The following is a 56,365-nucleotide window of genomic DNA, read 5'->3' as shown; positions in this document are numbered from 1 at the left end:
TCTCAATCGCGGCGAGGAGATTTCAGGATCGAGCGTCGCCGCCGGTTTCGGCGACATGATGCTGATCGGCAATGTCTTCGATCCGAAGATCCTCGCCTGCAAGCAGTCGAAGGAACTCAGGGCGTTTTGATCGCCCTTCCTCCCGCCTTCAGCGCTCCGTCAGCTTGAACTCGATGCGGCGGTTGCGCTTGAAGGCGGCGGCGCTCTTGCCCGTATCGAGCGGCTGGAACTCGCCGAAGCCCGTCGCGGCGAGATGCTCTGGCGGCACGCCCCGCTTCGCCATGAAGTTGACGACGGCGATGGCGCGCGCGCTCGACAGATACCAGTTCGACGGGAACTGCGCCGTGTGGATCGGGTTCGCGTCGGTGTGCCCGTCCACGCGGATGACCCACTGGATATCGTTCGGGATCTCGGCGGCGATCTCCCTCACCGCGTCCGCGATCTTCTGAAGCTGCGCGACGCCCGAGGGATTGATCTCGGCCGAGCCGCTGTCGAAGAGAATTTCCGACTGGATGACGAAACGGTCGCCCACGACCTCGATGTCGGGACGGTTGCCGAGAATTTCGCGCAGACGGCCGAAGAATTCGGAGCGGTATTTCGCAAGCTCCTGCACCTTCTGGGCGAGCGCGGCATTGAGCCTGCGGCCGAGATCGGCGATCTGCGCCTGGCTTTCCCGGTCGCGTTTTTCGGAGGCTTCGAGCGCCTCCTCCAGCGCGGCAAGCTGGCGGCGGAGCGCGGCGATCTGCTGGTTGAGAAGCTCGACCTGCGCAAGCGCCTGACTGGAAATTTCCTTCTGCTTTGAAAGCTCGTCCTGCAGGACCGCGACCTGCGAGCCCGCGCCTGCCGCCGCGCCGAGCCGGTCCTTCTCGGCATTGGCTTCGGCGAGCGAGGCCTGAAGCGTCGCGATGGTGGTCTGGAGGTCGGCCTTCTCCTGCTTCGACAGCGCGAGCTGGCTCACGAGTTCGGCGATCTGGCTACGCAGCGCTTCGAGCGCGGTATCCTTGCTCGAGACGAGTTGCGACAGGAAGAACTGCGTCAGCATGAAAATGGTGAGCAGGAAGATGAGCACGAGCAGCAGGCTCGACATGGCGTCGACGAAGCCCGGCCAGTAATCGGCGCTCGGGGCGCGTCCGCGAATTCGTCTGTGTGCGACAGCCATGCCGTTCCCACCCGCCGGTTATTTTCTGCCGAGACTGGCCGCGAGATGATCGAGCACGGGGCGCAGCGCTTCCTGATTTTCGGCAAGGCGCCGGATGAGCAACTGCTCGTGCTTGATCTGCTCGGTGAGAGCCGTGATCTGGCCGGCGAGGGCGAGCATGGGCGCGCTGTTCGCGCCGCCGCCCGAGGTCAGAGACTGCTCGATGCGTTCGAGCCGCTTCAGCGTTTCGCCGAGCATGCCGGGGCCGGGCTCCGCCGCGCCGGAAATATCCGTCACCGTCGAAAGCCACTCTTCAAGCTCGTTGTAGAAGCGGTTCTGCGCCTGCCCCGCCTGAAGATCGAGAAAACCGAGAATGAGCGAGCCTGCAAGGCCGAAGAGCGAGGACGAGAAGGACGTGCCCATGCCTGACAGCGGCCCCTCGAGTCCCGCCTTGAGATTCTGAAAGACCGTCGCGGGATCGGATGTCTCGATATTGAGGCCGTGGATCGTCGCGCCGACTGAAGTCACCGTGGTGAGAAGGCCCCAGAACGTGCCGAGCAGGCCGAGAAAGATCAGCAGGCCGATCATGTAGCGCGAGATTTCGCGCTGCTCGTCGAGGCGCGAGCCGATGGAGTCGAGGAGCGAGCGCATGGTGAGCGCGTTGAGCTGCATGCGTCCCTTGCGCTCGCCGAGCATGGTCGCCATCGGCGCAAGGAGGCGCGGCGCGGGCGGGATCGCCAGTCCCGGATCGGCACGGCGGAAGGCGTTCACCCAGCGCACTTCGGGGCCGAGCACCAGAATCTGCCGGAAGCCATAGAGAATGCCGAGCGTGAGCACGCCGATGATGAGCGTGTTGAGCCCCGGATTGGTGAAATAGGCCGTCTTGAGCTGCGGCGAGAGAATGAGGAGCAGAAACCCGACAAGGAGCAGGAAGAGGATCATCCGCACCAGATAGGGACGCGGCGTGGAGAGGGCCGCGCCGCCGGTATAGTCCTTCGCCATCTTCTGTTCAGCTCCCCTGTGATCCGGGCAGGTCTTGTGTCATTCGCGACTTTCGCCTCATGGGGCGCATCAGCTTCCCGCGCGGGTGATGTCGACCCGGTCGAGAGGGCCTGCATCCCGCGTGCCACCGAGCGCTCTCACTTCGAGGCGGTCCGTCGCGATACCGTGTTCGATGAGGAAATTGCGAACGGTGAGCACGCGCTTCAGCGACAGGCGCCGGGCATTCGTGCTCGTGTCGCCAGGGGCCCCCGCATAGGCCTTGAGCGTGACCCGGCCGCCACGGCGCCGGAAATCATCCGCGAATGTCTTGAGCCGCGCTGCCTCGCCGTCGCTCAGCGCTGCTTCTTCGGGCGGAAAGCCGATGCGGGCGAGCGCAGGCTCGGGCGCGCGAAGCGGCGAGGTGCCGAGGGCGGGCGCGGCCGCTCCCTCGGGCGATGCGTCAATGATCGCGGGCAGCGGCGCTGCGAGCGGCTCGGGCGGCATGGGCTCGCCCATGCGCGTGCCGGGCCGGTCGAGCGGCACGGCGTCCACGGGTTCGGCGCGCGCGCCCGTTCCGGCCATCAGCATGAGAACGGCGCAAAGCCCGGCTATGCGAACCGTCCGTACCCAACGCCCTTCAGGAAAAGTCATGTCTGCCGTCCCGCGCCGAAGAGGAGACTGGAATCCTGCGTTCAGTCTAGTCGAAACGGGACGGACGGGAAATCGCAAGGACGACGGAGGCAGGCGGGGCAGGCGACGCGCGGTCAGGACGCGGCGTGGGCGCGCTTCAGCGCCTTGGCAAGCTCGCGATGGATCGTCTCGTTTCCGGCGATGACCCCGCCGCTGTTAAGCACGTCGTCCCGGCCATTGAGATCGGAGACAAAGCCGCCAGCCTCGCGCACCAGAATGATGCCGGCCGCGAGATCCCATGGCGCGAGGTTCGCTTCCCAATAGGCGTCGTAGCGACCGGCCGCGACATAGGCGAGATCGAGCGCCGCCGATCCCATGCGCCGCACGCCCGCGACCTCGTTCATCACCACGCCGAGTTCGGCGATGAAGCGCTGATGGCCGGGGCGGCCGATATGCGGGATACCCGTCGCCACGACCGTATTGGCAAGCTCGCGCCGCGCCGCGACGCGCAGGCGCCGGTCATTGAGAAAAGCGCCCTGGCCCTTTTCGGCGATGAAGAGTTCGTCGGAGATCGGGTTGTAGACGACACCCGCGACGATCTGCCCATCGCGCTCGAGCCCGATCGAGATCGCGAAATGCGGGATCGAGTGGAGAAAATTCGTCGTGCCGTCGAGCGGATCGATGAGCCAGCGGTGCGACTTGTCAGATCCCTCGATCGTGCCGCCTTCCTCCATGAGAAAGCCATAGCCGGGCCGTGCCTTGGAAAGCTCCTCGAAGAGCGTTTTCTCGGCCTTCTTGTCGGCGGCGGTGACGAAATTCGCGGGCCCCTTGAGCGAGACCTGCAAATTCTCCACCTCGCCGAAGTCGCGTTGCAGTCCGCGCGCCGCCTTGCGTGCGGCGGCCACCATGACGGCCATGACGGGGGTATGACGTGCCATCGGGGACTTGCGCTTTCTCTCGGGCATTTCCGGTGATGTCCATGCCGGCATCGGCGGGAAATGCGGGTCGCTGAATGATCGGTTCGTTAGTCGGCGCGGCGGAGATAGGTGACTTCGTTCGTGTCGACCACGATCTTCTCGCCGATGGTGATGAAAGGCGGCACCATGACGCGGATGCCGTTCTCGAGCAGGGCGGGCTTGTAGGAGCTGGCCGCAGTCTGGCCCTTCACCGTCGGTTCCGTTTCGGTGACTTCCAGCACCACCTGATCGGGCAGGGCGACGCTGATGGGCCTGCCCTCGTGGCTTTCCACCGTCACCTTCATGCCGTCCTGCAGGAACGCCGCGCGCTCGCCCACCCAGTCCCTGGCAAGCTCGATCTGCTCGTAGGTTTCGTTGTCCATGAAGGTGAGCATGCCGTCGGCTTCATAAAGGAACTGATAGTCCTTCTGCTCGAGCCGTACGCGCTCGACCGTCTCGGCGGAACGGAAGCGCTCGTTGAGCTTGCGGTTGTCGATCAGGTTCTTCAGCTCGACCTGCGCGAAGGCGCCGCCCTTGCCGGGCTTCACATGCTGAACCTTTACCGCAGCCCACAGGCCTCCCTGATGCTCGATGACGTAGCCGGGGCGAATTTCGTTACCGTTGATCTTGGGCATGGACCTTGTCTCGGACTGGGGTTGAGCAGGCTCGCGGCGGGACCGGCTGTTCGCGCCGATCAGCGGATAAGGCAGGCGCGATCCGGCCGCGGCGCTCTGATAGCATCTGGAGGCCGTAAGGCCAATGCCTTTCGGAAAGGAGGGGTTATTGGCCGCGGGGCGTTTCGGCCATGATGCGGTTGAAGGCGCGCACCGCCTCCGCCGGGCCTTGCGGATGCGCCCAGACGCCGGCCGCCACGGCCAGAAAATCCGCGCCCGCCGTAACGAGGGTCGCGGCGTTCTCGACCGTGATGCCGCCAATGGCAACGCAGGGTACCACGAAGGTCTCCGACCACCAGGTCAGCAGGTCGGGCGTGGCGCGGGTCTTGGGCACCTTGGTGCCGGTCTCGAAAAAGGCGCCGAAGGCGACATAGTCGGCGCCTTCTTCGCCGGCCACCATCGCCAGATGGCGTGAATTGTGGCAGGTGACGCCGACAATGCGGTCGGGGCCGACGAGCTTGCGCGCTTCCTTGTAAGGCGTGTCCTCCTGGCCGACATGGACGCCGTCCGCATCCATCTCGACCGCGATGTCGGCGCGGTCGTTGATGATGAAGGCGACGTCATAGCCCTGCGCGACGGGCATCAGCACCTCGGTCGCGCGGCGGATCGCGTCGGCCGGCGCCGTCTCCTCAGTCTCCGTCTTCAGGCGAAGCTGGAGCGAGGCGACATCGCCCGCATCGAGCGCGCGCTTCAGCGTGTCCGAAAAGGCGATGGGCTCGATCCGGGGCGGGGTGATGAGATAGAGCCGGCAGGGCTCGCGTTCTTCTTCGATGATGGTCATGGGGGAGTTTGTAGCGCGTCTTGCGCGAGAAAGGCAAAACGCCCCGCCGGTGAGGACGGGGCGCTCTGTCTGGTCATGGCCGATAGGCTCAGGCGGCCTTTTCGAGTTCGGCCTTCCACTGGCCGAGAGCGGCGAGGCCGTTCATGCGGGCGCGGTGGAGGAAAGCACGCTGGGCGGCCGCCACATTCTCCGCCTTGCCGCTCCAGGCCTTGAGCGGGGCCGCCTGAAGGGCGCGGCCATAGGAGAAGGAGAGCTTCCAGGGCAGCCCGCCAATGGCGTTCATGGCGTTGAGATGCGCCGTCGCATCCTCGTCCGACTGGCCGCCGGACAGGAAGACGATGCCCGGCACCGCCGCCGGAACCGTGCGCTTGAAGACCGTGATGGTCTTCTCGGCGACTTCCTGCACGCTTGCCTGCGTCGAGCACTTCTTGCCCGAGACGACCATATTCGGCTTCAGGATCGTGCCTTCGAGCTTCACGCGATGCGCTGCGAGCCGCGCGAAGACGGTGCGCAACGTCGCTTCCGTCACCTCGAAGCAGCGGTCGGCGGTGTGCGCGCCGTCCATCAGCACTTCCGGCTCGACGATCGGAACGATCTTCTGCTCCTGGCAGAGCGCGGCATAACGGGCGAGCGCCTCGGCATTGGCCTCGATGCAGCCCATGGTCGGAATGCCGTCGGCGATGTCGATCACCGCGCGCCACTTCGCGAAGCGCGCGCCGAGATCGTAATATTCGGCCAGCCGCTCGCGCAGCCCGTCCAGACCTTCGGTCACCAGTTCGCCCGGAAAGCCCGCCATGGCCTTCGCGCCCGCATCGACCTTGATGCCGGGGATGGAGCCTGCCTGTTTGATGAGATCGACGAGCGGCGTGCCGTCCTTCGCCTTCTGACGGATCGTCTCGTCATAGAGGATGACGCCGGAGATGTGGTTCTTCATCGCCTCTTCGGTGCGGAACAGCATCTCGCGATAGTCGCGCCGGTTGCTCTCGGTCGACTCGAGGTTGATCGTGTCGAACCGCTTCTTGATGGTGCCCGAGCTTTCGTCGGCGGCAAGAATGCCCTTGCCCGGCGCCACCATGGCTTCGGCAATCGATTCAAGCGTTTCAGTCATATCCCGAATTCCCTTTATCTGACTTCAAGCGCCGCGACGCCGGGCAGTACCGCGCCTTCCATCCATTCGAGGAAGGCACCGCCCGCGGCGGATACATAGGTGAAATCGTCGGCCGCGCCCGCATCGTTGAGCGCTGCCACCGTGTCGCCGCCCCCGGCCACCGATTTGAGGGTCCCGATCTTCGTCAGCATGCCGACGAGACGCGCTGCGGATGCCGTCCCCTGATCGAAGGGAGGAATCTCGAAGGCGCCGAGAGGCCCGTTCCAGACGACCGTCTTCGCCGTTTCGAAGCGTCCGGCGAGATAGGCCATCGTATCCGAGCCGATGTCGAGGATCATCATGTCCTCCGGCACCGCATCGACGGGAACGGTCCTCGCCTCGGCGCCCGCCTTGAATTCCCGCGCGACGACAGCATCGACAGGCAGCACGATCTCGCAGCCCGCCTTGCCGGCGGCGGCGAGGATTTCGCGTGCCTTGTCGAGAAGGTCATATTCGCAAAGCGACTTGCCGATCTTCTTGCCCTGCGCGGCAAGGAAGGTATTGGCCATGCCGCCGCCGACAATGAGCGTGTCGACGCGATGGATGAGATTGAGGAGCAGGGCGATCTTGGTCGAAACCTTGGCACCGCCCACGACCGCGACGACGGGATGCTCGGGGTTGCCGAGCGCCGTTTCGAGCGCGTCGAGTTCCGCCTCCATCGCCCGGCCCGCATAGGCGGGCAGCACATGGGCCAGCCCCTCAGTCGAGGCATGGGCCCGATGGGCGCAGGAGAAGGCATCATTCACATAGACGTCGCCGTTCTCGGCAAGCGCCTTCACGAATACGGGATCGTTCTTTTCCTCGCCTGCATGGAAGCGCGTGTTCTCGAGGACGAGAATGCCGCCGGCGGGAAGCGCATCGACCGCTTCCTTCGCGGGCGCGCCGATGCAGTCGGACGCGAAGGCGACCTTCGCGCCGACGACGCCGGAAAGCGCCTCGGCGACGGGCGCGAGCGAGAATTTGGGCTCGGGCGCGCCCTTGGGGCGGCCGAAATGCGAAAGCACGATGACCTTCGCGCCCTTGGCCGCGATTTCCTTCAATGTGTCGGCGATGCGGTTGAGGCGCGTCGCATCCGTGACATGACCGTGCTCGTCGGTCGGTACGTTGAGGTCCGCCCTGACAAGAACCCGGCGACCATTGAGGTCGCCGGACTTGAACAGGTCATCGAGTGTTTTGTGACCAGCCATGACGTTTCGGATGCCAGGGCTCAGAGCAGCTTGCCCATGGCGGCTGCCGTGTCGCCCATGCGGTTCGAGAAGCCCCACTCATTGTCGTACCAGGAAAGCACGCGCACGAGACGGCCGTCGATCACCTGCGTCTGCGTGAGGTCGAAGGTCGAGGAAGCGGGATTGTGATTGAAGTCGATCGAGACGAGTTCCTCGTCGGTGGTGGCGAGCACGCCCTTGAGCGGGCCCTTCGCCGCCGCGATGATCGCCGCGTTCACTTCTTCCGCCGTGGTCTTCTTCTTCGCGGTGAAGACGAGGTCGATGACCGAGACGTTCGCCGTCGGCACGCGGATCGAGGTGCCGTCGAGCTTGCCCTTGAGTTCCGGCAGGACGAGGCCCACGGCCTTGGCCGCGCCCGTCGAGGTCGGGATCATCGAAAGGCCCGCGGCGCGCGCGCGGCGAGCGTCCTTGTGCAGCGTGTCGACCGTGTTCTGGTCGCCGGTATAGGCGTGAACGGTGGTCATGTAGCCCTGCTCGATGCCGACGGCCTTGTGGAGCACGGCCGCGACCGGCGCGAGGCAGTTCGTGGTGCAGGAGGCGTTCGAGACGACCTTGTGGCTCTTCTTCAGGTCCTTGTGGTTCACGCCGTAGACGACCGTGATGTCGGCGCCGTCAGCAGGCGCGGAGATGAGAACCTTCTTCGCGCCGGCGGTGAGATGGGCCGACGCCTTGTCCTTCGATGCGAAGATGCCCGTGCACTCGAGCGCGATGTCGACGCCGAGATCCTTCCACGGCAGCTTTGCCGGATCGCGTTCGGCGAGAACCTTGATCGGGCCGCGGCCGAGATCGAAGGACGACTTCGTCGTCTTGATCTTGCCGGGGAAGGGGCCATGCACGGAGTCCCACTTCAGAAGGTGGGCATTGGCCTCGACCGAGCCGAGGTCGTTGATGGCCACCACCTCGATGTCCTTGCGTCCCGACTCCGCGATGGCGCGAAGCACGAGACGCCCGATCCGACCGAATCCGTTAATCGCAACGCGGACTGCCATTTCTCGTTATCTCCTGGCTATCAAGCCCCGAGGCAAGACTTCGCGGCGGCGACCGCGGCTTCCGGGGTAATGTTGAAGTGCTTGTAGAGGTCCTTGGCGGGCGCACTCGCGCCGAAGCCCGTCATTCCGATGAAAGCGCCGTCGGCGCCGATATAGCGGTCCCAGCCGTAGCGAAGCGCAGCTTCGATCACGACCTTCACCGTCCCTTCGCCCAGCGTCTTCGCCTTGTATTCGCGCGACTGGGCCTCGAAGAGTTCGACGCAGGGCATTGAGACGACGCGCGCGCCGATGCCCTCTGCCTCGAGGAGCTTCTGGGCGGCGAGCGCGATCTCGACTTCCGAGCCCGTGGCGATGAGCGTCACCTTCGCGGCAGAGGAGGCAGGCGAAAGCTCATAGCCGCCCTTCGCGCAGAGGTTCTCATCCGTGTCCGTCGTGCGGACGGCGGGCAGGTTCTGGCGCGAGAGCGCGAGGACCGAGGGCGTCTTCTTCGCTTCGAGTGCGATCTGCCAGCATTCGAGCGTCTCCACCGCGTCGGCCGGGCGGAAGACGTTGAGGTTCGGCATGGCGCGCAGGCTCGCCAGATGCTCGACCGGCTGGTGGGTCGGCCCGTCTTCGCCGAGCCCGATCGAGTCATGCGTCATCACATAGATCACACGCTGTTCCATCAGCGCCGAAAGGCGGATGGCCGGGCGGCAATAATCGGTGAAGACGAGGAAGGTGCCCGAATAGGGGATGAAGCCCTTGTGCAGCGCGATGCCGTTCATGGCCGCGGCCATGCCGTGCTCGCGGATGCCGTAATGGATGAAGGAGCCGGAGAAATCGGTCGCCGTGACCGCCTTCTGGTCCCTGGAGCGGGTGTTGTTGGAGCCGGTGAGGTCGGCCGAGCCGCCGATCGATTCCGGCAGCAGCGGATTGATGACGTTGAGCACCTCTTCCGAGGACTTTCGCGTCGCCCAGTTCGGCTTTTCCGCCACAAGCTGCTTCTTGTAATCGGTGACGGCCTTGCCGAAGGCCGCGGGCAGGTCGCCCCTGAGCTGGCGCTCGAACTCCGCGCGCGAGGCCTGATCGACCTTCGCGAACGAGGCTTCCCAGTCGGAGCGCGCCTTGCCGCCGCGCGCGCCGATCTCGCGCCATGCGGCGAGAACGGGGGCGGGAATGTCGAAGGGTTCCGCCTCCCAGCCGAGCGTCTGGCGCGAGAGCTTGATTTCGTCGGCGCCGAGGGGCGAGCCATGCGAGGACGACTTGCCATGCTTGTTCGGCGAGCCATAGCCGATGACGGTGCGGCAGGCGATGAGCGTCGGCTTCGTCGCGTGGCGCGCCTTTTCGATGGCGCCGGCGATCTCGTCCGGGTTGTGGCCGTCGATGCGGACGGCGTTCCAGCCCGCCGCCTCGAAGCGCTTCAGCGCGTCGCCCGATTCCGAAAGGTCGAGCGAACCGTCGATGGTGATGCCGTTGTCGTCATAAAGGACGATGAGCTTCGACAGGCGCAGATGGCCGGCAAGGCTGATCGCCTCGTGGCTGATGCCTTCCATGAGATCGCCATCGGAGGCGAGGACATAGGTGTGGTGATCGACGATGCCGCCGAAGCGCGCCGCGGCGAGGCGCTCGGCGAGCGCCATGCCGACGGCGGTGGCGATGCCCTGTCCGAGCGGGCCCGTCGTCGTCTCGATGCCGCCCGCATGGCCATATTCGGGATGGCCGGCGGTGATGCTGCCGAGCTGGCGGAAATTCTTGATCTGCTCGATCGTCATGTCCTCGTAGCCGAGGAGATAGTTGAGCGCATAGAGCAGCATGGAGCCGTGGCCAGCAGAGAGCACGAAGCGGTCGCGATCCGGCCAGTCGGGCTTTTTCGGGTCGATCTTCAGGAAGCGCGAAAACAGGACGGTGGCGACATCGGCCGCGCCCATCGGCATGCCGGGATGGCCGGAATTGGCCTTCTGCACCGCGTCCATGGCGAGGGCACGGATGGCGTTCGCCATATCCCGGTGAGATACGGAAGCTTGCGCGATAGGGGCCGACTGATCGGGTGGCGTCATGTTTAAACTCTTTGGCCTCAGGACTTGACCCAGGTTGCCGGCTCCGGGGCGCTGGAGCAGGGTTGTCCGGGAGAGGCGCCAGAAGGACGCGCCGTTCCGGAGCCCTTGCTCCGGACTTCGATCCGGCCGCCGGCAACGAGTTCGGCGCGGTCCGATTCCTTCCCGTCTCTTGGGGTCTTGCGAGCGGCGCCACAATGACCAGCGCGTTTCGGAGAGTCAATGATGGATTCGCGCAAAATGCCGCGCTTTTCCGCGACTTGAGGCGCATCTTGCCGTCGAGGCCCGATCGGCTCGCGGGAGCGTCGCGCCCGGCGCGGGCGGAGAGGCAGGGCAAGTCCAGTTGACCTTGTTTCGGCGGCACGCCTATGGTGACAAATGAGGGTTCGAGCCCTGATTCCGGACAGCAGCGACGCATGAACAAACTCGATTCCGCGACTGAGCGCTTCAAGACGGCGCTTGACCGGCTGGAGGCAGGCATCCACCGGCAGCTTTTGCGCGCGCAGTCCGCAGGACGGCTCGAGAGCGAGCTCAACGCGCTCAAGGAAGACCGGGCCCGGCTCGCCGAGGAGATAGACCGGATGAAGGCCGAGGCCCGGCAGGCCAACGAACTCAATGAGCGCGTGTCGGAAACGCTGGCGAATGCCATCGAGGGCATTCGCGAGGTGCTGACGGAAAGCTGAGGGCAGGCATGGGACAGGTCACCGTTCAGATCAACGATCGCGCCTATACCGTCGCCTGCGGCGATGGCGAGGAAGCCCATCTGAAGGAACTGGCGACACATATCAGCGCCCATGTGTCGGAACTCGCGCGCGAAGTGGGGCAGGTAGGCGAATCGCGGCTTCTTCTCATGGCCTCGCTGCTCGTCGCCGACGAGCTTTTCGAGGCGCGCAGCCGCATCAAGGTGCTCGAAGCCGATATCGAGCAGTTGACCCAGGCGCGCATCGCGGCGCTCGAGCGCTCCCGCGAGGCGGAGGATCTGCTCGGCGACATGCTGGATACGGCAGCCCGCCGCATCGAGGACATCGCGCGGCGGATCGAGGCGGCGTGACGCAGCGCCTCACCTCGTTCTTCTTGACCGCGGAGGCCATTCGGCCTGATAGAATGATCACGGGTGCTGCCTGGTGCGTCAGGAACACTTTCTCTCGGGGCCTTACGATCCTTAAGGGAGCTGTCCCTGGTAGAGGCCGAGGCCTCTTTCACACGGCGCCCACCTACTTGTGTAGGTCTCCGAGGATCATCGTTCCAACGGCCGAGGTGGCCCCACCCGTTTCACGCGGAGCCCGCGTGTGAGCGGCGCGGCGGAAGCCGGCATGCAGCGCGCCAAGGAGAGCGCGCGTGCCGCCGCCCGCGCCCGGCGCTCCGGCGCGCAGGCCCTGCTCGGACGAGAGGCGGCCGCCGCCTTCGCGCGGCACTTCTTCGGCGAACTCCTCCCGCGCCTTCAGCTTTCGCCCCGCAGCGTCGTCGCAGGCTATTCGCCCATATCGAGCGAGGCCGACCCGCTCGCCATTCTCGAGGGAGCGTCGACGCGCGGCTTCTCATGCGCGCTGCCGGGCGTGGCGTCGCCTCGCGCGCCCCTCGTCTTCCGCCTCTGGCATCCCGGCGATGCGCTTGTGGGCGGGCCGCATGGAACGCGCCAGCCGCGGCCGGACGCGCCGCGATGTTTGCCTGAACTTGTGATTGTGCCGATGCTGGCGTTCGATAAGGTGGGACGTCGGCTTGGCTATGGCGGCGGCTATTACGATCGCACGCTCGCCTCGCTCAGGGCGGCGATGCCGGTTCTGGTGGCGGTGGGCCTTGCCTTTTCGGCGCAGGAGGCCGACGAACTTCCGGAAGAAGGCGGGGATCAGCGTCTCGACTGGCTCGTCACCGAACGCGGTGTCCGGTCGTTTCGGTGAAGTCACGGCGGGTTTCGATACAGGACGAATTTCAATGAAGCTTCTTTTTCTCGGCGACATCGTCGGCCGCACGGCCCGCGACGCCATCGTCAGCGATCTTCCGGCGCTCCGCGCCGACCTGGACGTCGATTTCGTGATCGTCAATGGCGAGAATGCGGCCGGCGGCTTCGGCATCACCGCCGCGATCTGCGAGGATCTCTTCAATGCGGGCGTCGATGTCGTCACGCTCGGCAATCATGCGTGGGATCAGCGCGAGGCGCTCGTTCATATCGAGCGCGAGCCGAGGCTCATCCGTCCGGTGAATTTCCCGGCCGGGACGCCGGGGCGGGGCGCCGGCCTCTTCGAGACGGCGAAGGGCGAGCGCGTGCTTGTCATCAACGCCATGGGGCGCGTCTTCATGGACCCGCTCGACGATCCCTTCGCGGCGATCGAGCGCGAGATCGGCGCCTGTCCGCTCGGCGAGGCGGCCGATGCCATCGTCGTCGATTTTCACGGCGAGGCGACTTCCGAGAAGATGGCGATGGGCCATTTCTGCGACGGCCGCGCGAGCCTCGTCGTCGGCACGCACAGCCATGTTCCGACGGCGGATGCGCAGGTTCTGCCCGGCGGCACCGCTTATCAGACCGATGCCGGCATGTGCGGCGACTACAATTCCGTGATCGGTATGGAGAAGGACGAGCCTCTCAATCGCTTTCTGTCGAAGATTCCGAGCGCGCGCTTCCAGGCCGCTTCGGGCGAGGCGACGCTTTGCGGCGTCTTCGTGGAGACGGAAGCCTCCGGCCTTGCGCGCCGCATCGAGCCCGTGCGCGTCGGCGGGCGGCTCAAGCCCGCGCTCCCGGCCTGAGGGCGCGGAGCCTGCCCATGCGCGTCGTCATCGCGGGCAATTACAACGAGCGAAAGGCGGGGGCGAATTTCTACGCCACCATCCGCAAGCTCACCAATGGCTTCATCCGCAACGATCACGCGGTGATGGCGTTCAGCGACCGCGACATCGCGCGCGAGCAGTCGCGCTTCGGCATCGGCCGGGCGGGCGATGGCGAGGCGAACAGGCGCCTTGTCGAGCTGTGCCGGCAGTTCAGGCCGGATCTGCTGATCCTTCTTCACGCCGACAAGATCACCAATGCGACGATTGTCGAGATCAAGGCGCAGCGCCCTTCGCCTCTGGTCGCGGTCGTCAATCTCGACCCGATCTTCCTGCCTGAAAACCCGCCGCGCATCCGCCGCTTCGCCGAGGTCGCGGACATCACCTTCATCACCACGGCGGGCGATCGGCTGGCGGAATTCGCCACCCGCACGCATCGCATCGCCTTCATGCCCAATCCGGTCGATCGCTCCATCGAGGCGCTCGAATGTTTTCGGCACGCCGATCAGCCCTTCGATCTTCTTTGCACCATCGGCAGCGAGAAGGGGACGCCCTGGCGGGCCGAGACGATGCGCGCTATCGAGGCGCGGGTGCCGGAAGCGCGCTATGCGTTTTTCGGACTGGCGGGCAGGCCCTCGGTTTTCGGTACGGCCTATTTCGAGGCGATCGCGAGCGCCCGCATGGGGCTCAATCTCAACCGGAGCGACGATCACTATCTCTACTCGTCGGACCGCATCGCCCAATATGTCGGCAACGGGCTCATGCTCTTCATCGGCCGTTCGACCGGCTATGGCGACATATTCTCCGACCGCGAATTCGTCTTCCATGACGGGCTCGACGATCTCGCCGACAGGCTGCGCTATTTCCTCGCCCATGACGAAGAGCGGCAGAAGATCGCGAAGGCGGGCCACGAGAAGTATCACGCGATCTTCAACGAGCGCATCGTCGCCCGCTATATCGAGGACGTGACCTTCGGCCGCCTCGACGAGCCGGGCTACGCATGGCCGCAAACCGTCTTCGGCGGCTGAGCCGCGCGGAAGCCGCTTTCCTGAAATCTCCGGCTGAAAACAAAGCGCCCCGCTCATGGTCGCCGAGGTGGGTGAGGGACCATGAACGGGGCATCTGTGCCACCGCATCCTGCGGAGGCTGATCCGGTTGTCCCTGGGGGCTTGGGCAAGACCCCTCGGGCCGGACCCGCTGCGACGAGCCCCGTTCCGGATGGTTGGGCGTCCATCCTTGGCGAGCGGGGCATCCTCACAGTAGAGGCGGTTTGTAAATCACACGTTAAACGGGAACGTGTGATTTACAACACGTATTGCGTGCATTTTGGAGCGAAAGGGAAGGCGGGCATGGGCTATGGATTTTGGCAGGACGGCCCCCTATAAGAGCGGCCTCGGGGGGCGATCCGTCGGGATGCCCGCCGCAACAGAAAAACGTCGCGCGGATACGGGTTTCCTGCGCAGAATCGGGCGGTCCGCCACCGGCGGGCGCCAATAATTCGGAGTCGCCATGGCCGGCCATTCGCAATTCAAGAACATCATGTATCGCAAGGGCGCGCAGGATAAGAAGCGCGCCAAGCTGTTCTCGAAGCTGGCGAAGGAAATCACCGTCGCGGCGAAGCAGGGGCTGGCCGATCCGGAATACAATCCCCGCCTGCGCGCCGCCATTCAGGCCGCCCGCGCCGAGAACATGCCCAAGGACAATATCGAGCGGGCGATCAAGAAGAGCTCCGACCAGGGCGGCGAGAATTACGACGAGGTGCGCTACGAGGGCTTCGGCCCGGGCGGCATCGGCGTCATCGTCGAGACGCTGACCGACAATCGCAACCGCACGGCAAGCTCGGTGCGCTCGATCTTCACCAAGCATGGCGGCAATCTCGGCGAGACGGGTTCCGTCTCCTTCATGTTCTCGCGGCTCGGCCGTATCGAATACGCGCCGGATGTCGCGAGCGCCGACGACATGCTCGATGCCGCGATCGAGGCGGGCGCCGACGATTGCCAGTCGAGCGAGCAGGCGCATGAGCTTTTCTGTTCGCCGGACACACTCCACGAGGTTGCGCGCACGCTCGAGGCCCGGTTCGGCGAGCCGCGCGCGGCCAGCATCGTCTGGAAGCCGCAGAACCTCATCCCCGTCGACGACGAAAAGGCCGAAACCATCATCAAGATGCTTGATGCACTGGACGACGACGACGATGTGCAGCAGGTTTATGCGAACTTCGAAATGTCCGATTCGGTCATGGAGAAGATGTCGGCCTGATCTGGCCTCAAGGCACGGAGGCAAGCCCCGCTCATGCCGGCCTCTCTGAGATTTCTCGGCATCGATCCGGGACTGCGCGCGACGGGCTGGGGCGTGATCGACGTTTCCGGCTCGCGCCTCGTCCATGTCGCAAACGGCACGATCACGTCGAACGACCGGTTGAGCGTCGCGGAACGTCTCGTCGAGATCGAGCGCGGTCTGATCTCCGTGGTCGAGGCGCACGCGCCTGACGCGGCGGCGGTAGAGCAGGCATTCGTGGCGCGCGATCCGGTGGCGGCGCTGAAGCTCGGGCAGGCGCGCGCGGTCGCGCTTCTCGTTCCGGCGCGAAGCGGCATTCCGGTGGCGGAATACGCGCCCAATCACATCAAGAAATCGGTCGTCGGCGCGGGGCATGCCGGAAAGGCGCAAATCAGAATGATGGTCGAGTTGCTCTTGCCGGGATCGCGCGCCGCGAGCGAGCATGCGGCCGATGCGCTCGCCATCGCCATTTGTCATGCCCATTCCGGCGGCGCGAATGAGAGGATTGCGGCCGCGCTTCTTCGCGCGGAGGCGGCGCGCGCATGATCGGCAGACTCAAGGGTGTGGTCGATGAAGTGGGCGCCGATTGGGTGATCGTCGATGTGAACGGCGTCGGCTATCACGTCACCTGTTCGCGGCGCACGCTCGATGCGCTGCCTGAAATCGGCGGCGCGGTGACGCTCGCCATCGAAACGAAAGTAAGCGACGACGCGATCCGCCTCATCGGCTTTGCGAGCGAGCTGGAGCGCGACTGGTTCCGGCTTCTCCTCGGCGTGCAGGGCGTGGGCACGCGCGTCGCGCTCGGCGTTCTCGGCACGCTGACGCCGGCCGATCTCGCCCGCGCCATCGCGCTCGAGGACAGGAAAGTGGTTGCGACCGCGCCGGGGGTCGGGCCCAAGGTCGCGGCGCGCATCGTCGCCGAACTGAAGGACAAGGCACCGGCGGGAAGCTCACTCGCCGCCGTGCTCGATCAGGGCGCCGCGCCCGCTGCCGCGTCCGCGCCGGATGGTGCCGCGCGCGATGCGATCTCCGCGCTCGTCAATCTCGGCTATCCGCAGTTGCAGGCGGCATCCGCCATTTCCGGCGCCGCGAAGAAACTTGAGCCGGGCGCATCGGCGGAGCAGCTTATCCGCCAGGGACTGAAGGAACTGGCGCGATGAAGGGGAATGAAGAGTGACAGACCGCCTCGTCGCCGCGCGCAAGAGGGAAGAGGACGAAGCCGAGCGTTCGCTGCGGCCGCAGGCGCTTGCCGATTTCGTCGGCCAGGCGCGGGCGCGTGAGAATCTCGCCGTCTTCATCGAGGCGGCGCGCGCGCGCGGCGAAGCGCTCGACCATGTGCTCTTCGCAGGGCCTCCCGGCCTCGGCAAGACGACGCTCGCCCAGATTCTCGCCCGCGAACTCGGTGTCAATTTTCGCGCGACTTCGGGCCCCGTCATCTCCAAGGCCGGCGATCTCGCGGCGCTTCTCACCAATCTCGAGCCGCGCGACGTTCTCTTCATCGACGAAATCCATCGTCTCTCGCCAGCGGTCGAAGAAGTCCTTTACCCGGCGATGGAGGATTTCCAGCTCGATCTCATCATCGGCGAGGGGCCGGGCGCGCGTTCCGTCCGCATCGATCTCGCGCCTTTCACTCTCATCGGCGCGACGACGCGCACGGGCCTGCTGACGACACCCTTGCGCGACCGCTTCGGCATTCCGGTGCGGCTCCATTTCTACGAGATCGCGGAACTCGAACACATCGTTCGTCGCGGCGCGAGGCTTCTCGGCATCGACATGACGGCGGATGGCGCACATGAGATCGCGCGCCGCGCTCGTGGCACGCCGCGCGTCGCGGGGCGCCTCCTGCGCCGCGTGCGCGACTTCGCCGCCGTGGACGGATTGAGCAGCATCGATGCGAAGGCGGCCGACCGCGCCTTGCAGCGCCTCGAAGTCGACGAGCGCGGCCTCGATGCGCTCGACCACCGCTATCTGCGCTGCATCGCGGTGAGTTTTTCGGGCGGCCCCGTCGGTGTCGAGACCGTGGCGGCGGCGCTTTCCGAGCCGCGCGACGCGATCGAGGAAATCATCGAGCCCTATCTCATCCAGCAGGGATTCGTGAACCGCACGCCGCGCGGCCGCGTGCTCCCGCCTGCCGCCTCGGCGGCGCTCGGCCTGCCGCTGCCGGCTGGCGGCGCGGCGGGGCAGGGCGCACTCTTCACGGGCGAGGATGGCGAATGAGCGATCGCAACTGGCCCGATCTCGCCGGCCGCATCGAGGGCAGGACGCATATCCTCCCGGTCCGCGTTTACTATGAGGACACGGATTTTTCCGGCATCGTCTATCACGCGAATTATCTGCGTTTCGCGGAGCGCGGGCGTTCGGATTTCCTGCGTCTTGCGGGCGTCAACCATACCGAATTGTTCGAGGGCGACGACCCGCTCGCCTTCGCCATTCACCGCATGCAAATAGATTTTCTGAAGCCCGCGCGGATCGACGACGAGCTGGAGGTCCACACGATCTATCGCCGGGCGAGCGGGGCGCGGCTCGAGGCCGGGCAGAAGATCTTGCGCCGCGCGGGCGGCTCGCTCGAGGAACTCTGGCGCGCCACCGTCTTCGCCGCCTGTCTCGACAGCAAGGGGCGCCCTCGCCGCCTGCCGGACAAGGCCCGCATCGCGCTCGCGCCTTTCGTCGAGCCTTCATCGTCGCCGTGACGGCACTTCGATCGCCGTTGTGCCCGGCCAGCAACATCGTTCCGCTAAGCTCTTGGAATTCGTGAGATATCCCTTAATGTGCCACGGTTTCGACATAATTCGTGGACTAACTTCGCTTTCAAATCGGGGGTACGTGCATCTTCGCGCGACCGCCGGGGCCCTGCGGGCTCGGGCGGCGGCTGCGTATTTGCGATGTGCCGCTCCGACAAGGACGTGATTTCGGAGAGGCTACCGTAGATGAATCCGACGACTCACATCGAAACCGGCGTGAACACCGCGCAGGTCATCGCCAATCAGACCGTCAACGCCGCGCCGGTGGATTTCTCCATCTGGGGCCTGTTCATGCATGCCGATCTCATCGTGAAGATCGTGATGCTCGGACTGCTCTTCGCGTCTGTCTGGTCCTGGGCGATCATTTTCGACAAGTGGTGGCGCTTCAATCAGGTCGAGCGCCGCGCCGACCAGTTCGAGCGCACCTTCTGGTCGGGGCGCTCGCTGGAGGAGCTTTACCAGGAGATGGGCCATCGCCCCTCGCATCCGCTTTCGGCGCTCTTCATCGCCGCGATGCGCGAATGGCGCCGTTCGGCGGACATCGCCGCCGACAGCTTCCTCGGCCTCAAGGAGCGCGTCGACAAGGTGATGCAGGTGACGATCAACCGCGAGATGCTGGGGCTCGAGAGCCGGCTTCTCTTCCTCGCGACGGTCGGCTCCGTCTCGCCCTTCATCGGCCTCTTCGGTACGGTCTGGGGCATCATGAATTCGTTCCAGTCGATCGCCATCAGCCGCGACACCAATCTCGCGGTCGTGGCGCCGGGCATCGCCGAAGCGCTCTTTGCCACCGCGCTCGGCCTCCTCGCCGCGATTCCGGCCGTCATCGCCTATAACCGCTTCTCCAATCAGGTCGGACGCTTCGGCACACGTCTTGAGAGCTTCGCCGACGAATTCTCGGCCATTCTTTCGCGTCAGCTCGACGAGCGGGGTTGATCATGGCGTTTTCCGTTCAGGGCGGGCAACGCGGGCGCAGCAAGTACAGGCGCGCGCCCATGTCCGAGATCAACGTGACGCCGATGGTCGACGTCATGCTGGTGCTGCTCATCGTCTTCATGGTGGCCGCTCCGCTCCTCACGGTCGGCGTTCCCGTCGATCTGCCGAAGACGCAGGCCGCGCCCCTTTCCGAGGACAAGGAGCCGCTGACCATCACGATCAGGTCGACCGGGCAGATCTTCCTGCAGGAAACCGAGGTCGAGGCCGATGCGCTCGTGCCGCGCCTTGAGGCCATCGCGCAGAATGGCTATGAGCAGCGCATTTTCGTTCGCGCCGACAGCTCGATCGATTATGGCCGCGTCATGGATGTGATGGGCCGTATCAACGCTGCCGGTTACAGCAAGGTAGGGCTCGTGACGGACTCCGTGCAGCCGGCGGCGCCCGCCGCAAAGGCTCCGGCCAGATAGTCAGTTTAATATGCGCAGGCCGCTTCTTTATTCCGCCGCGCTTCACGCCGCGGTACTGATCGCGACGATCGTGGTGCTTCCTTCGCCGAAGGAGCTTGCCCCGATGCCGACGCGCGTGCTGCCGGTGGAGCTTCTCACCGTCGCCGATGTCACCAATCTGAAGCGGCAGGCGAAGAAGAAGGTCGAGCAGCCCAAGCCCGTCGAGAAGCCATCGCCGAAGCCACAGCCTGACAAGCCCAAGCCCGTGCCGCAGCCCGAGCCCGAGAAGGCCGCGCCCGCGCCGACGCCGCCCGCGCCAGAGGCGAAGCCCGAGCCCATTCCGGAAAAGAAGGCCGAGAAGAAACCGGAAGAGAAAAAGAAGAAAGAGCCGCCGAAGCCGGAGTCGAAAAAGCCGGTCGTCGAGAAGAAGCCGGAGAACAAGAAGCCGGCCTTCGATCCGACGAAGATCGCGGCGCTTCTGAACAAGATTCCCGATCAGGCGACGCAGCCCGACGAGGCCAGGCAGACCGACGAGAAGGTGGACGCCTCCGAGACGGACAATCCCGACTTGCCCATGACGGCGAGCGAGGTCGATGCCGTGCGCCAGAAAATCCAGCAATGCTGGAACATGGGCGACCTCGCCGGCAGCCCCGATGCCGACAAGCTTTACGCCACCATCAGCTTTTCGCTCAATCAGGACGGCTCGATCGTGGGCCGGCCCTCCATCGAGAAGGCGGGCGGCGGCAGCATATCGAGGCTCTTTGCCGAGCGCGCTGTGCAGGCGGTTCTAAAGTGTGCGCCTTATGATTTTCTGCCGGCGGACAAATTCAACAGCTGGCGCGACATAGAACTCAACTTCTCGCTGGCTGGAGCGCTGTAACGCGAAAGGCGCGCTGGACCGGCGAGCGGCCCGGGGCGAGTATGTGCTAGAAGGGACGGGGTGGGTGAATGACCCTATTTGCAGGAGAGACGGCGATGTTTGATTTCCGCTGCTTTGGTCGCGTTGCATCAGGCAATCTCGCCCGGCGCGTCTTGATGAGGTTCCGTCTCGCGCTGGTTCTCGTCGCCGCGAGCTTCCTGGCCGCTCCCGCCGAAGCGGCGCTGCAGATCGACATTAACCAAGGCAACACCGAGCCCATGCCCATCGCGATCACCGATTTCGTCGGCGCGCCGGGGCAGGAGGCATCGGCCGGCTCGGACATTGCGGGCGTCATCACCAACGATCTCGAGCGGTCCGGCCTCTTCCGGCCGCTCTCCAAGGCCTCCTTCATCGAGAAGATCGCAGACATCAACGTTCCGCCGCGTTTCGGCGACTGGCGCGTCATCAATTCGCAGGCGCTCGTGACCGGCCAGACGAAGCTCGAGGCCGATGGAAGGCTGCGCGTCGAATTCCGCCTCTGGGACGTCTATGGCGAGCAGCAGCTCACCGGGCTTCAGTTCTTCACGACGCCTGAGAACTGGCGCCGCGTCGCGCACCTCATCGCCGATGCCATCTATCAGCGGCTGACCGGCGAGCAGGGCTATTTCGATACGCGCGTCGTCTATGTGTCGGAGAGCGGGCCGAAGAACCGCCGCGTGAAGCGCCTCGCCATCATGGATCAGGACGGCTACAACCCGCACACTCTGACGAGCGGCGCCGAACTCGTGCTGACCCCGCGCTTCAGCCCGAATTCGCAGGAGATCACCTATCTCTCCTACCACAACAACAATCCGCGCGTTTATCTGCTCGACATCGAGACGGGACAGCAGGAAGTCGTCGGCGATTTCCCCGGCATGACCTTCGCCCCGCGCTTCTCGCCCGATGGTCAGAAGGTCATCATGAGCCTTCAGCGCGGTGGCAATTCGAACATCTACACGATGGACCTGCGCAGCCGTAAGGTGACGCGCCTCACCACCACGGCGGCGATCGACACCGCGCCGAGCTATTCGCCCGATGGGACGCAGATCACCTTCGAATCCGATCGTGGCGGCTCGCAGCAGATTTACGTGATGAATGCCGACGGCTCCAACCAGCGCCGCATCAGCTTCGGGCAGGGCCGCTACGCCACGCCCGTCTGGTCGCCGCGTGGCGACCTGATCGCCTATACGAAGATGATCAGCGGCCAGTTCGTCATCGGCGTGATGAAGCCCGACGGCACGGGCGACCGCATCCTGACCGAAGGCTTCCATAATGAAGGTCCGACATGGGCGCCGAACGGCCGCGTCATCATGTTCTTCCGCGAGACGCGCGGCACGCAGGGCGGTCCCGCGCTCTGGTCGGTCGATCTGACCGGGCGCAACGAACGTCCCGTGCCGACGCCGACCTTCGCTTCCGACCCCGCCTGGTCGCCGCGAATCCAGTAAGGCGCCGCATCGGTCGATTCTCCGGACCTCCCGTCTGTGGCGCGAGGTCCGGTTTCGACGATCTCGTGGCGGCAAGGCGATGCGGCGTGACATAAAACGATGCAAAAATGTCACGTTCAGCATGCGGAAAAGTCGCAGACTTCCCAATGTTCTTGCCACCCCACAATGTCGTGGCTAGTATTTTGTTGCGGTACGGCAACCCCAGCGTCGGCCAATTGCGGGCGGCGTGTCATGGTTCGGATGAACTTCGGGCCACTTTGTAGAGCCTCGACTTCCAGGTAGAAAGGGACACCTTTTTGCTTGGATGTTTGGCATGCATCGGTAATAAGGGAACGCTGAGGCACGTTAGGCCGCTTGAGATTAAAAGGAGAGCACCCGAATGAAGTCCCCGTATGCAGGCCTGCGGTTCGCCGCCGTGGCCGCAGCCTTCCTGATGGTCGCCGCGTGCAGCTCGAGCTCCGAGACTGGCGCTGCCTCGACCACCCCGTCCTCGTCTTCCTCCGCCATTCAGCCCGGCACCCAGCAGGACCTCGTCACCAATGTTGGTGATCGCGTGTTCTTCGATCTGGACAAGTCGGTCCTGAAGGACGAAGGCAAGGCCACGCTCCAGCGCCAGGCTGCCTGGATGAAGCTGTATCCGAACCTCACGTTCACGCTCGAAGGCCATGCCGACGAGCGCGGCACGCGTGAGTACAACCTCGCGCTCGGCGCTCGCCGCGCCAATGCCGCGAAAGATTACCTCGTCAGCCTCGGCGTCGACTCCGCCCGCATCAAGACGATCTCCTACGGCAAGGAGCGTCCGGTGTGCCTCGAGTCGAACGAGGAGTGCTGGGCCCAGAACCGCCGCGCTGTGACGGTGGTTGCCGAGGGCGCCGGCAGCTAATCGGCTGACGTTGAGCCATCGATCGGGAGCGCTCTTCCGCTGATGCGGGAGAGCGCTTCTGTGTTTCTGGCGCAGCGTGAAGCCCGTATTGCGGCGGGGGCGGCTTTCGTGCCCCAATTTGGTCGCAGTTCTCTTTTTTCATCGCCATGTGTTTCATTGCCATGCGCGGCGCTGGCACGCATACATACGCGGCGACGTGAATCTCTGTTGGGGCGGAGCAAGTGATAAAAGCGAAATTCCTCGTTGCGGCAGGGGGCGCCGCGCTGATCACGCTTCCGGCGCTACTTCCATTCGGCGCCTTCGCAGCTGATTCGGACTTGCGCGCCGTCAACAACCGCCTCGATCGCCTCGAACGCACGGTCACTGACATTCAGAGCGGCGCCTATTCCTCGTCCCCCGGCTCCTACAGCCCCGATTCGGGCGGCGGCGGTGGCGGCGGCCTTTCGGCCGACACCCAGGCGCGCCTCAGCGAAATGGAAGACCAGGTGCGTGTGCTGACGGGCCGCGTGGAAGAACTCTCGCACCGCATCGAGCAGACGAATCAGGACCTCCAGAACTTCAAGAGCGATGTCGATCTGCGCTTCCAGGATCTGCATCAAGGCGCAGGCGCCGCGCCTTCCGCTGGCGGTGCGCCCCAGCAGATCGCGCCAGCGCAAGGGGCGGGCAACGCGGCCGCGCAGCCCGCATCCGCGCCGGCGTCCGCGCCTGCAAAGCAGGCCGAGGCCAAGCCGACCGTGACGCTCCCCAATGGCACGGCGCAGGTTCAGTATGATTTCGCGATCGACCTTCTGAAGCGCGGCCAGTTTCCGCAGGCCCGCGACGCGCTGAAGCAGTTCCTCGCCCAGCATCCGAAGGATCCGCTCGCGGGCAACGCACAGTATTGGCTCGGCGAAACCTATTACGTGCAAGGCCAGTACAAGGACGCGGCCGACTCCTTTCTCAAGGGCTATACGACCTATTCCAAAAGCTCCAAGGCACCCGACAGCCTGCTGAAGCTCGGCATGACCTTGTCGCAGCTCGGCCAGAAGGACGCGGCCTGCGCCACCTATGGCCAGCTCAAGCAGCAGTTCCCGCAGGCGTCGCCCGCTATCGTTGCCCGCGCCAAGCTCGAGCGCCAGAAGGCCGGTTGCTGAGCCGCCAATCTTCCAACCCTTCTTCCGGCGGCCGTTCTTCCGGTGGCTTTGGCGCGCGCCGGAGGCAATGATCGCCGCATGACCACATCACGCCAATCGACGGGCCCTGTCGGCGCTGCGGAATTCGCCCACGCGCTGGGCGCGCTGACGCCCGCGCCGCGCCTCGCCGTCGCCTTTTCCGGTGGCCCCGATTCGCTTGCGCTTCTCTTTCTCGCCGCCCGCTGGGCGAGAGCGCGAAAGCGCGTCCGCCTCATCGCCCTGACGGTGGATCATGGGCTTCGGCCCGGCTCTGCGTCCGAAGCGCGGCTCGCCGCACGCATGGCGGCGGCGCTTGGCGTTCCCCATCGGATCCTCAAATGGAAGGGCGAAAAGCCCAAATCCGGCATCCAGGCGGCGGCGCGGGCCGCCCGCTACCGGCTCCTCGCCGAAGCCTGCCGAAAGGAGGGAGTGGGGGACCTGCTCGTCGCGCACCATCTCGACGATCAGGCGGAAACCTTCCTCCTGCGCCTTGCGCGGGGGAGCGGCGTCGACGGGCTCGCCGCCATGGCGCCCTCGCGCTGGCTCGAGGTGGTCCCGCCTTTGAGTACGCCTCTGAGATTGCTGCGGCCGCTCCTCGATTTTCCTCGCGCCCGCCTTGTGGCAACGCTTGAGAAGGCCGGGCTCGAAGCCATCCACGATCCGAGCAACGAGAACGAGCGTTTCGACCGTGTGAAGGCGCGGCGGCTTCTCGGCGAACTGGGCACGCTCGGCCTCGATGCGCACCGCCTCGCCGACACGGCCGCCCATATGGCGCGGGTGCGCACCGCTCTGGAAGCCGATACGCGCGCCTTTCTCGCCGCCCATGCGCGCATGGCGCCGGAGGGCTTCATTGCCATTGCTCCGGAAAGTTTCGGGCTTGCGGCTGACGAGATCGCCTTGCGTGCCCTCGCTGAAATCCTCAAGGCCGTGAGCGGCAGCGACTATCCGCCCCGCTTCGAGGCGCTGAGAACGCTCTTCGATGCGCTCAAGGCCGGAAAACTCGGGCATGGGCGTACGCTGCATGGCTGCAAGCTGTCGCTCGACCGGGGGCTCGTCGTGGCCGTTCGAGAGCCTGCCGCCGCACTGGCCGCCCCCGCGATCGAGCTGAGGCGCGGGCAGGAGAGGGCATGGGACGGGCGTTTCGTTGTGAAACTCGCCGCGGGACCCGCCGGAGCCATTCGGCTCGGCGCGCTCGGCGCTGAAGGGCTGGTGCGGCTGAAGAAATCTGGTCTGCCCATGCCCGAGGCGCCGCGTGCCGCGCTCCTCGCGCTGCCCGCATTATGGAAGGAGGGTACGCTCCTCGGCGCGCCCCATATCGGCTTCCCCGGCAAGGGCGTCAGGGCGGAGGCCCGGCTTCTCAAGGGGCGGCTTCTCGATTCGCCGTAACGGGAAACTTACGCCCTGCTGCGACACTTCACTTTCGTGTTTCGGGGAAACGGGGCTTGGTAAACCCTTGGAACGACCCTATCTTCTCGAATTAGAAGCACTCAAGAGGATGATCGGCCCCGATCTGGCACGCCCCGTGCTAGACAAGGGACGGATGCTCACCAGGTGACAGAAGGTCAAGCCGTTGTCCAATTTCAAGAATTTCGCTCTGTGGGTGATCATCGCGCTGCTGCTCGTGGCGCTGTTCAACCTGTTTCAGAGCCCAGTCCAGCAAGCCGCGTCCAGCGAAATCAATTTCTCGCGCCTTCTCTCCGAGGTCGATGGCGGGAATGTGCGCGATGTGACCATTGCTGGCGAAAACATCACCGGTCATTACACGGATGGCCGACCCTTCCGCACCTACGCGCCATCCGATCCGAGCCTCGTGAACCGCCTCTATGAGAAGGGCGTGCAGATCACGGCGAAGCCTTCGGACGAGAACGTGCCGTCGATCGTCGGCGTGCTCGTCTCCTGGTTCCCGATGCTGCTGCTCATCGCCGTCTGGATCTTCTTCATGCGCCAGATGCAGGGCGGCGGCGGCAAGGCGATGGGCTTCGGCAAGTCGAAGGCCAAGCTCCTGACCGAGCGCCATGGCCGCGTTACCTTCGATGACGTCGCCGGCATCGACGAGGCCAAGGACGATCTGACCGAGATCGTCGAATTCCTGCGCGACCCGGCGAAGTTCCAGCGCCTTGGCGGCCGCATCCCCAAGGGCGTGCTGCTCGTCGGCCCTCCCGGCACGGGCAAGACGCTGCTCGCGCGCGCCATCGCGGGCGAGGCGAATGTGCCCTTCTTCACCATCTCCGGTTCCGACTTCGTCGAGATGTTCGTCGGCGTCGGCGCAAGCCGCGTGCGCGACATGTTCGAGCAGGCGAAGAAGAACGCGCCCTGCATCATCTTCATCGACGAAATCGACGCGGTCGGCCGTCATCGCGGCGCGGGCCTCGGCGGCGGCAATGACGAGCGCGAGCAGACGCTGAACCAGCTACTCGTCGAGATGGACGGCTTCGAGCCGAATGAGGGCATCATCCTCATCGCGGCGACGAACCGGCCCGACGTGCTCGACCCTGCGCTGCTGCGTCCCGGCCGCTTCGACCGCCAGGTCGTGGTGCCGAACCCGGACGTCGTTGGCCGCGAGAAGATCCTGAAGGTTCACATGAAGAAGGTGCCGCTTGCGCCCGATGTCGACCCGCGCACGCTGGCGCGCGGCACGCCGGGCTTCTCGGGCGCCGATCTTGCGAACCTCGTCAACGAGGCCGCGCTCATGGCCGCGCGCCGCGGCAAGCGCCTCGTCACCATGTCGGAGTTCGAGGACGCCAAGGACAAGGTCATGATGGGCGCGGAGCGGCGCTCCATGGTCATGACGGAAGAGGAAAAGCGCCTCACCGCCTATCACGAGGGCGGCCATGCGCTCGTCGCGCTCAACATGCCGGCCTCCGATCCCGTTCACAAGGCGACGATCATTCCGCGCGGACGCGCGCTCGGCATGGTCATGCGCCTGCCGGAGCGCGATCAGATCTCCGTCACGCGCGAAAAGCTGCAGGCCGATCTCGCGGTCGCCATGGGTGGACGCATCGCCGAAGAAGTCATCTTCGGCCATGAGAAGGTGACCTCCGGCGCCTCGTCGGACATCGCCATGGCGACAAAGATGGCCAAGGCCATGGTCACGCGCTGGGGCATGAGCGACAAGCTCGGGCCGCTCGCCTATCACGAGAACGAGGAGGAAGTCTTCCTCGGCCACTCCGTGTCGCGCCAGCAGAACATGTCCGAGGAGACGCAGCGCGCGATCGACGGCGAGGTGCGCCGCATCGTCGAGGAAGGCTATGCGACGGCCAGGAAGATCATCACCGATCATCTCGACCAGTTGCATGTCATCGCCAAGGGGCTTCTCGAATACGAGACGCTCTCGGGCGACGAGATCAAGGGGCTTCTCAAGGGCGAGCCGCCCGTGCGCAACATGGGCGAGCCGGTGGCCGCGGAGACGGGCCCCGTCTCGTCCGTGCCGAAGGCCGGACGCCCCGCCGAGTCCGGGCCGGGTGTCTCGCCGGAGCCGCACGGCGCCTGACCGGATGCCCCATGGCGGTTGAAACCGCCATTGCAGACAACGAAAAGGGAGGCCTCGCGGCCTCCCTTTTTCATTGTTCCGCTGGCGCATCATGCGTCTCTTGCCTAGCCTTTCGTTCAGTCGAGTTTGCGCGTTCGATCCTGAAGCGACCATCTGCCAGGGAGAACCTTGCATGACACTGACGAAACGCATTTCTGCGGAGTTCATCGGCACGTTCTGGCTCGTACTGGGCGGCTGCGGCAGCGCCGTGCTCGCTGCCGCATTCCCCGAACTCGGCATCGGTTTCGCGGGCGTGGCGCTTGCCTTCGGCCTCACGGTGCTGACCATGGTCTATGCGCTCGGCCACATCTCCGGCGGCCATTTCAATCCGGCGGTGACGGTCGGATTGACAGTAGGCGGACGATTTGCGTCGAGGGACCTGATCCCCTATGTGATCGCGCAGGTTCTGGGGGCGATTGCCGCAGCCGCCGTGCTCTATTTCATCGCGACGGGAAAGGCGGGCTACGATATCGCCGTCAACGGGCTTGCAGCGAACGGCTATGGCGAGCATTCGCCCGGTGGCTACAGTCTCCGGGCCGGCGCCGCCAGCGAGATCGTCATGACCTTCGGGTTTCTGGTCGTGATATTGGGGGCAACGTCCAGAGCCGCGCCATCAGGCTTCGCGGGCATCCCCATCGGCCTTGCGCTGACGCTCATCCATCTCGTCAGCATTCCCGTCACCAACACTTCGGTCAATCCGGCGCGGAGCACGGGGCCGGCGCTTTTTGTCGGCGGCTGGGCCATCGAGCAGCTCTGGCTCTTCTGGGTCGCGCCCATTATCGGCGCGGTGCTGGCGGGGCTCGTCTATAACTGGCTCGGCAGCGAAGACTGACACGCAGAAATGGCATGAGGTTGATCGGCCTGCGAAACATCTTTGACGCCGTCAGGTAAACTTGAATTCAGTGCCTCAATAGCAGTTGCGTTGACCGATGATCCGGGGTGGGTTTTCTGGCCGGACTTCGGATCTGTGTGCGGACTTTTTTGTCTTAGACCTCAAATACATGCATTGATAGTATTTCATTGCCGTGGAAATTTCTGTTTTTGGCGTCAGTTCTCAGGAGAGGGAGCCATGCACAGCGACCATCGCACGTATTTCAGGTTCACAGGCCGCCTGCGAATTGAGAAGTCCGTCAACTCATTGATGGGGCTTGTCGAAGGGATCGCGATCGACGAGATGATAAATGGAAGGGAGCTGGATTTCCTTCATATGTGGATTGACGATCACAAATTTGTTGAAATAAATCATCCGTTTAACGAATTTATCCCAGTGATCCGAAATGTCATTCGGGAAGGTGTCATCAATGATGACGAGAAGAATGACATCTTGTGGCTCGGAGAAAGACTTTGCGGTACGGGATACTTTGAAGCTGTGGCAGCCGACATGCAGAAACTGCATGCGGTGCTTGGGGGTATCATTGCAGATGGCGTAGTTACAGAGCCTGAATTGAGAGGTCTGTCGAATTGGCTATCAGAGCACGAGCATCTGAAAACGCTTTGGCCCTACGACGAAGTGGCCAGTCTGGTCACATCCGTTCTCATAGATGGAAAAATTGATGAGGAGGAGCACAGGCTCCTGAAAAATTTCTTTTCAGGATTTGTGTCAGTTCTTGATGACAGAGTGATTGGACAACCGTTGGTATTTGAAGGGGCATCTCTCACCGGCGTTTGCGCCGTGTGCCCGGAAATTCAATTCGAGGATTCAATATTTTGCTTTACGGGTGCCTCCTATAAATATTCGCGAGGTGAACTTGAGGAGACCGTAAGGCGGCTTGGTGGGGAGGTTGCATTATCGGTATCCCGAAAAGTCGACTATCTGATTATCGGCGCGGAAGGAAACCCTTGCTGGGCATATGCGTGTTATGGTCGGAAGGTCGAAAAGGCCGTTCAATTGCGCAAGGAAGGCTTTTCACTGGTGATTGCTCATGAAAACGATTTCCATGATGCGGTTGCAGATCTGAGCTGAGATAAATTTCACATGATGCCCGTTTCGCTGGCGTGCTAGAACCGCCGCATGAACAGCGCCGCTCCCAGAATTCTTGGCATCGTCAACATCACGTCGGATTCCTTTTCCGACGGGGGCCGGTTTCTCGCGCCCGACGCCGCGATCGCGCAGGCGCTGAAGCTCACCCGCGAGGGCGCGGATATCGTCGATCTCGGCCCTGCGTCGAGCAATCCGGATGCGGCGCCCGTTTCCGCCGAGAAGGAGATCGCGCGCCTCGCGCCGGTTCTCGACCGGCTGCTTGCCGAGGGCATCGAGGTTTCGGTCGACAGCTACCGGCCCGAGACGCAGGCCTATGCGCTGAAGCGCGGCGTCGCCTGGCTGAACGACATCAAGGGCTTTCCGCATGCGGGGCTTCATCCCGCCATCGCCGAGGCGGATTGCGGCCTCATCCTCATGCATTCGGTGCAGGAGGGGCAGGCCGACAGGCGCGCGGCGCCCGATGGCGACATCATGGGCCATATATGCCGCTTCTTCGAGGCGCGGCTCGCCACGCTGGAGGCGGCGGGCATCGCGCGCTCGCGCATCGTGCTTGATCCGGGCATGGGGTTCTTTCTCGGCGCGGCCCCGGAAACCTCGTTCAGCGTGCTGGCGCGTCTCGGCGAGCTCAAGGGCCGTTTCGGCCTGCCGGTGCTCATCTCCGTTTCGCGGAAATCATTCCTCCGCGCGGTGACGGGCCGGGGCGCCGGCGAAGCGGGCGCGGCGACGCTTGCGGCGGAACTCATCGCCGCGGTGAACGGCGCCGACTATATCCGTACACATGAGGCGGCCCCGCTCAGGGATGCGCTTGCGGTCTGGGCCAATGTGAAAGATATCGCAAGAAATCGTTAACTGCGAAAACACGAACAGGCCTTATATTTGCAGCGCGGAAACGGGGAGGCCCGCGCAAACGGCATTGGCCATTTTTGAAACAGACCGGGGTTCGATCTTTCATGTCGCGTAAGTATTTCGGCACCGATGGCATCAGGGGAACCGCCAATCAGGGCGCAATGACGGCGGAAACCGCGCTGCGCGTCGGCATGGCGGCAGGCCGCGTCTTTCGCCGCGGCGAGCATCGCCATCGCGTCGTGATCGGCAAGGACACGCGCCTTTCCGGCTACATGCTCGAGCCCGCGCTCACCGCCGGCTTCACCTCGATGGGCATGGACGTCTTTCTCTTCGGTCCGCTGCCGACGCCCGCCGTTGCGATGCTCACGCGCTCGCTTCGCGCCGATCTCGGCGTCATGATTTCAGCCTCGCACAATTCCTTCGAGGACAATGGCATCAAGCTTTTCGGGCCCGATGGCTTCAAGCTCTCCGACGAAGTGGAGCTCGAGATCGAGCACCATATGGACAACGGCCTTGCCGACAATCTCGCGGGCGCGCGCGATCTCGGCCGCGCGAAGCGCATCGACGATGCGCAGGCGCGCTATATCGAGCATGTGAAGCACACATTCCCGAAGGATTTCACGCTGGAAGGTCTGCGCATCGTCATCGATTGCGCGAATGGCGCTGCCTACAAGGTGGCGCCGGCGGTTCTCTGGGAACTTGGTGCCGATGTCGTCGCCGTAGGCACGGAGCCTGACGGTTTCAACATCAATGCCGATTGCGGCTCCACGGCGCCGCAGCGCATGTGCGCGACGGTGCGCGAGCGGCGCGCGGATATCGGCATCGCGCTCGATGGCGATGCCGACCGCGTCATCATTTGCGACGAGAACGGGCACATCATCGACGGCGATCAGATCATGGCGCTGGTCGCGCGCTCATGGCAGGAAGCGGGCAAGCTCTCCGCGCCCGGCATCGTCGCGACGGTCATGTCCAATCTCGGCCTCGAGCGCTTTCTCGGCGGGCTCGGGGTCGAACTCGTCCGTACGCAGGTCGGCGACCGGTACGTCGTCGATTGCATGCGCCAGCACGGCTACAATGTCGGCGGCGAGCAGTCCGGCCACATCGTGCTGACGGATTTCTCGACGACGGGCGACGGCCTCATCGCCGCGCTTCAGGTGCTCGCCGTGCTCAAGGCGGGCAACATTCCCGTGTCGGAGCTCTGCCATCTCTTCGATCCGCTGCCGCAGCTTCTGAAGAATGTGCGCTTCCGCAAGGGGGAGCCCCTCTCCGAAAAGGAAGTGATGCAGGCGATCCGCGAGGGCGAGGAGAGGCTTGGCGCGAGCGGCCGTCTCGTCATCCGCAAATCGGGGACAGAGCCACTCATCCGTGTGATGGGCGAGGGCGACGACGCCGCGCTCGTCAAGGCGGTGGTCAACGACATCGTTTCCGCAATCGAAAGACATGCAGCGTGAGCGACGAATTTCAGGGGCGCGTCCTCATCATCGCGGGTTCGGATTCGGGCGGCGGTGCGGGCATTCAGGCTGACATCAAGACGGTGACGGCGCTCGGCGGCTACGCCATGACGGCGGTGACGGCGATCACCGTGCAGGACACGCTCGGCGTTCACGGCATCCATGAGATCCCTGTCGACATCGTGCGCGCGCAGATCGCGGTCACGCTCGCGGATATCGGCGCCGACGCCGTCAAGACCGGCATGCTCCATTCGGCGGAGATCATCGAGGCGGCGGCTGAAGAAATTTCCCGCCTCGCGCCCGATGCCGCGCTCGTCGTCGATCCGGTGATGGTGGCGAAGGGCGGTGCGGCGCTTCTCAAGAACGAGGCGGTGGAGGCGTTGAAGAGCGTGCTCATTCCGCTGGCGACGATCATCACGCCCAACGCGCCCGAGGCGTCGGCGCTGACCGGCCGCAGGGTCGAGACGCTGGAAGACCAGAAGGCGGCGGCCGACGCGCTGATCGGCCTCGGCTGCGAGGCCGTGCTCATCAAGGGCGGTCATATTCCGGGCGACACCATCTTCGATGTGCTGGCGACGGAAGAGACGATCGAAGTGATGTCGAGCCCGCGCATCGACACGCCTCACACGCATGGCACAGGATGCACGCTCGCCTCCGCGATCGCCGCCTTTCTCGCTCAGGGGGCGGAGCTGCGCGAGGCGGTGGAAGCCGCGCGTGACTATGTGCATATGGCGATCCTCACCGCGCCGGGCTTTGGCAAGGGCCATGGGCCGCTCAATCACGGCTGGACGGTGCAGGCGCTCGAAGACGAGGAAGAGTAGGGGGGCCTCTCTTCTCCTTGCCCGCGCGCATAGGAGCGATCAGAAGCGCAGTTCCATCAGCGGTATCGTCCGGCCGGGCACCGAGCCCGAGGCAACCTCGCCGCGGCGGCAGAAGCCCTCCTTCTCATAGAAGCCCGTCGAATTGGGATCGGCCTCAACGCGCACGAGCGGCAGGCCGTGGCGGCGCGCATATTCGAGCAATTCGCCGACGAGGCGATGGCCAAGCCCCATGCCGATGTAACGCGGGTGGATGAAGAGATATTCGAGCGAGGCGCTGCCTTCATCGACCCTCAGCGCGGAGAAGCCTGCGATCTCGCCCGCCACCTCGGCAACGCGAACGCGCTGGCGGCCGATCTTGCCGTAGGTGATGGTGAGTTCGGAGCGGCACTGCTCGAGGAATTCGTCGTCATAGCCCCAATGGGCCTTTGCTTCCATGGCGAGTGCGGACAGTGCGGGGCCTTCGTCGGACCAGGCGGGCCGAACGAATATGGCCGTCGAGGGACGAGCGGACGATCCCATCTCCACCTCCATGCGCTGCAAGCATAGCACGGATGCGCGCCTCCGACGATTCGCTTCGCCGCTGTGGCGCGGGCGCTCTATCCAAACCGGCGAAATGGCCTCAGGTTACGCGCTTCGACAGATGCTTGCCGGATGCGATCATGAGAGCCACGATTTTTCAGGTTGATGCCTTTGCAGACAGGCCCTTCGAGGGCAATCCCGCGGCCGTCGTTCCGCTCGAAAGCTGGCCGGACGACGCGCTCATGCAGGCGGTCGCGGCTGAGAACAATCTCGCCGAGACGGCTTTCTTCGTGCCTGAAGGCGAAGGCTTCCGTCTGCGCTGGTTCACGCCCGCCATCGAGGTGCCGCTATGCGGCCATGCCACGCTTGCAAGCGCGCATGTGCTCTTTGCCCATCTGGGGCATAAGGCGCCACAGGTCCAGTTCGAGACGTTGAGTGGACGGCTCACGGTGAAGCGCGAGGGCGATCTTCTCGCCATGGATTTCCCGGCCGCGGAGGCCAAGCCTTTCCCCGAGCCCGAGGGGCTTGCCGCGGCGATCGGCGCGAAGCCCGTTCTCACGCTGAAGACATCGCATATTCTCGCGCTGTTCGGCAGCGTGGGCGCGGTCGCGGCGCTCGATCCCGACATGGCGGCGTTGAAGCGGCTGCTCGTCTCGCTCGGCGGTCCGGGCCTCATCTGCATGGCGGAAGGCGAGGCGGGGTCGGGCTTCGATTTCGTCTCGCGCTTCTTCGCGCCCGCGCATGGCATCGACGAGGACCCGGTGACGGGCTCGGCCCATTGCAGCAGCGTGCCCTATTGGGCGAGGAAGCTCGGCAAGAAGGACCTCGTCGCGCGGCAGATCTCGCGGCGCGGCGGCACGCTCTGGTGCACGGATGCAGGCGCGCGCGTGATCCTGCGGGGGCGCTGCGCGGATTATCTCAAGGGAGAGATCGTGGTCTGACGATGGCGGCGGGGCCGGGTGGCAAAATCGCCATTTGACTCCGTTTCGCCCGGTTTTTATAGGGGGGGGGGCCCCCCCCCCCCCACGGGGAGGCATTTATTGGGAGGGGTAGGTTACATATGACCGCCACAGAGCGTCCGGCCGCACGTCCGGCCAATCCCCACTTCTCCTCCGGTCCCTGCGCCAAGCGCCCGGGCTGGTCCCTCAAAAATCTCGAAAAGGCACTCGTCGGCCGCAGCCATCGCTCCAAGCCGGGCAAGGCGCGCCTCGTCGAAGCCATCGAGAAAACCCGTACCATTCTCGGCGTTCCGGCCGACTACAGAATCGGCATCGTGCCCGCCTCCGATACTGGCGCGGTCGAAATGGCGCTCTGGTCGCTGCTCGGCGCGCGCGGCGTGGACCTCCTCGCCTGGGAAAGCTTCGGCGAAGGCTGGGTCACGGACGTCGTGAAGCAGCTCAAGCTCAAGGATACGCGCACGCTGAAGGCGCCCTATGGCAAGCTTCCCGATCTCGCCGACGTGAATTTCAAGAACGACGTCGTCTTCACCTGGAACGGCACGACCTCGGGCGTGCGCGTGCCGAATGGCGACTGGATCCCCGCCGATCGCGAGGGGCTGACCATCTGCGACGCGACTTCGGCAGCCTTCGCGCAGGACCTTGCGTGGCCGAAGCTCGATGTCGTCACCTTCTCCTGGCAGAAGGTGCTGGGCGGCGAGGCCGCGCATGGCATGCTCATTCTGAGCCCCCGCGCCGTCGAGCGTCTGGAGAGCTACACCCCCGCCTGGCCCATGCCCAAGATTTTCCGCATGACCAAGGGCGGAAAGCTCATCGAAGGCATCTTCAAGGGCGAGACGATCAACACGCCGTCCATGATCTGCGTCGAGGATTATCTCGATGCGCTCAACTGGGCGGAATCGATCGGCGGACTCAAGTCCCTGATGGCGCGCGCCAATGCGAATGCCGCGGTAATCGCCGAATGGATCGAGCGCACGCCATGGGCCGCCTTCCTTGCGGAAGACGTGACCACGCGCTCGAACACATCCGTCTGTCTGCGGATCGTCGATCCGAAAGTGGCCGCGCTGAGCGATGACGAGCAGGCCGCCTTCGCCAAGAAGATCGCGGACATGCTCGACAAGGAAGGCGTCGCCAACGACATCGGAGCCTATCGCGATGCGCCGCCCGGCCTTCGCATCTGGGCGGGCGCGACCGTCGAAGTTGACGACATGCGCGCACTCATGCCGTGGCTCGACTGGGCTTTCGCCGAGGCGCGCGCCGCTCTCGCGGACGCCTGACGTTTTTCGATTTTGTAATCCTCTCGTCATTGCCGGGCCGGCGCGCAAGCGCCGTGGCCCGGCGATCCAGAACCGGGGGTTTCAACGACCCTCTGGAAGCCCGGACGAGGTTCGGGCATGACGAGCCAAAACAGACGGAGGCTTTGATGCCCAAGGTTCTGATTTCCGACAAACTGTCGCCTGCCGCCGTGAAGATCTTCCAGGATCGCGGCATCGAGGTCGATGTGAAGACCGGCCTCGATCGCGATGAACTCATGAAGATCATCGGCGATTATGACGGTCTCGCCATTCGCTCTAACACCAAGGTCACGCCCCCCGTGATAGCGGCGGCGGCGAATCTCAAGGTCATCGGCCGCGCAGGCATCGGCGTCGACAATGTCGATCTTCCGGCTGCGACCGCGAAGGGCATCATCGTGATGAACACGCCCTTCGGCAATTCGATCACCACGGCCGAGCACGCCATTGCCATGATGTTCGCGCTGGCGCGCGACATTCCGCAGGCGAACGAATCGACTCACGCGGGCAAGTGGGAAAAGTCGAAATTCATGGGCGTCGAGCTGACGGCGAAGACGCTCGGCATCATCGGCTGCGGCAATATCGGTTCGATCGTCGCCGACCGCGCCCTCGGCCTCAAGATGAAAGTCATCGCCTTCGATCCGTTCCTGACGCAGGAGCGCGCTGCCGATCTTGGCGTGGAGAAGGTCGATCTCGACGAGCTGCTGAAGCGTTCCGACTTCATCACGCTGCACACGCCGCTGACGGACAAGACGCGCAACATCCTCAACAAGGACAGCCTTGCCAAGACGAAGAAGGGCGTTCGCATCATCAACTGCGCACGCGGCGGACTTGTCGTCGAGGCCGATCTCAAGGCCGCGATCGAAGCGGGCCATGTCGCAGGCGCGGCGCTTGACGTCTTCGAGGAAGAGCCTGCCAAGACGAACATCCTCTTCGGCATGGAGCAGATCGTCGCGACGCCTCATCTCGGCGCCTCGACCAATGAAGCGCAGGAAAATGTGGCGCTTCAGGTCGCCGAGCAGATGGCCGACTATCTGCTCTCCGGCGCGATTACCAATTCGGTCAACGTGCCGTCGATCTCGGCGGAAGAAGCGCCGAAGCTCACGCCCTTCGTGGAGCTTGCGCAGCTTCTCGGCTCCTTCGCGGGCCAGCTCACCGAGACGGGCATCCATGAGGTGACGATCGAATATGAAGGCACCGTCGCCGGGATGAACACCCGCGTTCTCACCAATGCAGCGCTGACCGGCCTTCTCAAGCCGCAGCTCGCCGATGTGAACACGGTCTCCGCGCCCGTCATTGCCAAGGAGCGCGGCATTCAGGTCTCCGAGGTGAAGCGCGAGCAGCGCGGCGCCTATGAAACCTATATCCGCCTGACCGTGAAGACGGATCGTCAGGAGCGCTCGGTCGCGGGCACGGTCTTCTCCGATGGCCGTCCGCGTCTCATCCAGATCAAGGGCGTCAACATGGATGCCGCTCTCGGCGCGCACATGATCTATGTGACGAACCAGGACAAGCCGGGCTTCATCGGCGCTCTGGGCTCGATCCTCGGCAAGTCGAATATCAATATCGCCAACTTCAATCTCGGCCGACAGGAAACGGGCGGCGCTGCCATCTGTCTCGTCGAGGTCGACGGCCCGGTGCCCGCCGAGGTGCTGAACGAAATCCAGGCGCTGCCGCATGTGGTGCAGGTCAAGGCGCTGAGCTTCTGATTTCGTCCGGCTTGCGCCGGTCCGATCAGATTTCGATGCATGAAAACGAAACGGCGTCCCGCCAGGGGCGCCGTTTCAGCTTTCGGGCAGCGGAATGAATTCCGTTTCGCCGATGACCTTCTCGAAGCGGCCGTTCTTCCAGTCCTCTTTCGCCTGCTCGATGCGCTCTTTGCGCGAGGAGACGAAATTCCACCAGATGTGACGCGGGCCTTCGAGCGGCGCGCCGCCGAGAAACATGAGCCGGGCCCCGCGCGTCGCCTTGATGGTGATGCGCTCGCCGGGCTTGAAGACGAGTAGCCGCGGCGCCTCGAAGCGTTCGCCCGCGATTTCGACCTCGCCCTCGGCAATGTAGGCCGCGCGTTCCTCGTAATCGGGATCGAGCGGCGCGCTGGCACCCGCGGCAAGCTCGGCATCGGCATAGAACCAGTCGGAAAAAGTGGCGACGGGCGACGCGGCTCCGAAGGCGTGCCCTGCGATCACCCGCGCGCGCACGCCGCCATCCTCGATGACAGGCAGGCTCCCGGCGCTGAAATGCTGGAAGCTCGGTGCCGTTTCTTCGTGCTTCTCGGGGAGTGCGACCCAGCTCTGAATGCCGAAGAGGCGCTGCCCCTCGCGCCTTTGCAGGTCGGGCGAGCGTTCCGAATGGGCGATGCCGCGCCCCGCCGTCATCAGGTTCATGGCGCCGGGAAGAATCTCCTGCACATTGCCCTTGCTGTCGCGATGGAGGATCGCTCCCTCGAAGAGATAGGTGACGGTCGCGAGTCCGATATGCGGGTGCGGCCGTACATCCATACCGGTGCCCGGTGTCATCTCGGCCGGGCCCATCTGATCGAGAAAGACGAAAGGTCCCACCATGCGGCGCTTCACATAGGGAAGGGCGCGGCGGACGGCCAGCGCCCCGACATCGCGCATGCGTGGCACGACGACCATTTCGAGCGCGTCGCAGGACTTTCTGTCGCCGGGCTCGGGTTCACTCGAGGGTAGCCAGCTCATGATCATCCTCCCTTGTCCAGCTCGGAGAGAAACAAGAATAGGCAATCGCCGGCGGCGGCGAAACCGGCGCCGAAGCCTCGCGCAACGGACGCGACGGGCGGAATTCTTCCTAAAGCGCTTTCCTTCGGGGTCCCCCTCGGCTACAACCTCTCAAAGCCCCCCGCCGAAAGGCCCGGGGGCTTTTGGCTTGTTCAGACGCCTTGCGTTCATCTCCTAAGGTATTGATCGATATGGCAAATGTGGTTGTTGTCGGCTCCCAGTGGGGCGACGAGGGCAAAGGCAAGATCGTGGACTGGCTCTCCGAGCGCGCCGATGTGGTGGTGCGCTTTCAGGGCGGGCACAATGCCGGCCATACGCTCGTCATCGACGGCAAGACCTATAAGCTCTCGCTCCTGCCTTCGGGCGTCGTCCGGCCGGGCAAGCTCTCGGTCATCGGCAATGGCGTCGTGGTCGATCCCTGGGCGCTCTGCGACGAGATCGCCCGCCTGCGCGAGCAGGGCGTGGAAGTGAGCCCCGACAATCTCCGCATCGCCGAAAACGCGGTGCTCATTCTGCCGCTTCACCGCGAACTCGATGAAATCCGCGAGACGTCGAATACGGGCACGCGCATCGGCACGACGAAGCGCGGCATCGGCCCGGCCTATGAGGACAAGGTCGGCCGCCGCGCTCTGCGCGTGATGGATCTCGTCGATCTCGACGCGCTCGAGGACAAGGTGGAAAAGCTCCTCGCGCATCACAACGCGCTGCGGAAGGGTCTCGGCAAGGACCTCATCGACTGCAAGGCGCTCACCGCGCAGCTCAAGGATGTGGCGCCGAAAATCCTGCCCTACATGGATACTGTCTGGCGCCTGCTCGACGGGATACGCCGCCGCGGCAATCGCATTCTCTTCGAGGGCGCGCAGGGCACGCTGCTCGACATCGACCACGGCACCTATCCTTATGTGACGTCATCGAACACGGTCTCGGCGCAGGCCGCGACTGGCGCGGGCATCGGCCCGTCCTCGATCCACACCGTGCTCGGCATCACCAAGGCCTATACGACGCGCGTGGGCGAGGGGCCTTTCCCGTCCGAGCTTCATGACGAGATCGGCCAGCGGCTGGGCGAGCGCGGCCGCGAGTTCGGTACCGTGACGGGGCGCAAGCGCCGCTGCGGCTGGTTCGATGCGGTGCTTGTGCGCCAGGCGATCAAGACGAGCGGCATCACCGATATCGCGCTGACGAAGCTCGACGTGCTCGATGGCTTCGACGAGGTGAAGATCTGCGTCGCCTACAAGCTCGACGGCAAGGAGATCGACTATCTGCCCGCTTCGGCGGCGCTGCAGGCCCGCGTCGAGCCGGTCTATGAGACGCTCGAGGGCTGGAAGGAAACGACCTTCGGCGCGCGGAGCTGGGGTGCGCTTCCCGCGCAGGCAATCAAATATGTCCGCCATGTCGAGGAGCTGATCGAGGCGCCGGTGACGCTGCTCTCGACCTCGCCCGAGCGCGACGACACGATCCTGATGAAGGATCCGTTCGCGGATTGAGGAACGGGCAGGCGGGCGCCTCGCAAGGAAGCGCCCGTCCGCCGGTTTCAGCCGGTGATCAGCGCGTAATAGATCAGCACCGTGCCGATGACGCCCGCGAAATAGGCGAGCGTCCTAATTGCGAGGAACGTCCAACCGCCCAGATAGACGACGGCGTGGATGATCCGTGCAATGAGGAAAATCTGCGCGCCGAGCACGGTAAGCCCCGTATGCGTGCCCGCGATATGCGCAGGTATGACGGCGGCGCCGAACACGACCAGATTTTCCATCAGGTTCAGATAGGCGCGGCGTGCGCGTCCGGCCCATCCCTCTCCCTTGGCGGGCACTTCGCGATTGCCGATGCCCCATTCCTGGCCCATCGCATTGACGTTGCCCACGGCCGACGCAAGGATCAGCACGAGAAGCAGCAGGCCACTCCAGACCAGCGCCCAAAGTTCGATCGTCATTGCCTCTTTCTCCCCTGACTTGCGGGCAGCCCGAATCGGCCGCCCTCGGCAAGGTTAGTGCGGAGCCGCCTTGCCGCGCCAGTGGAGTAGGGCGTATCCGGAGGGATTTCAGCGCCCGAGAAGCTCTCTCGCGCCCTGCATGAGCCGGGCGACCTTTTCGCCCGCAGGCTCGGGCGGCGACAGCCTTGCCGCCTGACCGGACCAGAGAGACAGGAATTCCGGCTTGTTCTCCCGCGCGCTGGCGGCAGCGAGCGGGGCCGCCATTCCGCGCTGGGTGGGGAAGGGGGCGGTGCGACTCTCGAAGGCGGCCAGTTCCTCCGTCATGCGGTTGCGGATGGCGCGGGCGGGGCGTCCCGAAAAGAGCTTTGTCACGGTCGTCGCGTCATCGGCTGTTTCGGCGAGCGCCTTGCGGTGAACGGGGTGAACCTTCGCCTCCGGGCAGACGAGAAAGGCCGTGCCGAGCTGCACGCCGGACGCGCCGAGCATGAAGGCGGCGGCGATGCCGCGCGCATCCGCTATGCCGCCCGCCGCGATCACCGGCACCTTCACCGCATCGACCACTTGCGGCACGAGCGCCATGGTGCCGACCGTGCCGCGATCGAGGCCGCCGAGGAAAGTGCCGCGATGGCCGCCCGCCTCGTGCCCCTGCGCGATGATCGCGTCGGCGCCTCCGGCCTCGAGAGCGCGCGCCTCCGCCACGGTCGTCGCGCAGCCGATGACCTTTATGCCGGCCGCATGGAGCTTCGCCATGGCGTCGCCGCGCGGAAGACCGAAATGGAAGCTGACGACGCGCGGCGCGATTTCGAGGAGCAGGGCGAGCTGTTCGTCGCTGAAGGCGGGCGCGGGCGATGCGGGTTCCGGCACGGCGCCAAGGCCGAACTCGCTGTAAAGCGGCGCGAGCGCCTGCTGCATCGGCCTGGCGTCGTAGCTCGCGAGATTGGGCTCCTCATGCACGAAGAAATTGAGATTGAACGGCTTGTTCGTGAGCTTACGGAGCTGGCCCACCGCGTCGCGCAATTCCTGCGGCTTCATCATCGCCACGCCGAGCGAGCCGAGCCCGCCTGCATTGGCGACCGCGGCGGCGAGTTCGGGCGTCGCGCTGCCCGCCATGGGCGCCTGAATGATCGGCTGGTCGATGCCGAGAAGTTCCGTCAGTCGTTGCTGAGCCTGCATTTTCGATCTCTCCGGCGTGTTTTGCTGTCCCTTTACCTTACTCCTCATAAGGGGCACACTGGCAGACATTCCGAGGGGTGTCCGGGCGAAAGATTGAAATCCGTCCCGGGCTGAGATGGCGAAAGGCCGAACTCTTAGAACCTGATCCGGGTCATGCCGGCGAAGGGACGGGAAAGACCGCACCCACGCTATCCCGGATTTCCGAAACCTCGATTGGACGGAGATCCTCATGAACATTCACGCAAAGCCGAGCGTTACGACTGGCCCCTTGCCCGCTTCGCGCAAGGTCTACACGTCGCCCGCTGCCTTTCCGGAACTCAACGTGCCTTTCCGCGAAATCGCGCTGCATCCGAGCGCGAAGGAGCCGCCGGTTCGCGTCTATGACACGTCGGGTCCCTACACCGATCCCGATGCGGTGATCGATGTCGAGAAGGGGCTGCCGCGCATGCGCGAAGCCTGGATCGAGGCGCGCGGCGGCACGGAGCGTTATGAGGGCCGCGCGCTGAAGCCCGAAGACAATGGCAATGTGAGCGATACGCATCTCGCGCGGAGTTTTCCGATCGCGCATGCGCCGCGCCGCGGGTTTGCGGGCCAGCCGCTGACGCAACTCGAATATGCGCGCGCTGGTATCGTGACGGCGGAGATGGCCTATATCGCGGAGCGCGAGAATATGGGCCGCAAGCAGGCACTGGAGAGCGCCGCGCACAGGATCGCCGAGGGCGAGAGCTTCGGTGCCGATATTCCCGAATTCATCACGCCGGAATTCGTGCGCCGCGAGGTTGCCGAGGGGCGCGCCATCATTCCGGCGAATATCAACCACCCGGAAATCGAGCCGATGATCATCGGCCGCAACTTCCTTGTGAAGATCAACGCCAATATCGGCAATTCGGCCATTGCCTCTTCCGTCGCGGAAGAGGTGGACAAGATGGTGTGGGCGATCCGCTGGGGCGCCGACACGGTGATGGACCTTTCGACGGGACGCAACATTCACAACACGCGCGAATGGATCATCCGCAATTCGCCCGTGCCCATCGGCACGGTGCCGATCTATCAGGCGCTCGAAAAGGTCGATGGCATCGCTGAAAATCTGACCTGGGAGGTCTTCCGCGACACGCTCATCGAACAGGCCGAGCAGGGCGTCGATTACTTCACCATCCATGCGGGCGTGCGGCTCGCCTATGTGCCGCTCACCGCGAAGCGCGTCACCGGCATCGTCTCGCGCGGCGGTTCGATCATGGCGAAGTGGTGCCTCGCGCATCACAAGGAAAGCTTCCTCTACGAGCACTTCGAGGAAATCTGCGATATCATGCGCGCCTATGACGTTTCCTTCTCGCTTGGCGACGGATTGCGCCCGGGCTCGATCGCGGATGCGAATGACGAGGCGCAGTTCGCGGAGCTCGAAACGCTGGGCGAGCTGACGCAGATCGCCTGGAAGAAGGGCTGTCAGGTGATGATCGAAGGGCCGGGTCACGTGCCGATGCACAAGATCAAGGTCAATATGGACAAGCAGCTCAAGCATTGCGGCGGCGCGCCTTTCTATACGCTCGGGCCGCTGACGACCGACATCGCGCCGGGCTACGACCACATCACGAGCGGTATCGGCGCGGCGATGATCGGCTGGTTCGGCTGCGCCATGCTTTGCTATGTGACGCCGAAAGAGCATCTGGGGTTGCCGAACCGCGCCGACGTCAAGGAAGGCGTCATCACCTACAAGATCGCGGCGCATGCGGCCGATCTCGCCAAGGGGCATCCGGCGGCGCAGCTTCGGGACGATGCGCTTTCCCGCGCGCGTTTCGAGTTCCGCTGGGAGGACCAGTTCAATCTCGCGCTCGACCCCGAGCGCGCGCGCGACTTCCATGACCAGACGCTCCCCAAGGACGCGCACAAGACGGCGCATTTCTGCTCCATGTGCGGGCCGAAATTCTGTTCGATGAAGATCACGCAGGATGTGCGCGACTATGCCGAAAGCGGCATGGCCGAAATGTCGGACAAGTTCCGCAATTCGGGCGGCGAGATCTATGTCGAGGAGGAAGTCGCAGCCGTGAAGGAGGCGAACCGTGCGCTTGGTGGCGCGCGGCGGGAGAACCCGATCCCCTGAAGGTGTGTGGATGGCCCGGCTCGTCCGGGCCATGTCGGGGAGATCAGACGCCTGCCACCGCAATCGTCATCCCGGGCTTGTCCCGGGATCCAGGGCCGTACGCTCAGGCAGCCTTCGACAGGATCTCGAGCGCGGCGGCGTGAAGCTCCGGCGTTGCCGCCGCCACGACCGAGCCGCCCATTTGCGGATCGTCGCCCGTCCATGTGGTGACGATGCCGCCCGCGTGCTCGATGACGGGCATCAGCGCCTGAATGTCATAAGGCTGGAGGCTTGCCTCGATCACGAGGTCGATGCAGCCCGCCGCGAGCAGGCAATAGAAATAGCAGTCGCCGCCGAAGCGCCGCAGGCGCACGCGCGAACTGATCTCGCGGAAAGCCGCGCGCGCGCGCTCTTCCTTGAACATGCCGGGATCGGTATTGCCGAGCAGCGCGTCCTCGAGCTTCGTGCACTGGCTCGTGCGGAGAATGCGCCGGCCATGCTTGCCGATGAGTTCCGAGCCGCCGGGACGGCCGAGAAAGCGCTCGCCGATATAGGGCTGGTCCATGAGGCCGATGACGGGGCGCGTGCCGTCATTGAGCGCGATGAGCGTGCCCCAGAGAGGAACGCCGCTGATGAAGGAGCGCGTACCGTCGATGGGGTCGATGACCCATGTGAGCGGGCTCTCGCCTTCTTCCCGTCCGTGTTCCTCGCCGAAAATCCCGTGGGAAGGATAGTGGCTCTTGATCAGTTCACGGATCGCCGCTTCCGCGTCGCGGTCGGCGGCGGTGACGGGATCGAACGTGTATTCGCCCCGCTTGTTGTCCACGGCAAGGCCCGAGCGGAAATGCGGCAGCGTGACCGCGCTCGCGGCATCGGCGAGCCGCAGGGCGAAAGTCGAGAGTTCGTCGATATCCTTGGGCGAAAGCATGTCCGGGCCTCATGGTGGAACGAGCCCGCATAATGGGGCCCGCCCGATGGCTAGTCCAGCCGGTAGACGCGCTTCGCCGTATCGTGGAAGAGCGCTGCTTTTTCATCGGCGCTCGCACCCTTCGCCATCTTCTTGAAGGCGTTCCAGACCACCGCATAGGAGCAGGAGAGCTTGTCCACCGGGAAGTTGCTCTCGAACATGCAGCGCTCGGGGCCGAAGGCGTCGATCGCATGCAGGTAGTAATCCTGCGTTGCGGCCACGAGTTCGTCCGAGGTCGGCGGCAGCGCGCGCTTGTGCCAGCCGAAGCCGTTGACCGCCATGTTGATGCCGCCGAGCTTCGCCACCACATTCGGACATTCGGAAAGCTCGACCACATCCTTCATCCACTGCGCGAAAATCTCCTCGCGCCTGCCTTCATAAGGACCGATGCCGATGGGGCCGCCGAAATGGTCGAAGATGATCGTGACCTCGGGATGGGCGCGGGCGAGTGCCGTGAGTTCCGGGATCTGATGGTGATAAAGCCAGGCATCGAAAGTGAGATTGAACTTCGCAAGGCGCGCGAAGCCTTCGCGGAATTTCGGCAGACCGAAAAGCCCCTTCGGCGGATTGGTGTGCGTCGGCCGAACCTCGGGACTGTCGTCATAGGCATTGGCATGCCGGATGCCGCGGAAGCGCTGGGGCGCGGCCGCGATATGCGCCTCGAGCACCTCGTCCACCGCCTCGTCGAGCAGCAGGTTGGCAAAGCCGACAATGCCCTTGCAGGCGCGCATCTCGCCATAGATGCCGCTCGCGGACTGGGCGGCGATGCCGTTCACGAATTCGGTTTCGCCGACGGGCCGCAGATGTTCCGGCCCTTCGGCGCGATACATGGACTTGCATTCGACGAAGACGGTCGCGCGGATATTGTGGCCCGAGCCCGTATCCGCATTGAGCTCGTCGAGCATGTAGCGGCTTTCGGGATAGTCCCAGAGATGGTGGTGCGGGTCGATGATCGGCAGATCGGGCTCGACGATCTCCTCGCGCACCTTGCCGAGCCATTCCTCATTCGTTGCCATGTTTGTCTCCCTCCGGATTCGTTTCCGAGAGAGTGGCATCCGGAAGGGAAGGGGGCAACGCCCGGCGCGATCAGCCGGCCTTTGCGTATTTCTTGCGGTCGTTCGGGTCGAGCCAGCGCTTGCGCAGGCGGATCGACTTCGGCGTCACCTCGACAAGCTCGTCCGGCTCGATATAGGCGATGGCCTGTTCGAGCGTCAGCGGCCGGGGCGGCGTGAGCCGCACGGCCTCGTCCTTCGAGGTGGTGCGGATATTGGTGAGCTGCTTGGCCTTGAGCGGGTTCACGTCGAGATCGTCGGGGCGCGCGTTCTCGCCGATGATCATGCCGCGATAGACCTTCGTGCCCGGCGTGATGAAGAGCGAGCCGCGCTCCTCGATGTACCAGAGCGCATAGGCGACCGCCTCGCCATCGCCGGTGGAGATGAGAACGCCATTGCGCCGTCCCTCGACCTCGCCGCGATAGGGCTCGTAAGCCTTGAAGATGCGGTTCATCACGCCCGTACCGCGCGTGTCGGTAAGAAATTCGCCGTGATAGCCGATGAGGCCGCGCGACGGGCAATGGAAGATGATGCGCGTCTTGCCCGCGCCCGTCGGCCGCATGTCGACAAGTTCGCCCTTGCGCTGCGAGACCTTTTCGATGACGACGCCGGTGAATTCGTCATCGACATCCACCGTCACTTCCTCGACGGGTTCGAGGCGCTCGCCATCCGCGCCCTCGCGATAGAGCACGCGCGGACGCGAGATGCCGAGCTCGAAGCCTTCGCGGCGCATCTGTTCGACGAGCACGCCAAGCTGCAATTCGCCGCGGCCCGCGACCTCGAAGGCGTCGCCGCCTTCCGTGTCGGACACGCGGATGGCGACGTTCGATTCCGCCTCGCGCCAGAGCCGCTCGCGAATGACGCGCGACTGCACCTTCGTGCCTTCGCGGCCTGCAAGCGGGCTGTCATTGATCGAGACGGTGACGGAGAGCGTCGGCGGGTCGATCGGCAGCGCCTCCAGCGGCTCGGCGACGAGCGGGTCGCAGATCGTGTCGGCCACCGTGCCTTCCTCGAGGCCCGCAACGGAGATGATGTCGCCGGCGCGCGCCTCATCGACAGGCACGCGCTGGATGCCGCGGAAGGCGAGCACGCGGCTGATGCGTCCGCGCTCGACGACGCCCGCATCCTTGCGGAGAACCTGCACGGCCATGTTCGTTCTGGCGACGCCCTTCTCGATCTTGCCGGTGAGAATGCGGCCCAGATAGGGGTCGCTTTCGATCGTCGTCACCAGCAGGGCGAAGGGCTCGTCCGCCGAGCCGTCCTCGAGCGCCTCCGGCGGCGGAAAATGCGAGATGATCTTTTTGAAGAGCGGCTTCAGCCCGTGCTCCCTGGCGTCGGGCGCGGAGAGGTCTTCCGTGGCCCAGCCCTGGCGGGCGGAAGCGAAGATGCAAGGGAAGTCGAGCTGTTCGTCGGTGGCGCCAAGGGCGGCGAAAAGATCGAACGCTTCGACATGCACTTCGTCGGGCCGCGCGTCGGAGCGGTCGACCTTGTTGATGAGCACGATGGGCTTCAGCCCCAGCGCCAGAGCCTTCGAGGTCACGAACTTGGTCTGCGGCAGCGGTCCCTCGGCGGCGTCGACGAGCAGGACGACGCCATCGACCATGGAGAGGATGCGCTCCACCTCGCCGCCGAAATCGGCGTGGCCAGGCGTGTCGATGATGTTGATGCGGGTGTGAACCCCTTCATCGTCGACCCAGTCGACGCTGGTCGGCTTCGCCAGAATGGTAATTCCGCGCTCGCGTTCCAGGTCGCCCGAATCCATCACCCGTTCGGCAACCTGCTGGTTTTCCCGAAATGTGCCGGATTGGCGAAGAAGCTGGTCAACGAGTGTCGTCTTCCCATGATCGACATGGGCGATGATCGCGATATTACGAAGTGACATGGGTACCGCCGGGGCCTTGGGAGGCCCGGCCGCGCGGGAGGATCGCGCGCGGGAGCCACCAAATCTGGGCCGCCTTATATCGCGGCAAGGGGGTTTTCCACAAGTCCGGGAAGGGGCACCGGCCCGGGGGAGGGGCCCGCCGGGCCGGCAATGGCCTTATTTGCGAATGAATTCGCTCGAAATGGCGATCGTGACCTCGTCCCCGATCATCGGCAGATAGGTCTTGATGCCGAAATCGGAGCGCTTGAGCTTCCCGAGGGCCGAGAAGCCCGCGACATAGCGGCCCTTCTTCGTCGGGCTCTCGCCGGCCTTGTTGAGCTTGACGACGAGGCCCACCGGCTTCGTCACCCCGTGGAGCGTGAGATCGCCGGTGACATTGGCGGTGTCCTTGCCGGTCAGTTCCACCTTGGTCGATTTGAACGTCATGGTGGGGAAGGTTTTGACGTCGAAGAAATCCGCTCCTTTCAGGTGCTCGTCGCGCGCTTCGCTGGCGGTGTCGATGCTCGCCACGTCGATGGTCACATCGACCCTGCTCGTCTCGGGCTTTGCCTCATCGAGCGTGAGCGAGCCGGAAACATTCTTGAAGACGCCATAGGTTTCCGAAAAGCCCATATGGCTGATCTGGAAGCCGACATGAGTATGGGACGCATCGATCTCATACTCATCGGCGTGCGCGGGCATGGAAAGCGCGATGACAGCAAGAAATGCGAGGGCGAGATGTTTCATGAAGGGATGCCTCCTGGAAGCTGCGGAAGAAGGATTTGAGGCCAGTTTCCGCCCCGGCACAAGCGGAGGGATCAGGCGGGGCCGTGCAGCGCAGGCTCCAGCGCGAGATTGACGAGGAATTGGCGCATGCAGGCATCCCACGAAAACCCGAGCGCGTAGTCGCGACATGCCTCGCGCGGAATTTCGATGGCCTTGAGGCAGGCGGCGCGAAGGTCTTCGTCGAGCGCCCCGGTGCCAGCCGCGTCTCGCGTGTTTCCTGCTTCAAAGACATCGAGCGGGCCTTGCACCGGAAAGGCCGCGACCGGCGTGCCGCAGGCGAGAGCCTCGATCATCACAAGGCCGAACGTGTCCGTCCGGCTTGGAAAGACGAGGCAATCGGCGGCCGCATAGCTTTGCGCAAGTTCCTCGCCGAAGAGCGCGCCGGTGAAATGCGAGTCCGGATAGCGCCTGCGGAGATGTTCGAGGCGCGGGCCGTCGCCGACCACCATTTTCGAGCCGGGAAGATCGAGATCCAGGAACGCTTCGATATTTTTTTCCACCGCGACCCGTCCGACATGAAGCCAGACGGGGCGTTCAAGCCCGAGATAATGCCGTCCGAGAAGCTCCGGCTGCGGATGAAAGAGTGCCGTATCGACGCCACGCGACCAGAGCGCCGTTCTGCCGAAACCGCGCGCGGCGAGTTCCGCCTGCAAGGAGGAAGTCGCGACCATCACGGTCGAGGCGCGGCTGTGAAACCAGCGCAGCGCCGCGTAGCTGAGACACTCGGGCAGGCCGATACGCGCATGGAGATATTCCGCAAAGCGCGTGTGAAAGGATGTGGTGAATGGAAGCCCCTGCCGTACGCAATAGGCTCGCGCCGCAAGGCCGAGCGGCCCCTCCGTGGCGATGTGGATGGCATGCGGATCGGCTTCGGCGATCATCCGCGCAAGCCTGCGCCCCGGAAAGAGCGCGAGGCGGATTTCGCGGTAGCCGGGCAGAGGCATGGTTCTGAAGAGGTCGGGCGTGATCGCGATGACCTCATGCCCCATCCGCTCGAGGCTTCGCGTGAGTTCGGCAAGCGTGCGGACGACGCCGTTCACCTGGGGCGGCGCGGCATCCGAAACGATGACGATGCGAAGGCGGGCAGCCTCGCGGCCGAGCGAGCGCGGGCAGGCATGAAAGGGCGGAAGGGGGTGGGCCCGCCGCCATCGCGCCGTCTGTGCGGTCTGGTGCAGCATCAGGCGGCGTTCAGCACATGCCGGCCCTCGCTCTCCGGGGCGTCGGTACTGGCCAGGCCGGCCTCCCAGGAGAAGCGATGCCAGGTGATGATGCTGAGCGTGCCTTCCTCATCCTCCGCAAGCGCAGTGCAGCTTTCCACCCAGTCGCCGTCATTGCAGTAGAGCACGCCATCCATGGCGCGTATCTCGGCGTGGTGGATATGGCCGCAGATGACGCCATCGACGCCACGCTCGCGCGCCGAGCGTGCCACAGCGGTCTCATAGCTCGAAATATATTCGACCGCGTTCTTGACCCTGTGCTTCAGATAGGACGAGAGCGACCAGTAGGGCAGGCCGAACAGGCGGCGGACTTCGTGCAGCCAGTTGTTGAGCGCGAGCGCGGCGCCATAGGCCCGGTCGCCGAGATGGGCGAGCCATTTGGCATATTTGACGACGCTGTCGAACTGGTCGCCGTGAATGACGAGAAATCGCCTGCCATCGGCGGTTTCGTGGATCGCCTCGCCCATGATGTCGGCGCCGCCGAAATTGAGGCCCGTATAGTCGCGCAGCGCCTCGTCGTGATTGCCGGGAATGTAGATGATGGCCGCGCCCTTGCGCGCCTTGCGCAGAAGCTCCTGCACGACCGCATTATGCGCGGCAGTCCAATACCAGGAACGCTTCAACCGCCAGCCATCGATGATGTCGCCGACGAGGTAGATCGTTTCGGCGTCGTTGTGGCGCAGAAAATCGAGAAGAAGATCCGCCTTGCAGCCGGGGGTACCGAGATGGATGTCGGAGAGAAAGAGAGTGCGGTGCTTTCTGCGATGTTTGGGCCGGGGGCCGGTCAGTCTTTCATCGAGCCCGCCCCGGCGCCTCGTGGCATTGCGGTTCTGGTCGCGTTTGCGGGGCGGTCGCTTGTTTCCGGGGTCTGCGGCTGCGGGATGAACGCGGCCTGCCGTCCGGAAGGGCAGGGCCGAGGAGAGGCGTGTCCATCTGGTGTCGCGCAGCATCATGTCCCTGTCGGTTCCGCCAGCTAAACCTTGCTGGCGGTCGCCATATTCCCGGCAGGCATGCAAGATTTCGTGACAATCGAATGACGTTTCGATGACGGATGGAGGCGCTCGGCTATTCCCGGTACGGAGCAAGGCATGACGGCACCGTTTCCCCGCATGTAGGCGGAGCGGCTGGCTGGCGGTGGGGGAGCGTGCTTAGAGCGCGGGACCGTGCGAAGCGTCGGCGAGAATGGTCGGCGTGTCGATGACGCGCGGTGCCGGCCGTGCCGCGGCTGGTGACGAGGCGCCGCCATCCTCCGCGATCGAGAGGCGCAAACCCACCATGGCGACGGCGCCCTCGCGCACGTCACGTGTCTCATCCGAGCTGAGAACTTTCGGTGCCGGGCGCGACGCGGCGGCCATCGCCTGAGCCGGGGCTTGCGAGCCGCCGGGCGCGGGCGCCGCTTCCGTGGTGCCGCGAAGCGACTTCGTCACTTCGGCCGCTTCCTCCTTCAGCATGCGGGTCAGAACGGCGACGCGGTCGCGCTCATTCGCCCAGATGCGGATCACGCGGGCGAAATAGGGTTCGTTCCGCGACGGCGATTCCGAATGATATTGCGCGACGGCCTTGGGCCATGAGCCCGTCTGCTTGTGGAGCCGCTTCAGGAAGCTGGCCGCATAGGCCGCGTTGGTGAGCGGGTCGAAGGCTTCGTTGAGGTTGGCGAAGGCGTCCGGGTGATAGCGCAGATTGACCTGCATGCAGCCGACATCGATGCTGCGGACACCTGAGTTGAGGAGCTGGCGCGTCGCCGCGACGGCCTCCTTCTTCGTGTCGAAATAATAGGACTGGCCTTCCGCGTTGATGGTCCAGGGCCAGGCGCGCGCCTTGCCGCTCTCCCGCTCGTAGCGGCCAGATTCCGCCGTGGCCACCGAGAAGAGCAGGGCGCGGGGGAGCTTTTGCGTCTGCTCGATGGCGATGGCGGCGCGCTCGCAATAGCTCCAGGGGGTTGCGGCCTCCGCTTCGATCTGTGTCTGCAGTCTGGCGGTCCCGGCCAGCGCGGCATCGGGGATGACGAAGGGCGACAGAGCGAGCATCGCCGCGAGCGCCAGCCCGGAGCCGCCCATATGGCGGCCATTCCCGGCGGCGGCTCGTGACCGCGAGCGAAACCCTGTGCGCATCGATTGTGCCCCGTCAGCGCGAGCCTTGGCCCGAAAGGGCGGCGCCTCGCGCATGTGTCCCGAATTCGCCCGGAAGACCTCTTCCGGGCAGCTCATTGTCGGGGCGGGGCGTTAAGGAAGCTTTGATGGCCGGATGACGCAGCGGACCGCGACGTTTTGTTGCGCCGCACATCAGCTCCGCCCCATAGGAAAAAACACGTTTCAAAGTAGTGGTTTAGGGGGGAGTGCGTAGGTCAAATAGCCGCAAGGAAAGCTGACGTTTCCGCTTGTTTGTTGTGCGGCGCAATGTATATTGTGCATTGCGTCATCGGTTGAGACTTTCTCCCGGCGACGCAAGCCCTTCCTGGGCGTTTCCTCCCTAAACTTGGGCCCTGGTTCGCCAGGGCCCCTTTCTTTTGTGCTGTGGGAATAAGAGGGCAGGCGTGGCCTAGAATGCGGCCCCTCTGGCGCTGCTCTCGAGGCTGGCGAGATCGAGCTTGGCGAGATGGGCGGCGAGCGCCGTCATGTCGGCCTTGAGCCGCCCCAGGCCGGCCCCGCGCTCGAGGCGCGCTTCATCCATATAGAGCGCCCGGTTGATCTCGATCTGGAGGGCGTGAAGGCCCCGATGCGGCCGCCCGTAATGCTCGGTGTTGAAGCCCCCGGCATAAGGATTGTTGCGGGCGACACTGTAGCCGAGCTTTCTGAGCTTGTTCTCTACCTCGGACGTCAGCTCGCTGGCGCAGGAGGTTCCATAACGGTCGCCGAGCACGATGTCGGGCCGGTCCGCGCCCCGGTCGTCATCCGCCGGTCCTCCGACCGAGGGCATGGAATGGCAGTCGATTAGGACGGACCAGCCGAAACTCGTGTGTGCCTCCTCCAGAAGCCCGCGCAGAGCCTCATGGAAGGGCATGTAGAGCTGGCGGATGCGCCGTTCCGCTTCCGCATAGGGGAGGGGCCCGCGATAGATTTCGGTCGAATCGGCGACGACCCGCGCGATGGTGCCGAGGCCGCCCGCGACGCGCAGCGAGCGCGTGTTCACATGGGGCGGCAGCGGATCGGCGAACATGCCGGGATCGAGTTCATAGGGCTCGCGATTCGCGTCGAGATAGGCGCGGGGAAAGCGCGCATGGATGAGCGGTGCGCCGAGACCCTTCACGCCGCCGAAGATCTCCTCGACGAAACTGTCCTCCGACCGGCGCAGCGTCACCGGATCGAGATTCGACGCGGTCACGAAGGATCGCGGATAGACGCGGCCGCTGTGAGGCGACGAGAAAACGAAGGGAAAACGGATGCGATCGGGCCGTTCGATGGCGACCGGGTGCGCGAAGAGGTCGTCCTCGTCGCCCGTGGCGCCTGCCTCGTCCTTGTCGTCGATACGCTGTCGGGGAGTGATGGCCATGGAGATCAGATATTCGGAAGGCCTGGGCGATTTCAAGGGTGCCGCCGCAAGGTCGAGCCCTCGCGCCGACATCGCCAAGGCTAGCACGCCCGCGCCGGGTGCGCGAAACACTCCGGCATTTCGGCGGTCTTTGTCCCCAATTCGAGCATGGGATAAGGCCGCCTTTCATGTCCTGTTTACGGGTCCAGACCTAAAGTGAGACATCACCGTCCCGGCGGCAAAACCTTGCCGCATGGGCGCAAAACCGGGCTGCTTAACTGAAGAGATGGGCTTGAGCGATGGCGCGCATTCTGCTCGCGGAAGATGACGAATCCATGCGCAAATTTCTGGCGAAAGCGCTGGAAAATGCGGGGCATGAGGTCGTTTCCTATGGAAATGGCGTCGAGGCCCATAAGAAGCTCGGGAACGACGTCTTCGACATCCTCCTCACCGACATCGTGATGCCGGAAATGGACGGTATCGAGCTTGCCCGCCGCGCGGCGGAGCTCGACCCGACAATGAAGATCATGTTCATCACCGGCTTTGCCGCCGTCGCGCTCAGCCCCGAAAGCGACGCGCCCAAGGATGCGAAGGTCCTCTCGAAGCCCTTCCACCTGCGCGACCTCGTGGCGGAGGTCGAGCGGATGATGGCCGCCTGAGAGTTGGCTTGAGAAGACGTGGATGGCCCGAGCGAACCGGGCCATGACAATCAGCATCGAGGCTTTTCGAGCAGTCTCCTCAAGCGGTCTTTGGGGCGCTTCAGCCCGGCATTTCCGATTGTCTGTCCGGCCCGCGCTTTGCCATCTTGTCTTTGAGGAATAACCTCGATATACGGACTGCCTCTGGCCGGGATCGAGGGGGTCTGCATCCCATGGATTTCCGGCCTTCCGCACTGGCAATGGGCGTGTAGCTCAGCGGGAGAGCACTACGTTGACATCGTAGGGGTCACAGGTTCAATCCCTGTCACGCCCACCATTGCCTCCGACGATCCGGCAGCCGCCGTTTTTCCCCAAATCCGCTCAGAGAAGCGCTGACACATCCGTGGATCGCGCTAGGCTTGTCGTTGTTCCGGCCCCGCATGACCGGGCCCGGGGTTCCGAGGGGGTGTCTTGCCGATGGATTTCGAATCCCTGAAAAACGAATACGGCCTGCCCATGGTCGTCGCCTCCGCGCTTTACAGGAACGGGGCGCGTGTCGCCGATCTGAAGCTCGAAGAGGTGCGGTACGAGGCGGCGCGCGACGGCGCCTTCTTCTGGATCGGCCTGCACGAGCCCTCCGAGGCCGTGCTCGAGCGTGTGCGCAACGAATTCGGGCTGCACCCGCTCGCCATCGAGGATGCGCACAAGGCGCATCAGCGCGCGAAGCTCGATGTATATGACGACGCCATTTTCCTGGTCGTGAGGACGGCGCAGCTTTCGCATCCCGGCATCGTCTATGGCGAGACACATGTCTTTGTCGGCAAGGGCTACGTCATCACCGTGCGCCACGGCCCGTCGAGTTCCTATGGCGAGGTGCGGCGGCGCTGCGAGAGCGATCCGCGCATGCTCAGGCATGGCGAGGACTACATTCTTTATGCGCTGCTCGATTTCGTTGCCGATCATTACTTCCCGGTGATCGATTCGATCGTCGATGAGGTGAGCGAGATCGAGAGCCATATCGTCGATCACTGCTTCACGGGCCAGGAGATCGACCGGCTCTATCAGTTGCGGCGCGAGCTCAATGTGTTTCGTCGCCGCGTGTCGCCCATGCTGGAAGTATGCAGGCGGTTGGAGCGCCTCGAACTGCCCATGATCGATCCCGAAGTGCATCCCTATTACCGCGACGTGCAGGACCACGTCATGCAGGTGAACGAATCGATCGACAGCCTGCGCGACGCGCTGGCCTCGGCCTATGAGGCGGCGATGATGATCTCGGCGGCGCGCCAGAACGAGGTGATGAAGCGGCTTGCGGGCTGGGCGGCGATTCTCGCCTTTCCCACGGCCATTGCCGGCGTCTACGGCATGAACTTCGAGAACATGCCGGAGCTTAAATGGCACTATGGCTACTTCACGGTGCTCAGCACCATCGCGGGCGTGTGCGGCTACCTTTTCTACAGGTTCCGCAAGGCCGGCTGGATATGAGGGCGGGGAAGCGGCGGATTTCCGGGGCCGGAAGGGTCCGGCTTCGGCAACGGCTCCTGGTAAGCCGCTGAAAACTTGGTCGGAGTGAGAGGATTTGAACCTCCGACCCCCTCGTCCCGAACGAGGTGCGCTACCAGGCTGCGCTACACTCCGTATCCAAGCTGCCGCGCGTTATAGCTCCCCCATCTGGCCCTCGCAAGGGGGCAAAAGCCCGCGCCGTCGCGCGGCAGGCCGGTTGCGCCCACCCCCCGATGCGGCTATGTTCCGGCCCGTTTTCGCGGGTCGGCTAGGCACCTCATGGCCCCCTGCTGGGGCGTCGCCAAGTGGTAAGGCAACGGATTTTGATTCCGTCATGCGGAGGTTCGAATCCTCCCGCCCCAGCCAAACAATCCTCACACCCGATTCAGCCGTGCTTGCCTGTGGCAGGCTACGCAATGCCGGGACTGCCACGGGCGCGCGCATAGGCGCTGGAACCGCCATGGCATTCGCCGGTGTTGAAGATCGTAAGGCCGCGTGGGGAATGCTACGCGCCTTGAGGGCGCCCTGATGCACGGTGTCGTGGGCGACGCATCAAGCGCTGCCAATGGCGGCAATTTTGGATCGGGTTTCCTTGCCGCGGGCGTCAGTGAGTTTGCGGGGCCGAACATCCGTCGGGCGTTCGCGATGATTTCGGCGGCAAGCTTCTCGCCCATGCGACTATAGGTGGCATCGCCTCGCGGCTTGGTGGCAGGAAATTCGGGTACGGATCTATTGCCGTCACATTCGGATATCTGTTCAATGAAGGGGCGCATGCGGCGTCCAACGAGGGAGATTGGAAATCGCTTCATGCTTCGCGCGGTGCCAAGGATGAGTATGAGTGCCATGCGCTTGACGTTGCAGGGGGAAACGGAAGCTTTCTCGAGCGAACCGCAGATGCCATTTTAAAAGGGGGCGCTGTGGCTAAGGAACCAATCTTTCCATCGCGTTCTACTCAAGGTTTCATCAATATGGAGATGGAACAAATCCGAGTCCAAATTAAGCGATCCTGTGTGGCGCAATTAGGAAATGCAGGAGGCACGGCCCGGCAACCTGTTTGGCCTTCAGAGCGTGCGATCGATGCATTTCATATTGATATCTTTAGCCAGCATGGTGTGGGTGCGGCGCATTTAGGGGGCAACGTACCGAAATGTATCTGCGACAAGTGTGCTTCATGCGGAAAATGACAAGAATCTTTTGCAGGTACATATTCTGTACAGGGATTATTGTCCTGAGCGGGTGTGATAGTCCCGTTTTATATACAGTGGAAGGACATAATTTCTGCCTGCCAAGAAGAGATCTGGATACTCGTGGCCCTTTCAGCCTCGCCAGATTTTGGACGAAGGTCGTGACGAGGGGGGCAACAATGGCCGATAGCTTTAGTTTTCGGATCCAGATGCCCTTGGATAGGTCAGGTCAGACCAGGGATGCAAAAGGCGGAAACGAGGGTACGGGAGGCGCATACTCACTATTTGGG

At 64.3% G+C, this 56,365-nt stretch carries 53 protein-coding genes, 3 tRNA genes, 1 other RNA gene and 1 riboswitch (1 of these 58 running past the window's edge); of the genes, 34 read left to right on the top strand and 23 right to left on the bottom strand.

Annotation, left to right across the window (positions count from 1 at the left end):
* Window positions 1–130: the 3' end of an SMP-30/gluconolactonase/LRE family protein gene (locus tag PKA57_RS00555; RefSeq protein ID WP_324296967.1), read on the top strand. 959 nt of this gene lie to the left of the window's left edge; only the last 130 of its 1,089 coding nucleotides appear in the window; its start codon lies off the left edge, out of view; it ends in the stop codon at window positions 128–130.
* A gap of 18 nt (window positions 131–148) precedes the next feature.
* Here the strand turns inward: PKA57_RS00555 and PKA57_RS00550 are convergent, their stop codons facing one another.
* From PKA57_RS00550 to tkt, 10 genes are all read right to left on the bottom strand, one after another.
* On the bottom strand, window positions 149–1,159 hold the full coding sequence (locus PKA57_RS00550) for a peptidoglycan -binding protein (protein WP_324296966.1): 1,011 nt from the start codon (window positions 1,157–1,159) through the stop codon (window positions 149–151).
* Between the two features lie 18 nt (window positions 1,160–1,177).
* Window positions 1,178–2,140: a flagellar motor protein MotA gene (locus PKA57_RS00545; RefSeq protein WP_324296965.1), complete on the bottom strand. Its 963-nt coding sequence runs from the start codon at window positions 2,138–2,140 to the stop codon at window positions 1,178–1,180.
* Window positions 2,141–2,209: 69 nt separating this feature from the next.
* Window positions 2,210–2,770 carry an OmpA family protein gene (locus tag PKA57_RS00540; protein ID WP_324296964.1) on the bottom strand — a complete coding sequence of 187 codons (561 nt, stop codon included), beginning with the start codon at window positions 2,768–2,770 and terminating at the stop codon, window positions 2,210–2,212.
* A 113-nt stretch (window positions 2,771–2,883) separates the two neighbouring features.
* Window positions 2,884–3,687: an inositol monophosphatase family protein gene (locus tag PKA57_RS00535; protein ID WP_324296963.1), complete on the bottom strand. Its 804-nt coding sequence runs from the start codon at window positions 3,685–3,687 to the stop codon at window positions 2,884–2,886.
* Between the two features lie 86 nt (window positions 3,688–3,773).
* Window positions 3,774–4,340, bottom strand: coding sequence for an elongation factor P (gene efp / locus PKA57_RS00530; protein WP_324296962.1), 567 nt, complete (start codon window positions 4,338–4,340; stop codon window positions 3,774–3,776).
* Between the two features lie 145 nt (window positions 4,341–4,485).
* Entirely contained in the window at window positions 4,486–5,160 is a 675-nt protein-coding gene (gene thiE / locus PKA57_RS00525; RefSeq protein WP_324296961.1) for a thiamine phosphate synthase, read from the bottom strand.
* Window positions 5,161–5,248: 88 nt separating this feature from the next.
* Entirely contained in the window at window positions 5,249–6,268 is a 1,020-nt protein-coding gene (locus PKA57_RS00520; RefSeq protein ID WP_324296960.1) for a class I fructose-bisphosphate aldolase, read from the bottom strand.
* A gap of 14 nt (window positions 6,269–6,282) precedes the next feature.
* On the bottom strand, window positions 6,283–7,494 hold the full coding sequence (locus PKA57_RS00515; protein ID WP_324296959.1) for a phosphoglycerate kinase: 1,212 nt from the start codon (window positions 7,492–7,494) through the stop codon (window positions 6,283–6,285).
* 20 nt (window positions 7,495–7,514) lie between these two features.
* Window positions 7,515–8,522 carry a type I glyceraldehyde-3-phosphate dehydrogenase gene (gene gap / locus PKA57_RS00510; protein WP_324296958.1) on the bottom strand — a complete coding sequence of 336 codons (1,008 nt, stop codon included), beginning with the start codon at window positions 8,520–8,522 and terminating at the stop codon, window positions 7,515–7,517.
* A 20-nt stretch (window positions 8,523–8,542) separates the two neighbouring features.
* Window positions 8,543–10,558, bottom strand: coding sequence for a transketolase (tkt, locus tag PKA57_RS00505; RefSeq protein ID WP_324296957.1), 2,016 nt, complete (start codon window positions 10,556–10,558; stop codon window positions 8,543–8,545).
* Between the two features lie 413 nt (window positions 10,559–10,971).
* Between tkt and PKA57_RS00500 the strand changes: the two genes are divergently transcribed.
* The 24 genes from PKA57_RS00500 (at window position 10,972) to thiD (ending at window position 32,714) form a co-directional block, all read left to right on the top strand.
* Window positions 10,972–11,238, top strand: a complete 267-nt coding sequence (locus PKA57_RS00500) for a DUF4164 family protein (protein WP_324296956.1) — start codon at window positions 10,972–10,974, stop codon at window positions 11,236–11,238.
* A gap of 8 nt (window positions 11,239–11,246) precedes the next feature.
* Window positions 11,247–11,606, top strand: a complete 360-nt coding sequence (zapA, locus tag PKA57_RS00495) for a cell division protein ZapA (protein ID WP_324296955.1) — start codon at window positions 11,247–11,249, stop codon at window positions 11,604–11,606.
* A gap of 60 nt (window positions 11,607–11,666) precedes the next feature.
* Window positions 11,667–11,823: non-coding RNA, 6S RNA (ssrS, locus tag PKA57_RS00490), on the top strand.
* A 45-nt stretch (window positions 11,824–11,868) separates the two neighbouring features.
* On the top strand, window positions 11,869–12,453 hold the full coding sequence (locus tag PKA57_RS00485) for a 5-formyltetrahydrofolate cyclo-ligase (RefSeq protein WP_324296954.1): 585 nt from the start codon (window positions 11,869–11,871) through the stop codon (window positions 12,451–12,453).
* 34 nt (window positions 12,454–12,487) lie between these two features.
* Complete coding sequence (locus tag PKA57_RS00480; protein WP_324296953.1) at window positions 12,488–13,297, top strand: TIGR00282 family metallophosphoesterase; 810 nt, start codon at window positions 12,488–12,490, stop codon at window positions 13,295–13,297.
* 17 nt (window positions 13,298–13,314) lie between these two features.
* Entirely contained in the window at window positions 13,315–14,343 is a 1,029-nt protein-coding gene (locus PKA57_RS00475; protein WP_324296952.1) for a glycosyltransferase, read from the top strand.
* A gap of 481 nt (window positions 14,344–14,824) precedes the next feature.
* Entirely contained in the window at window positions 14,825–15,571 is a 747-nt protein-coding gene (locus tag PKA57_RS00470) for a YebC/PmpR family DNA-binding transcriptional regulator (RefSeq protein ID WP_324296951.1), read from the top strand.
* Between the two features lie 33 nt (window positions 15,572–15,604).
* Complete coding sequence (gene ruvC / locus PKA57_RS00465) at window positions 15,605–16,135, top strand: crossover junction endodeoxyribonuclease RuvC (protein WP_324296950.1); 531 nt, start codon at window positions 15,605–15,607, stop codon at window positions 16,133–16,135.
* On the top strand, window positions 16,132–16,749 hold the full coding sequence (ruvA, locus tag PKA57_RS00460; RefSeq protein WP_324296949.1) for a Holliday junction branch migration protein RuvA: 618 nt from the start codon (window positions 16,132–16,134) through the stop codon (window positions 16,747–16,749). The genes ruvC and ruvA overlap by 4 nt, the downstream gene beginning before the upstream one ends.
* Before the next feature lie 13 nt (window positions 16,750–16,762).
* Window positions 16,763–17,806, top strand: a complete 1,044-nt coding sequence (ruvB, locus tag PKA57_RS00455; RefSeq protein ID WP_324296948.1) for a Holliday junction branch migration DNA helicase RuvB — start codon at window positions 16,763–16,765, stop codon at window positions 17,804–17,806.
* Window positions 17,803–18,279 (top strand): YbgC/FadM family acyl-CoA thioesterase, encoded by a 477-nt coding sequence (locus PKA57_RS00450; RefSeq protein WP_324296947.1) that lies wholly within the window; start codon window positions 17,803–17,805, stop codon window positions 18,277–18,279. The genes ruvB and PKA57_RS00450 overlap by 4 nt, the downstream gene beginning before the upstream one ends.
* A 237-nt stretch (window positions 18,280–18,516) precedes the next feature.
* On the top strand, window positions 18,517–19,263 hold the full coding sequence (gene tolQ / locus PKA57_RS00445; protein WP_324296946.1) for a protein TolQ: 747 nt from the start codon (window positions 18,517–18,519) through the stop codon (window positions 19,261–19,263).
* A 2-nt stretch (window positions 19,264–19,265) separates the two neighbouring features.
* Window positions 19,266–19,730, top strand: coding sequence for a protein TolR (gene tolR, locus PKA57_RS00440; protein ID WP_324296945.1), 465 nt, complete (start codon window positions 19,266–19,268; stop codon window positions 19,728–19,730).
* A gap of 10 nt (window positions 19,731–19,740) precedes the next feature.
* Window positions 19,741–20,589 carry a hypothetical protein gene (locus PKA57_RS00435; RefSeq protein WP_324296944.1) on the top strand — a complete coding sequence of 283 codons (849 nt, stop codon included), beginning with the start codon at window positions 19,741–19,743 and terminating at the stop codon, window positions 20,587–20,589.
* A gap of 155 nt (window positions 20,590–20,744) precedes the next feature.
* Window positions 20,745–22,052, top strand: coding sequence for a Tol-Pal system beta propeller repeat protein TolB (tolB, locus tag PKA57_RS00430; protein ID WP_324296943.1), 1,308 nt, complete (start codon window positions 20,745–20,747; stop codon window positions 22,050–22,052).
* Window positions 22,053–22,431: 379 nt separating this feature from the next.
* Window positions 22,432–22,935: a peptidoglycan-associated lipoprotein Pal gene (gene pal, locus PKA57_RS00425; RefSeq protein ID WP_324296942.1), complete on the top strand. Its 504-nt coding sequence runs from the start codon at window positions 22,432–22,434 to the stop codon at window positions 22,933–22,935.
* Window positions 22,936–23,252: 317 nt separating this feature from the next.
* A complete protein-coding gene (gene ybgF / locus PKA57_RS00420; protein ID WP_324296941.1) occupies window positions 23,253–24,068 on the top strand; it encodes a tol-pal system protein YbgF in 816 nt (271 codons plus the stop codon).
* A 78-nt stretch (window positions 24,069–24,146) separates the two neighbouring features.
* A complete protein-coding gene (tilS, locus tag PKA57_RS00415) occupies window positions 24,147–25,472 on the top strand; it encodes a tRNA lysidine(34) synthetase TilS (protein ID WP_324296940.1) in 1,326 nt (441 codons plus the stop codon).
* Between the two features lie 184 nt (window positions 25,473–25,656).
* Window positions 25,657–27,576 (top strand): ATP-dependent zinc metalloprotease FtsH, encoded by a 1,920-nt coding sequence (ftsH, locus tag PKA57_RS00410; RefSeq protein WP_324296939.1) that lies wholly within the window; start codon window positions 25,657–25,659, stop codon window positions 27,574–27,576.
* Window positions 27,577–27,754: 178 nt separating this feature from the next.
* Window positions 27,755–28,447, top strand: coding sequence for an aquaporin Z (gene aqpZ / locus PKA57_RS00405; RefSeq protein ID WP_324297252.1), 693 nt, complete (start codon window positions 27,755–27,757; stop codon window positions 28,445–28,447).
* Window positions 28,448–28,684: 237 nt separating this feature from the next.
* The gene (locus tag PKA57_RS00400) at window positions 28,685–29,578 is read left to right on the top strand and encodes a BRCT domain-containing protein (RefSeq protein ID WP_324296938.1); all 894 of its coding nucleotides are present in this window, start codon (window positions 28,685–28,687) and stop codon (window positions 29,576–29,578) included.
* 48 nt (window positions 29,579–29,626) lie between these two features.
* Entirely contained in the window at window positions 29,627–30,445 is an 819-nt protein-coding gene (gene folP / locus PKA57_RS00395) for a dihydropteroate synthase (RefSeq protein WP_324296937.1), read from the top strand.
* Between the two features lie 101 nt (window positions 30,446–30,546).
* Entirely contained in the window at window positions 30,547–31,893 is a 1,347-nt protein-coding gene (glmM, locus tag PKA57_RS00390) for a phosphoglucosamine mutase (RefSeq protein ID WP_324296936.1), read from the top strand.
* Entirely contained in the window at window positions 31,890–32,714 is an 825-nt protein-coding gene (gene thiD / locus PKA57_RS00385; protein ID WP_324296935.1) for a bifunctional hydroxymethylpyrimidine kinase/phosphomethylpyrimidine kinase, read from the top strand. The genes glmM and thiD overlap by 4 nt, the downstream gene beginning before the upstream one ends.
* Window positions 32,715–32,753: 39 nt before the next feature.
* On the opposite strand, the gene PKA57_RS00380 is transcribed toward thiD, so the two are convergent.
* The gene (locus PKA57_RS00380; RefSeq protein ID WP_324296934.1) at window positions 32,754–33,233 is read right to left on the bottom strand and encodes a GNAT family N-acetyltransferase; all 480 of its coding nucleotides are present in this window, start codon (window positions 33,231–33,233) and stop codon (window positions 32,754–32,756) included.
* Window positions 33,234–33,373: 140 nt separating this feature from the next.
* Between PKA57_RS00380 and PKA57_RS00375 the strand changes: the two genes are divergently transcribed.
* The 3 genes from PKA57_RS00375 (at window position 33,374) to serA (ending at window position 37,190) form a co-directional block, all read left to right on the top strand.
* Window positions 33,374–34,174 carry a PhzF family phenazine biosynthesis protein gene (locus PKA57_RS00375; RefSeq protein WP_324296933.1) on the top strand — a complete coding sequence of 267 codons (801 nt, stop codon included), beginning with the start codon at window positions 33,374–33,376 and terminating at the stop codon, window positions 34,172–34,174.
* A 119-nt stretch (window positions 34,175–34,293) separates the two neighbouring features.
* A complete protein-coding gene (locus PKA57_RS00370) occupies window positions 34,294–35,466 on the top strand; it encodes a phosphoserine transaminase (protein WP_324296932.1) in 1,173 nt (390 codons plus the stop codon).
* A gap of 146 nt (window positions 35,467–35,612) precedes the next feature.
* Window positions 35,613–37,190 (top strand): phosphoglycerate dehydrogenase, encoded by a 1,578-nt coding sequence (gene serA / locus PKA57_RS00365; protein ID WP_324296931.1) that lies wholly within the window; start codon window positions 35,613–35,615, stop codon window positions 37,188–37,190.
* Window positions 37,191–37,265: 75 nt separating this feature from the next.
* Here serA and PKA57_RS00360 read toward each other — a convergent pair whose 3' ends face one another.
* Entirely contained in the window at window positions 37,266–38,183 is a 918-nt protein-coding gene (locus PKA57_RS00360) for a pirin family protein (protein ID WP_324296930.1), read from the bottom strand.
* Window positions 38,184–38,413: 230 nt separating this feature from the next.
* Here PKA57_RS00360 and PKA57_RS00355 point away from each other — a divergent pair, with 230 nt between their 5' ends.
* A complete protein-coding gene (locus PKA57_RS00355; protein WP_324296929.1) occupies window positions 38,414–39,706 on the top strand; it encodes an adenylosuccinate synthase in 1,293 nt (430 codons plus the stop codon).
* A gap of 47 nt (window positions 39,707–39,753) precedes the next feature.
* On the opposite strand, the gene PKA57_RS00350 is transcribed toward PKA57_RS00355, so the two are convergent.
* On the bottom strand, window positions 39,754–40,152 hold the full coding sequence (locus PKA57_RS00350; protein WP_324296928.1) for an MAPEG family protein: 399 nt from the start codon (window positions 40,150–40,152) through the stop codon (window positions 39,754–39,756).
* Window positions 40,153–40,260: 108 nt separating this feature from the next.
* Complete coding sequence (locus PKA57_RS00345; protein ID WP_324296927.1) at window positions 40,261–41,325, bottom strand: nitronate monooxygenase; 1,065 nt, start codon at window positions 41,323–41,325, stop codon at window positions 40,261–40,263.
* A gap of 63 nt (window positions 41,326–41,388) precedes the next feature.
* Window positions 41,389–41,510: riboswitch (TPP riboswitch) on the top strand.
* 44 nt (window positions 41,511–41,554) lie between these two features.
* On the opposite strand from PKA57_RS00345, the gene thiC reads away from it, so the two are divergent.
* Window positions 41,555–43,423 (top strand): phosphomethylpyrimidine synthase ThiC, encoded by a 1,869-nt coding sequence (gene thiC, locus PKA57_RS00340; RefSeq protein ID WP_324296926.1) that lies wholly within the window; start codon window positions 41,555–41,557, stop codon window positions 43,421–43,423.
* A 103-nt stretch (window positions 43,424–43,526) separates the two neighbouring features.
* On the opposite strand, the gene hisN is transcribed toward thiC, so the two are convergent.
* The 8 genes from hisN to PKA57_RS00300 form a co-directional block, all read right to left on the bottom strand.
* Window positions 43,527–44,330, bottom strand: a complete 804-nt coding sequence (gene hisN / locus PKA57_RS00335; protein ID WP_324296925.1) for a histidinol-phosphatase — start codon at window positions 44,328–44,330, stop codon at window positions 43,527–43,529.
* Between the two features lie 50 nt (window positions 44,331–44,380).
* Window positions 44,381–45,385, bottom strand: a complete 1,005-nt coding sequence (locus PKA57_RS00330) for an amidohydrolase family protein (RefSeq protein ID WP_324296924.1) — start codon at window positions 45,383–45,385, stop codon at window positions 44,381–44,383.
* Between the two features lie 70 nt (window positions 45,386–45,455).
* On the bottom strand, window positions 45,456–47,303 hold the full coding sequence (gene typA / locus PKA57_RS00325) for a translational GTPase TypA (RefSeq protein ID WP_324296923.1): 1,848 nt from the start codon (window positions 47,301–47,303) through the stop codon (window positions 45,456–45,458).
* Window positions 47,304–47,459: 156 nt separating this feature from the next.
* The gene (locus tag PKA57_RS00320) at window positions 47,460–48,029 is read right to left on the bottom strand and encodes a YceI family protein (protein WP_324296922.1); all 570 of its coding nucleotides are present in this window, start codon (window positions 48,027–48,029) and stop codon (window positions 47,460–47,462) included.
* Window positions 48,030–48,100: 71 nt separating this feature from the next.
* The gene (locus PKA57_RS00315) at window positions 48,101–49,246 is read right to left on the bottom strand and encodes a glycosyltransferase family 1 protein (protein WP_324296921.1); all 1,146 of its coding nucleotides are present in this window, start codon (window positions 49,244–49,246) and stop codon (window positions 48,101–48,103) included.
* The gene (locus tag PKA57_RS00310) at window positions 49,246–50,238 is read right to left on the bottom strand and encodes a UDP-2,3-diacylglucosamine diphosphatase (RefSeq protein ID WP_324296920.1); all 993 of its coding nucleotides are present in this window, start codon (window positions 50,236–50,238) and stop codon (window positions 49,246–49,248) included. Before PKA57_RS00310 ends, PKA57_RS00315 begins: the two co-directional genes overlap by 1 nt.
* 195 nt (window positions 50,239–50,433) lie before the next feature.
* Window positions 50,434–51,342: a transglycosylase SLT domain-containing protein gene (locus tag PKA57_RS00305; protein ID WP_324296919.1), complete on the bottom strand. Its 909-nt coding sequence runs from the start codon at window positions 51,340–51,342 to the stop codon at window positions 50,434–50,436.
* Between the two features lie 481 nt (window positions 51,343–51,823).
* On the bottom strand, window positions 51,824–52,810 hold the full coding sequence (locus PKA57_RS00300) for an N-formylglutamate amidohydrolase (RefSeq protein WP_324296918.1): 987 nt from the start codon (window positions 52,808–52,810) through the stop codon (window positions 51,824–51,826).
* A 242-nt stretch (window positions 52,811–53,052) separates the two neighbouring features.
* On the opposite strand from PKA57_RS00300, the gene PKA57_RS00295 reads away from it, so the two are divergent.
* The 3 genes from PKA57_RS00295 to corA all read left to right on the top strand — a co-directional run bounded on the left by PKA57_RS00295 (window position 53,053) and on the right by corA (window position 54,873).
* Entirely contained in the window at window positions 53,053–53,412 is a 360-nt protein-coding gene (locus PKA57_RS00295; RefSeq protein ID WP_324296917.1) for a cell cycle two-component system response regulator CpdR, read from the top strand.
* Window positions 53,413–53,653: 241 nt separating this feature from the next.
* Window positions 53,654–53,728, top strand: a tRNA-Val gene (locus PKA57_RS00290).
* 140 nt (window positions 53,729–53,868) lie between these two features.
* Complete coding sequence (gene corA / locus PKA57_RS00285; RefSeq protein ID WP_324296916.1) at window positions 53,869–54,873, top strand: magnesium/cobalt transporter CorA; 1,005 nt, start codon at window positions 53,869–53,871, stop codon at window positions 54,871–54,873.
* 76 nt (window positions 54,874–54,949) lie between these two features.
* Here corA and PKA57_RS00280 read toward each other — a convergent pair.
* A tRNA-Pro gene (locus tag PKA57_RS00280) sits at window positions 54,950–55,026 on the bottom strand.
* A 156-nt stretch (window positions 55,027–55,182) separates the two neighbouring features.
* Between PKA57_RS00280 and PKA57_RS00275 the strand changes: the two genes are divergently transcribed.
* Window positions 55,183–55,257 (top strand) — tRNA-Gln (locus tag PKA57_RS00275).
* Window positions 55,258–56,365 lie beyond the last annotated feature (1,108 nt).

It is taken from the genome of Parvibaculum sp. (genome assembly GCF_035325945.1).
GTDB lineage: Bacteria > Pseudomonadota > Alphaproteobacteria > Parvibaculales > Parvibaculaceae > Parvibaculum.
The sequence above is the reverse complement of the archived record's forward strand: the minus strand, read 5'-3'. Positions and strand labels throughout refer to the sequence as shown.

Excerpts from the sequence above, each read along its gene's own strand:
- PKA57_RS00480 (WP_324296953.1), top strand. The coding sequence starts at position 12,488 with ATGAAGCTTCTTTTTCTCGGCGACATCGTCGGCCGCACGGCCCGCGAC.
- PKA57_RS00295 (WP_324296917.1), top strand. The coding sequence starts at position 53,053 with ATGGCGCGCATTCTGCTCGCGGAAGATGACGAATCCATGCGCAAATTT.
- PKA57_RS00435 (WP_324296944.1), top strand. The coding sequence starts at position 19,741 with ATGCGCAGGCCGCTTCTTTATTCCGCCGCGCTTCACGCCGCGGTACTG.
- thiC (WP_324296926.1), top strand. The coding sequence starts at position 41,555 with ATGAACATTCACGCAAAGCCGAGCGTTACGACTGGCCCCTTGCCCGCT.
- PKA57_RS00500 (WP_324296956.1), top strand. The coding sequence starts at position 10,972 with ATGAACAAACTCGATTCCGCGACTGAGCGCTTCAAGACGGCGCTTGAC.
- PKA57_RS00380 (WP_324296934.1), bottom strand. The coding sequence starts at position 33,233 with ATGGGATCGTCCGCTCGTCCCTCGACGGCCATATTCGTTCGGCCCGCC.
- PKA57_RS00515 (WP_324296959.1), bottom strand. The coding sequence starts at position 7,494 with ATGGCTGGTCACAAAACACTCGATGACCTGTTCAAGTCCGGCGACCTC.
- glmM (WP_324296936.1), top strand. The coding sequence starts at position 30,547 with ATGTCGCGTAAGTATTTCGGCACCGATGGCATCAGGGGAACCGCCAAT.
- folP (WP_324296937.1), top strand. The coding sequence starts at position 29,627 with ATGAACAGCGCCGCTCCCAGAATTCTTGGCATCGTCAACATCACGTCG.
- PKA57_RS00330 (WP_324296924.1), bottom strand. The coding sequence starts at position 45,385 with ATGGCAACGAATGAGGAATGGCTCGGCAAGGTGCGCGAGGAGATCGTC.
- PKA57_RS00545 (WP_324296965.1), bottom strand. The coding sequence starts at position 2,140 with ATGGCGAAGGACTATACCGGCGGCGCGGCCCTCTCCACGCCGCGTCCC.
- typA (WP_324296923.1), bottom strand. The coding sequence starts at position 47,303 with ATGTCACTTCGTAATATCGCGATCATCGCCCATGTCGATCATGGGAAG.
- pal (WP_324296942.1), top strand. The coding sequence starts at position 22,432 with ATGAAGTCCCCGTATGCAGGCCTGCGGTTCGCCGCCGTGGCCGCAGCC.
- PKA57_RS00310 (WP_324296920.1), bottom strand. The coding sequence starts at position 50,238 with ATGATGCTGCGCGACACCAGATGGACACGCCTCTCCTCGGCCCTGCCC.
- PKA57_RS00345 (WP_324296927.1), bottom strand. The coding sequence starts at position 41,325 with ATGCAGGCTCAGCAACGACTGACGGAACTTCTCGGCATCGACCAGCCG.
- PKA57_RS00535 (WP_324296963.1), bottom strand. The coding sequence starts at position 3,687 with ATGGCACGTCATACCCCCGTCATGGCCGTCATGGTGGCCGCCGCACGC.
- PKA57_RS00450 (WP_324296947.1), top strand. The coding sequence starts at position 17,803 with ATGAGCGATCGCAACTGGCCCGATCTCGCCGGCCGCATCGAGGGCAGG.
- hisN (WP_324296925.1), bottom strand. The coding sequence starts at position 44,330 with ATGCTTTCGCCCAAGGATATCGACGAACTCTCGACTTTCGCCCTGCGG.
- PKA57_RS00400 (WP_324296938.1), top strand. The coding sequence starts at position 28,685 with ATGCACAGCGACCATCGCACGTATTTCAGGTTCACAGGCCGCCTGCGA.
- PKA57_RS00305 (WP_324296919.1), bottom strand. The coding sequence starts at position 51,342 with ATGGGCGGCTCCGGGCTGGCGCTCGCGGCGATGCTCGCTCTGTCGCCC.
- gap (WP_324296958.1), bottom strand. The coding sequence starts at position 8,522 with ATGGCAGTCCGCGTTGCGATTAACGGATTCGGTCGGATCGGGCGTCTC.
- PKA57_RS00355 (WP_324296929.1), top strand. The coding sequence starts at position 38,414 with ATGGCAAATGTGGTTGTTGTCGGCTCCCAGTGGGGCGACGAGGGCAAA.
- thiE (WP_324296961.1), bottom strand. The coding sequence starts at position 5,160 with ATGACCATCATCGAAGAAGAACGCGAGCCCTGCCGGCTCTATCTCATC.
- PKA57_RS00485 (WP_324296954.1), top strand. The coding sequence starts at position 11,869 with ATGCAGCGCGCCAAGGAGAGCGCGCGTGCCGCCGCCCGCGCCCGGCGC.
- PKA57_RS00315 (WP_324296921.1), bottom strand. The coding sequence starts at position 49,246 with ATGCTGCACCAGACCGCACAGACGGCGCGATGGCGGCGGGCCCACCCC.
- PKA57_RS00520 (WP_324296960.1), bottom strand. The coding sequence starts at position 6,268 with ATGACTGAAACGCTTGAATCGATTGCCGAAGCCATGGTGGCGCCGGGC.
- tilS (WP_324296940.1), top strand. The coding sequence starts at position 24,147 with ATGACCACATCACGCCAATCGACGGGCCCTGTCGGCGCTGCGGAATTC.
- efp (WP_324296962.1), bottom strand. The coding sequence starts at position 4,340 with ATGCCCAAGATCAACGGTAACGAAATTCGCCCCGGCTACGTCATCGAG.
- ruvC (WP_324296950.1), top strand. The coding sequence starts at position 15,605 with ATGCCGGCCTCTCTGAGATTTCTCGGCATCGATCCGGGACTGCGCGCG.
- zapA (WP_324296955.1), top strand. The coding sequence starts at position 11,247 with ATGGGACAGGTCACCGTTCAGATCAACGATCGCGCCTATACCGTCGCC.
- PKA57_RS00370 (WP_324296932.1), top strand. The coding sequence starts at position 34,294 with ATGACCGCCACAGAGCGTCCGGCCGCACGTCCGGCCAATCCCCACTTC.
- PKA57_RS00350 (WP_324296928.1), bottom strand. The coding sequence starts at position 40,152 with ATGACGATCGAACTTTGGGCGCTGGTCTGGAGTGGCCTGCTGCTTCTC.
- ruvA (WP_324296949.1), top strand. The coding sequence starts at position 16,132 with ATGATCGGCAGACTCAAGGGTGTGGTCGATGAAGTGGGCGCCGATTGG.
- PKA57_RS00550 (WP_324296966.1), bottom strand. The coding sequence starts at position 1,159 with ATGGCTGTCGCACACAGACGAATTCGCGGACGCGCCCCGAGCGCCGAT.
- PKA57_RS00360 (WP_324296930.1), bottom strand. The coding sequence starts at position 38,183 with ATGAGCTGGCTACCCTCGAGTGAACCCGAGCCCGGCGACAGAAAGTCC.
- tolR (WP_324296945.1), top strand. The coding sequence starts at position 19,266 with ATGGCGTTTTCCGTTCAGGGCGGGCAACGCGGGCGCAGCAAGTACAGG.
- tkt (WP_324296957.1), bottom strand. The coding sequence starts at position 10,558 with ATGACGCCACCCGATCAGTCGGCCCCTATCGCGCAAGCTTCCGTATCT.
- PKA57_RS00470 (WP_324296951.1), top strand. The coding sequence starts at position 14,825 with ATGGCCGGCCATTCGCAATTCAAGAACATCATGTATCGCAAGGGCGCG.
- corA (WP_324296916.1), top strand. The coding sequence starts at position 53,869 with ATGGATTTCGAATCCCTGAAAAACGAATACGGCCTGCCCATGGTCGTC.
- tolB (WP_324296943.1), top strand. The coding sequence starts at position 20,745 with ATGAGGTTCCGTCTCGCGCTGGTTCTCGTCGCCGCGAGCTTCCTGGCC.
- PKA57_RS00540 (WP_324296964.1), bottom strand. The coding sequence starts at position 2,770 with ATGACTTTTCCTGAAGGGCGTTGGGTACGGACGGTTCGCATAGCCGGG.
- serA (WP_324296931.1), top strand. The coding sequence starts at position 35,613 with ATGCCCAAGGTTCTGATTTCCGACAAACTGTCGCCTGCCGCCGTGAAG.
- PKA57_RS00475 (WP_324296952.1), top strand. The coding sequence starts at position 13,315 with ATGCGCGTCGTCATCGCGGGCAATTACAACGAGCGAAAGGCGGGGGCG.
- tolQ (WP_324296946.1), top strand. The coding sequence starts at position 18,517 with ATGAATCCGACGACTCACATCGAAACCGGCGTGAACACCGCGCAGGTC.
- PKA57_RS00375 (WP_324296933.1), top strand. The coding sequence starts at position 33,374 with ATGAGAGCCACGATTTTTCAGGTTGATGCCTTTGCAGACAGGCCCTTC.
- PKA57_RS00320 (WP_324296922.1), bottom strand. The coding sequence starts at position 48,029 with ATGAAACATCTCGCCCTCGCATTTCTTGCTGTCATCGCGCTTTCCATG.